Raw genomic sequence first — 57,671 nt, 5'->3', positions numbered from 1 at the left:
CGTTGGGTCCAGGAGGTCACACGTTAGACCTGCCACCTAAAACGGGCATTTGACATAATGTGGAGACGCGATTCGAAACCGGAACGTGGGATCGACCGTGGGTGATTACGCCGTCGGGATCGGCTCTTCGATCCACTCGTTGTAGAACGTCTCGATGTCGGGTTCGAACTCGTGGATGAGCGGATAGCCCGGCATGACGTTCGTCACCTCGAGCAAGGTGTTACAACCCGGACAGAAGAACTCTCGAAGCTCCATGTAGTCTGGGTGTGGGTGCATGTCCTCCGGGTAGATCTCGAGGTACTCTTCCTCCGAATCGCGGACGTTGATCAGTGCGTCCGCCTTCCAGTTCTCGTCGTGCTCGCAGAACTCGTGGCCGCAGTCACACTTGATCACCCATCGGTCGTCGGGCTTGGCGACGACGTACAGGTGTTCCGCGTACGGGATGATGATCGGGTCGTCCCAGTCGACCCGTTCTTGCAGGACGTCACGGACCTTCTGGAATCGGTCCGCGTCCTTGTAGTCGCTCATCATGTCGTGTAGCTGATTCCACTCCAGGTTGTCGTCGACGAGGTCTTCGATGTGTTCGCGTGGGTATGATTCTGGCATTGTCGGTCACCTCCGTGTCAGTCGTCGTCCGTTGCCGTTTCTCGTGGTGGCTCGCTGAACGTTGCATCGGGGGTCTCGAGGTCTCGAATCGAGCGATCGCTCGTCCAGGTGTAAGGAACCTGGGGTTCGTCGTCGCGGCCGACGCCGAGCCACGTCTCGTGGCTTTTCGTCGGGTTCTTCCACTTTTGCTTGAGACCGGTGTCGAAGCGGTTCGTGAGCGATTTCTCTGCTTTCTCGCTCAGCGTGAACGAGAACTCCTCCGGAAGCTCCCAGAACTCCCGGTAGAACGCGGCGAACTGCGCGCTCATTCGCATACTGCTCTCGTAGGTCTTTTTGACGTCGTCGATGAGGGCTTCTTCGTTGCGGATGCGGTCGCGTTCTTCTTCGTACCACTCGGAAACCGGCTGGGCCTTCTTCGCCCGCTCGGCGCGACGCTCACCGCGGAGTTCGGCCGTCGCTTCTTCGTCGACCTCGAACTCCCCGTGGACGGCGGAGTTGTGCTGTGCCTCGTCGTCGACTTTCTCGACGACGACTGCGTAGGCGGCTTCGGCGTGGCGTGGCAACACGTAACCGTCGTGGATGTCCTCGAGGACGTCCTCGGGATCGCGCTCGAGGGGATCGCCCAGTCCCGACCCACCGCGGAGGTAGTTCAGGTACATGTCGTAGTCGTCGAACTCCTTGGGCGTGCTGATCCCCTTCGGTTCGCGGGTGATCTCGCCGTCGATCTTGGATTCGAACTCGCCGCTCTCGGGATCGAGGTCGTGTTGTGGGTAGTCGTCCTGGTTCTCGAAGCGCTCTTTCAGGTCGGTGTCGTGAGCGTTGAGGATGTATCCCGAAGCAGCGGGATAACCGCCGAAGAGGCCGCCGTCGCTCGTCATGTATCCGTTGCCCATCTCGTAGAGCAACCACCTGCTGACGTCTTTGACCGTCCGCATCGACTCGAAGCCGGCACCGCCCGAACGCCGGCCCGCCCCTCCGGTGTTGGGTTTGACCGCGCGACCCAGGAACGGGAGCGGTTCGGTCATCTCCCACACTTCGGCGTCACCCATGTCGCCTTCTGGGTTCCAGATCGCTGCGGCGTGGGGTTCGCCGTCCTCGACGTAGCGGGCGCCGACGCCCTCACAGGCCGATTCGAATGAGTTGACGGCGTGGAGTTTGTCGAACTGATCGATGCCGCCGCCTTGCAGCCAGTTCGAGGTGTTTGCGTTGCCGGCGTTGATCTCTTCCCAGAAGCCCCGGGCGTAGTAGCCTCGAGAGAGGTGTTGCCAGAGCGGGGCCCACGCCGACACCAGGAAGTGCCACGCGTAGGCGTGGGCCGTCTCTGTGTTCTGGGTGTTGGCCCACGAGCCGACCGGGAGGTGGAAGTCACAGCTGTAGTAGGCGCCGTCGTTGACGTTCGAGTTGGGGATGACGGTCTGGGTGAGCATCACCCAGATCCCGCCCTGGATCGCCGCCGGCGTACAGTTGTAGGGGTGCCAGCCCCACTTGTTGGCGCCCTCGAACGAGACCTGGAACGACCCGTCCTCCCGGACGTGGAGTTCCGACGGCGCGTGCATGAGGTGGTTCTCGTCGGCGTACGCACGGGTCAGGTTATCTTGCCCTTCGTAGAGGGCGTCGACGAACGACGCGCCCCGATACGTACCCGGGAGCATCGTCTTCTCGATACGGTTTCTGAACCCGCGGCGGCCGTCCTCGATCGCCTCCCGCGAGAGCTGTTTGAACTGCTCGACGCCGTACTCGTCGATGATGTCTTTGACGGCGTCTCGAATCATCAGACAGCCGGTCATCCGCGTCCGTTCGTCGAGTTTCAGGAAGTCTGGCGTTCGAGTCTTGTCCGGGTAGTCGTTCTTCCAGGAGTTGTACAGCGTCAGGTCTTCGCCGATCTTGCGGGCCGTATACTGGGCGCCGTCACCGAAGCGGGAGGCCTGCGAGACGTTCATACTCCCGGGACCGATGGCGCCGGTGTCGATGACGTGGTTTACCCCACCGGCCCAGGCGACGAGCTCCCCATCGTGGAAGATGGGGATGAGTGTCATGATGTCACAGGCATGGACGTCGCCGACGTGGGTGTCGTTGTTGACGAAGACGTCCCCGGGTTCGATTCCGGGGCTTTCCTCGTAATCGTGGTTGATCATGTACTTGATGGCCTCGCTCATCGTGTGAATGTGGACGATGATCCCCGTCGAGACAGCGATGGAGTCTCCCTCGGGGGTAAAGAGGCCATAACAGAGCTCGCCTTCCTGCTCGACGATCGGCGTCGCGGCGACCTCTTTCGACGTTTCACGCGCCGTAACGAGGTCACCACGGAGCTGGGCGAACATCTGCTCGTACTCGATCGGCCGCTCTTCTTTTAGCTCGAGGCGATCGAACCCGGCGTAGTGGCCCGTCTCTTCCGTCCTCTTCTCGAGGGCTTCGAACTGTTCGCGAAGCGTTTGGCCATCCCAGCCGATCCCTTCACCCTCTTTTTGTTGCTCGCGAACCTGCTCCTTCTCGCGTCGCATTCGTGGGTAGCTTTCCTCCTGCTGATGTTGTGAACTCATAGTTTGGTCGGTATCCGTGGGTTCCGTCGTCATCTGTTTCGAGCCAGATGCGGGCTCGTACGGTGCATCCGCCCTCCGATCCCGATATCGTTCCTCGGGAACGGAATCGGTGAGAGCGGATGCATCTCCGTACGAGAGCGGTCGCCCGCTCTCGATCACTCGGTTCTCGTGAGGTGATGGACGCGATGCTCGTCGAGTCTCGTTTCACAGTCCGGTGGCAGCGTGTACGTCGTGGCAGCGCCCTCCATGACTGCCGGCCCGCTGAGTTCGTTTCCGGGCTGGAGAGCGTGGAGATCGTAGATCTCCGTCTCCATCCACTCGCCGTCCCAGTAGGCTTCCCGGCTTCCCTTGTATGCATCCTCGGGCGGCTCGGTGTCCTGTAGTTGTTCAGTCGGAATCTCCGGCTTGACGACGTCCCGGACGCCGCGGACCGACGCCTGTGTAATGGTGTGTCCGAGCTCTGGCGACCGGGCCTCCTCGGAGTACTGGCGCCGGTAGCCTGCTTCGAAGGTGTCGAGCACTCGCTCGAGTTTCTCCGGTGTGTCGGCGCGGCCGACCGGCGACTCGATGTCGATGCTGTTGAGCTGTCCCTGGTACTGACCGAGGATGTGGTACTGGAAATCGATCTCGTCCCGGCCGATGTTGCTGTTTTCGAACTCGTTGACGACCTTCTGCTCGAGGCGTTTCCAGACTTCGGTCAGCTCCGCGCCGGCGGTTTCGGCCGCCTCTCGCATCGAGAGGTCCGGGTCGATGTCGATACTGGTCGTCTGATCGTAGCGGTACTCGTAGTCGGCAGCCCCACAGCCAAACGCCGAGAACGCGGCTGCCCACTCGGGGATCAGCACCTCGTCGAAACCCAGGTCCTTGGTGTAACCGGCCGTATGCACCGGTCCGCCGCCGCCGTAGGAGAGACACTTGAAGTTCGATGGGGCGTACCCTTCGCCGGTCACGACGGCCTCGAGGTCGTTACGAAGTTTGCTCTCGAGGATGTCGATGACGCCTTGGGCGGCCTCGTAGACGCCCATGTCGAGTGGCTCGGCGACCTGTGCTTCGATCTCCTGCTCGGCGACGTCGCGGTCGATCGGCATATCGCCGCCCAGGAAGTTGTCCGGGTTGATCCACCCCATCGCGACGTGACAGTCCGTTACGGTGACCGTCTCGACGTCGGTTTCGACCGCGCTGACGCCGACCTGGTCACCTGCGCTCTCCGGACCGAGTTCGATCTTGTCGAACGTCGGGTTCACCCTGACGTAACTGCCCGTTCCGGCCCCGACGCTCTCCATGTTTACCATCGGCAGCGACAGGAGCAGGCGTGCCATCTCCGGGCTGTAATCGATCTGCCAGTCGTTGTCGATGATGATGCCCATGTCGAAACTGGTCCCACCGATGTCGGTACAGACCAGGTTCTCGTAGTCGAGTTTCTGTCCGAAGTAGTTGGCACCGATCATCCCGCCGATCGGACCGGAGATCAGCGTCCGCGCGAGTTCGTTCGCGTGGATGTCGATCGTTCCGCCGTGACTCGCCATTACGCGAACGCCGACGTCACCGCCCTGTTCGTCGACGGCCTCCTGGATGTTCGACAGCTGATCGCGTGATGGCTCCGCGGCGAACGCCTCCGCCGTGACCGTGTTCAACCGTTCGGACTCTTTCAGCGTCGGGTAGTACTCGCTTGAAAGCATCACCGTCGTGTCGGCGTCTCGCTCATCGATGATCTCCTCGGCGATCTCCTTGGTCCGGTGTTCGTGGTCTTCGTTTTTGTACGAGTGGAGAAACATCACGACGATGTGGTCGACCCCCTGGTCGAGCAGGTCGTTGACACCGTCGCGGACGCCGTCTTCGTACAGTGGAACCAGCGTGTTGCCCTTGACGTCGATCCGCTCTCGCACCCCGCGGATCCGATTGCGGGGGATCAGCGGTTCGGGGTGTTTGTGCGTGTTGACGTGGAGCCGATCCGAGTAGGAGTAGCCGGTGTAGGACTGTCGGCCCCGCCCCATTCGGAGCGTATCCTCCATCCCACCAGTGATGAGGATCCCGACGTCGACTTCGCTTTCCCGTTCGACCAGTCGGTTGAGCATCGCGGTCCCGGAGTAGACCGTCGACACGAGGTCCGGGAATCCTTCTTCCACGCTCAGATTCCAGTCCTCGAGTGCGTCCTGGGAGGACCTGATGAAGCCTCGAGACTCGTCGTCAGGCGTCGTCTTGGCCTTCCCCACCGTGAACTCGCCGTCCGAGTCCATGAGGAACGTGTCCGTCATCGTCCCACCGGCATCGATCGACAGGATCTCTGCGTTGTGGCGTTCTGCGGGGTCGTCTTCTGAACTTGCCATCACTTCCTTTGATACTGTGTTACAAGTTAGTGATTACCACGAATACTGACGAACGAGTACGACATATCATGACAGTATGTGACATATGTTGCGCTTTAAGGCACAACGTATTTACCCGACCGCCTGAGTTGGCGGTCAGAGGCAGATCGAAAACGACTGCAACGATCGTCGTGAGAAGGAGTGTGGGGTGACGTGCAACGGGTACCTTTCACCATTCTCCATTTGGCTGCATGCAATTTACACTCTCAGTGCAGCGGAACCTTAACACTTGAAACAGTGGGGTGTGATAATCAGTTCTGTTCACCCTCGTTTGAGGCCGACAGTTGAAACGGTGGTGTGAGGGTGTGACACTTGCAACAGTCGTAACACTCGAAGCCGTGGCTTTATGTCAGAATACGTCGGTATTACAACCGGTCTAGGAGAATGCCCGGGGCTTGACCCCGAGGCGATTTACAATCCTCTCTCGTTGGTTCGGGATTACGATGATCGACGCATCGATGACCGCATGGACGAGATTGATCGCTCTTCGATCACTCAACAACTGGGGCTAACGTGGCCAAGTTGTGACGAATGCGTGCCAAACAGCACGACGCTACATCTCACGTGCCGCGTCCCCGACCGAAGCGGCTTAGTCCGATCACCCGCTGGTACCGCCTATGAATCCGGAGAACTGGCGGACGTATCTGGTGACACAGGAATCGCTCTCCGAGGGCCGGCGTACCACCGAGATCGTCGAGGCTGCGATCGACGGCGGGATCGACGTCGTCCAGCTTCGGGAGAAAGACACCGACGCCCGCTGGCGCTACGAACTCGGCCGTGAACTGCGTGAACGCACCGCCGAGGCGGACGTCGCCTTGCTCGTCAACGATCGAGTCGATATCGCGCAGGCGATCGACGCCGACGGGGTGCATCTCGGTCAATCCGACCTTCCCGTCGCAGTCGCCCGCGAACTGCTCGGTCCCGATGCCGTGATCGGCTGTTCGACGTCAACGGTCGAGGAGGCGCTCGAGGCCGAGGACGCCGGCGCGGACTACCTCGGCGTGGGCGCGATCTACGGGACCGACTCGAAGAAAGACGTCCCCGAGGAGAAAGACGGCACGGGCCTCGAGTTGATCTCCGAGATCACCGAGGCCGTCTCGATTCCCGTCATCGGGATCGGGGGGATCACCGCCGCGAACGCGGCCCCCGTTCTCGAGGCGGGTGCGACCGGCGTCGCCGTGATCAGCGAGATTACCGCCGCCGAGGATCCGGCGGCTGCGACGAGCGACCTCGAGGCCGCCACCGAGGAGGTGGTGGACGATGAGTGAGGAGATCGACGGCACCGGCGAGGCGCTGTCGGAATCGATCGCGGCGGTCCGCGACTGCGAGCCGCTGGTCCAGCAGTTGACGAACGAGGTGACGAAAAACGACCTGGCGAACGTCACCCTCAGCTGGGGGGCGTTACCGGTAATGGCGGACGCTCCCGGCGAGGCCCCCGAGATGGCCGAACTCGCGGGTGCGATCTTGCTCAACACCGGTCGGATGACCGACTCGAACGTCGAGGCGTTACACGCCGCGGGTCGGACGGCCAACGAACTGGGCGTCCCGGTCGTCCTCGACCCCGTCGGCGCCGGGACGACACCGACTCGAGAGGAGGTCCACGCCAGTTTACTCGACGAGATCGACTTCGCCGCTATCAAGGGCAACTACGGTGAGATCACGCATCTGGCCGGTGCGGAGGCCGAAGTGAAAGGCGTCGAGTCCGTCGGCGAGTACGACGAGATCACGGAGTCGGCGCTGGCACTCGCGGCGACGACCGGCGCGGCGGTCGTCGCGTCGGGGGCCGAGGATGTCGTCGCCGGTCCCGACAGTGTCTACCGCGTAAGCGCCGGTCACGAGATGCTCTCGACTGTCGTCGGTACGGGCTGTATGCTCGGGGCGACGCTTGCGGCCTTTACCGGAAGCATCGAGGACGACCTCACCGCTGCCGTACACGGAACCCTCGCCTACGGGCTCGCAGGCGAGCGTGCAACCGACCTCGAGTACAACGGTCCGGCCAGCTACCGGGTGAACTTCATCGACAGTATCGCCGGGCTCACTCCGGAGGTCGCGGCGGACCTCGAGCCGGCGGATCGAATCGAGCGCGTTCGCTGACGGTCGGTACCGTTGGCACCGGCTGCCGTCCCTTATTCGCCCTCGAGATCGACCGTCTCGAGCCCGTACGTGATCTCGGTCGGGTGTGGCTCGTAGCCGTCGACCTCGGCTGCCGTCGCGATGACGTTCGTATACCCCGTCAGTACGGAGATCGGAGCGTCCTCCACGACGATCGACTGGACCTCGTGATAGCGCTCCCGTCGTTTTTCGCGGTCGTCGAGTTCGCGGGCCTCCTCGAGTAAGGCGTCGACCTCCTCGTTCTCGTAGCCGTGGTGGAGGTCGCCGTCGGAGTGGAACATGTCGGCGAGTCTGTCGGGGTCGGGATACCACAGCGTTCCCCAGGAGGTGAGGTAAGCGTCGAAGGAGTCCTGGGAGACCTGATCGAGCATCGTGCCGTACTCGACGACGGTGATCTCGAGGTCGATTCCGACGTCGGCGAGTTGTCCCTGGAGCACCTTGGCGATCATCGGGAGGCTCCGCGCGTCGAAGGCGACGACCTCGATCTCGAAATCCTCGCCGTCGCGGGTCCGGACCTCCTCAGAACCGGTCGTCCAGCCGGCCTCGTCGAGCAACTGGCGGGCCCGGTCGGGATCGTACAGCGATTCCTCGAGGTCGGGGTCGGCCCAGTCGGTCATCTCCGGAGAGATGGGACCGACGGCGGGGTCGTCGACGCCCTCGAGGACCGACTCGGTGAGCGTCTCCCGGTCGACGGCGTAGCTCACCGCCCGCCGAACCCGCTCGTCGTCGAATGGCTCGGACTGTGTGTCGAAGGTCAGGAATCTGATCCGGGGAATCTCCGGCGTGTAGACGTCGATCCCGTCCGTTTCCTCGAGGTCGCTTACGGTCTCCTGGGGCAGGATACGGGCCATCTCGAGTTCGCTGTTCTCGAGTTTCATCCGGCGGGTCTGGTCGTCCTCGACGACCTCGTAGCGGACGGACTCGATCGTGGGAACCTCGCCGTAGTAGTCGTCGTTGCGGATCGCACGGAGTTCCGTACCCGGCTGTACCGACTCGAAGACGAACGGGCCGGTACTGATCGGCTCGACGAGTTCGCCGTCCTCGAACGAGCCGGGGCTCAGGATAACCGCATCGTTACGGGAGAGGTGGGCCGGAAGCGGGGAAAACGGCGTGTCGGTCTCGACGGCGACCGTCGAGTCGTCGACGGCCTCGATGGCCGTGATCGGCACCCCGGCGAACGCTTCCGACTCGACGGTACGCTCGAGGGAGTCGACGACGACGTCTGCGGTGAGTTCCTCGCCGTCGTGGAAGACGACGTCGTCGCGCAACGAGAACTCCCAGCGAGTGTTCTCGACGCGCTCCCAGTCGGTCGCCAGCCCGGGGGCCGGTTCGGCGTCGTAGTCGACGCTCACGAGGGCCTCGGTAATGCCGAGTCGCCTGAGCGGGGAGCCATCCTCGAGGGGATCCCGGCCGACGTCCCACGGCGAGCCGATGCGGAAGTCGGTGTCGTCGTCGCCGGCGAGACAGCCCGCGAGCGCGAGCGTGCCAGCGCCGAGGGTGGTTTTCAGTGCGGTGCGTCGATCCATCGTGACGTGTTTTTCCGGCATGTTTGAGTATCGATTAGTTCTCGTCGTGTTCGTCAGCACGTTCGTCCGCGTAGTGACACCGAGAGCTGGCGTCCCCGACGGTCTCCCAGGTCGGTTCGACCGTCGCGCAGTCGTCGTCGGCCATCGGACACCGCGGATGGAACGCACAGCCCGACGGCGGATCGGTTGGGCTCGGTGGCTCGCCCGCCAGCCCGGCTCCGCCGGCCGTCGCCTCGCTGTCCGGAATCGCCTCGAGCAACGCCGCCGTGTAGGGATGGGCCGGCTCCGAGAGGACCTGGCTCGCCGGGCCGACCTCCAGCAGTCGCCCCAGGTACATCGTCGCGACGCGGTCCGCGACATGACGGACGACCTCGAGGTCGTGGGAGACGAACAGGTACGCCAGATCGAGTTGTCTCTGGAGTCGCTCGAGCAGGTTGAGAACGGTCGCCTGGACCGAGACGTCCAGGGCGGCCGTCGGCTCGTCGAGCACCAGGACGGCGGGTTCGACGGCCAGCGCACGGGCGATCGCCACCCGCTGGAGCTGTCCACCCGAGAGCTGGCGAGGGTACCGACCGGCGTACTCCGGTGAGAGTTCGACCAGCGAGAGTAGCTCTTCGACCCGCTCGTCTCGACGGCGCTCCCCCCAGCCGGCCTCGAGGAGCGGCTCGGCAAGTGACTCCCCGACCGTTCGCTTCGGATTGAGACTCGTCCCCGGGTTCTGGAAGACGACGCCGACGTCCGCGAGCTGGTCGTCCCGTCTCGAGTCGACGTCGTCGACGGGTTCGCCGTCGAGCCTGACCGTGCCCGCCGTCGGCGACTCAAGGCCGGCGATCACGCGGGCGAGCGTCGACTTTCCACAGCCCGATTCGCCGACCAGCCCCAGCGTCTCGCCGGCCCGGAGCTCGAGGCTGACGTCGTCGACCGCGGTCAGTCGCTCGGCCGTCCCGAGGAGTCGGTCGACCAGCGCGTCGGTGGTCCGGAAGGACTTCGTGACGCCCTCGAGTTCGAGGATGGGGTTGTCGACGGCGCTTCCTGACGGGTCGGCCGTGGAGTCCGTCGGCGAGTCGGTCTCGACGCCGCCGTCGACCGCCACGGCCGCCGTCCGTCCGCGATCTCCCGGATTCAGATCCGGACCCGGACCGTCGATCGGGTCGGCAGCCGTGGCCACACGCATGGTCTCGAGGTCGGCCTCCCGTGCGTCGGACACGTCACAGCGAACGGTTCGACCGTCCTCGAGGTTGAGGGTCGGCTGGCTGTCCTCCCGACAGTCCTTGCGGGCGAACGGACACCGGTCGACGAAGACGCAGCCGGCCGGCGGCGGGGAGCCGTCAGGTGGGCTCCCGCCGACCGTCGGCAGGGTCTCGCCCGGTTCGGATCGGCCGGGGAGACAGCCGAGCAACGCCTTCGTGTAGGGGTGGGCGGGACTCGAGAGCAGTTCTCGAGTCGGCCCGGACTCGACGACGACCCCGTCGTACATGACGACGATCCGGTCACACAGCTGGGAGACGACGCCCAGGTCGTGGCTGATAAGCAAGAGCCCCATCCCGTACTCGTCGTTGAGCGTTGCGAGTCGCTCCAAGATCGCCGCCTGCGTGGTCGTATCGAGTGCCGTCGTCGGCTCGTCGGCAATGAGCAGTGAGGGGCGGCGGGCGAGTGCGATCGCGAGCATCACCCGCTGGCGCATGCCGCCGCTGAACTGGTGGGGATAGTCGTCGATTCGGTCTTCGGGCCGGGGGATACCGACCTCGCCGAGCAACTCGAGAACTCGTTTTCGGGTCCGCTTCGAACCAACCCGCGAGCGCACGCCGGCGAACAGTTCTCGGAGGAACGGCTGATCGTCGGGATCGCGACGGACCCGCAGGGCCTCGGCGATCTGTTCGCCGACGGTGTAGGTCGGGTTGAGCGTCGTCTCGGGGTCCTGGAACACCATCGCGAGTTCGCGCCCGCGAAGCCGTCGGAGCGTCCGGTCGTCGGCACCCGTCAGGTCCGTCCCACCGAACTCGATACTGCCGCCTGTGATCTCGCCCGGGTCCTCGAGGCGGACGATCGAGCGGGCCGTGACGGACTTGCCACAGCCGCTTTCGCCGACCAGCCCGACGATCTCGCCCGAATCGACCGCAAAGGAGGCCCCGTTGACCGCGTGGACGGCTCCCGAACGGGTTCGAAACCGGACGTGGAGGTCGGAGACGTCCAGACGCATTCAGGATCGCCTCCGTTCTCGTTCCTCGAGGTGGTCGGGATCCAGGACGTCCCGCAGGCCGTCGCCGAGGACGTTGAAGCCGATCACGGTCGCCATGATGGCGATCCCCGGCGCGGTGACGAGCCACGGGGCCGAGCGCAAGTACTCGCGCCCGCCCGCGATCATCGTCCCCCACTCGGGCGTGGGTGGCTGTGCACCCAGTCCGAGAAAGGAGAGTCCGGCGGCGGTGAGCACGATCGTCCCGAGGTTCATCGTCGCCAGCACGACGACGGGGTTTATCACGTTCGGCAACAGGTGCCGCCGGGCGATCCGCCGTCGTGGCGTGCCATAGAGGCGGGCGGCCTCGACGAACGGCCGGTCTTTCACCTCGAGGACGTTCCCCCGCACGACACGTGCGTAAGAGGCCCAGCCGACGACCGAGAGCGCGATCATCACGTTCCGAAGGCTCGGCCCGAGCACGCCTGCGATCACGAGCGCGAGCACGAGACCCGGGAACGCCAGTTGAATGTCGACCAGCCGCATCAACGCGGCGTCGACGAGTCCGCCGAGATAGCCCGCGACCAGTCCGATCGTCGTCCCGATGACGACGCGGACGGCGGTCGCGGCGACCGCCAGCGCGAGCGAGACCCGCGCACCGTGGACGATCCGGGTCGCCACGTCACGCCCGAGCGCGTCGGTCCCGAGCGGGTGAGCGAGCGAGGGGGCCTCGAGGCGGGCCTCGAGGGCCTGTGCCGTCGGATCGTACGGGGAGAGGAGTGGCCCGAAGACGGCGACGACGGCGAGCAGGCAGACGAGCGTCCCGCCGAATCGAACCCCCGGGTTCGTCCGGAGCGACCACGCGAACTGTGAACGGGTTCGCTCGCGAAGCCATTCGAGGACGGCGTCCGGTGACCGCCACGTGTGTTCGTCAGCGTGGCGCTCGCTCACGCGCGCTCACCCCGTTCGATCCGTGGGTCGAGGGCGACGTAGGCCAGATCGACCAGCTGGTTCGTGATCACGAACGCGACGGCCGTCACGAGCACGACTCCCTGCACGACCGGGTAGTCACGGGCGAAGACGGCGTCCACCAGCAGGGTACCGAGTCCGGGCCGCTGGAAGACGACTTCCACAACCACCGCACCACTCAGGACGAAGCCAAACTGGAGACCGACGATCGTCACGACCGGAATCAAGGCGTTTCGCAGGGCGTGTTTGTACACCACGAGCCGCTCACGGACGCCTTTCGAGCGGGCGGTGTCTACGTACTCGGCCTCTAAGACCTCGAGCATCGAGGTCCGGACGAGCCGGGTAACGATCGCTGCCAGGCCGGTCCCCAGCGTGATCGCCGGCAACACGAGATGTGAGAGCGTTCCCGAGCCCGAGGTCGGGGTGAGTCCGAGCTGAAGCGACACGACGAGGATCAACAGATAGCCGAGCCAGAAGTTCGGCATCGAGACGCCGAGCAACGCGGCGATCTGGCTCGTCCGGTCGATCCAGGTGTCCCGGTGGACGGCACTCACCACACCCACTGGAACGGCAAGCGCCAGCGAAACGATCATCGCTGCGACCGCGAGCTCGAGCGTGTTCGGGAGATACTGGAGCAGTAGCGTGCTGACCGATTCCGAACGGAAGTACGACGTCCCGAGGTCGCCACGGAGGACGCCGGAGAGCCACGAGAGATACTGTGAGACGAACGGTTCGTCGAGGCCGTGTTCGGCACGGAACGCAGCGACTTCGGCATCCGACGGCGGACTTCCACGCCGCTCGTGGAGAATCGTGTACGCGGGATCGCCGGGTGTCACGAAAACGAGACCGTAGGTGAGAAGCGACACGCCAGCCATGACTATCGACATCGATCCCAATCGTCGCAACCCGGCGCGTACCGCTTTCATCGGTCGATTTCGACGCCCGACTCGTCCCGTCTCGAGTGACTGGCGTTCCCAGTCGTGGCCGAAGATCGCTGCACTGGTGCAAGCACCGGTTTGGAACTCCGTGCCCGGGATGGGGAGTCTCTTGTGTGTGCGATCATCGTTTCGTGAAACTCAGATTGAGTTAGTGAAAACAATATTGTAAACCCTCCGAATCCGCTCCGCTTTCTCACGAGTACCGTCTCGCGAACCCTCAGACATCTTGATTAACAATAGGGGGGTTGGAGTTAATAATTTCTATTATACGGTACGATCGTTCTATTCTCGTCACACCGCTGTGGTGGTTCGATGCGACCACCGGAGCGAGCCCCACGAACTGGCGGGCGGGGACCGACGTGCGCCGTGTGCCGTGCGATCGGTGTGAATACGGACTGCCGTCCCGCTGTCCCGCCGACACCGTCTGGCGATCGGCGGGCAGTGACGACAGGAGACCGGATAAGTCGTTTCATAGGGATTATCGTAGGAGTCCATAGTTTCTCTCCGACGAACGGTGACACGACATCGACAGACGGGCGTTAGATTCTGCGGTTGGCTACGATAATCCCTATCAGTTGTTACTATAGCCTGCTCGACTGATCCAGGAGCGTCGTCACTCCCTCGACGAACCGTTCGATCCCGTTTTCCGTCCGGTCGAGGCCGAGATACGGTTCGATGAGCTCGAGTTCCATCAGGACGAACTCGCCGTTGCGCTCGAGGTAATCGACACGGGCGTACGCCAACTCTTCGGATCCGACACCGACGAGTTCGCATGCGGTCTCGAGTGTGGCAGCCGCCGCTTCGCGGACGGAGTCGTCGGGTTCGTACGAGAGATCCGTCTCGTCGAACGCGCTGAACTCGTCTGCCTGCGGGACGTCGTTCCAGGCGTGGCTGTACTCACCGCGGACGAACACGATAGACCGTTCGCCGTCACGGATCGCCGGGAGAAACGGCTGGACGAGTACGTCGTCCGACCGTTCGGCCTCGAGTCGCTGCTCACCGCGTGAGATTGCCTCGAGTGACGTGCGCCACACTCCTGTTGAACTCGCCCCGATCGCCGGTTTGACGACGGCGTCTTCCCAGCCCCGATCACGGAGGACGCTCTCGAGGGTTCGGTCGTCGCCCGGTTCGAGAAGGACTGTCGGCACGGTCTGGACCCCCGCCGCCTCGAGTTCGAAGAGGTACGATTTGTGGACGTTCCACTCGATCACCGAAACGGGGTTGTAGACGACCGTGTCGGCGCCTTCGAGGGCCGCTAGCAGCGACTGGAAACGCTCGGGAGCCGTGTGATAGTCCCAGCACGATCGGAACACGATCGCATCGTATTCGTCCCAGTCGACGGCGTCGTCCGTCCAGACGATCGGTTCGACACTGAACCCTCGCCGCTCGAGTCGCGTCACTATCGCGCGTCCGTCGTCCGTCAGTTCGGGGGCCGAATCGTCCGTTAGAATCCCGATACGTGCTGTCATCTCGCTGGAATCGTCGGTAGATACCGATCGTTTGCCTCGATCAGTTCCCATCGTATCGCCGCTCGAAGCAGTGATAGTTATGCTGTTCGGTCGACCCGGACGCGATCGGTTACCGGACGTCGGACGACATCGCCACGGCCTCGAGGTGTCGTCCGTTTATCGCTTTCTGATTGGAGATCCGGACCGTTCGAACGCGTTAACACGTATTCTGAGAGTCTACAGCACCTTTTTACTGATACTTGGTGAGAGGCATATCCGAACACCCATGACAGTCGGTAGCAACATCCACGCACTCTCGACCGAAGACGACGTCCACCGACTCGATGGCGACGACGTCTGGGAAGACAACGTCGCCGCCGCGAGGGCGCTTTCGGACGCGATCAAGACGACGCTCGGCCCGAAGGGACTGGACAAACTGCTCGTGAGTTCGGATGGAACCGTCGTCGTCACCAACGACGGGGCGAGTATCGTCGATCGGATGGACATTAGCCATCCCGCCGCCAGCGCGATCGTCGACGTTGCGACACACCAGGACTCACGAGTCGGTGACGGAACGACGTCGGCGATCGTCCTGACGGGCGAACTGCTTGCCGAGGCCGAGACACTCCTCGAGACGGGAGTTCATCGGACGACGATCGCACGCGGGTACACCCTCGCTGCCGAACGAACACGGGAGCGCCTGTACGAACGGGCGATCCCGGTCGATCCGTACGATCGCGACCGCCTTCGAACGATCGCTCGCACAGCGATTACAGGTAAGTGGAACCAAACCGCAAGCGACTTTCTAGCGGAGCAGACGGTCGATGCGGTCCGGGCGATCGAACGTGACGGAACGGTCGACCTGAAACGAATCACGCGCAAGGCGATCCCGGGCAGTTCCTACTACGACTCGGAACTCGTCGAGGGACTGGTCATCGATATCGACTCCTCGTCGACGACACCAGTTCCGCTCGAGCCGGATCTCCCCGACGCGTACGAAGACGCGACTGTCGCGCTCGTCGACGACCAGCTCACGGTCGAAACGGCGACCGGACAGGGGGCGGTCAGCCTCGAATCGCCGACGGACGTCCACGACTTGCGGGAGTACGAACGGGCGGTCTACGAACGACACGTCGATCGCATCGTCGACGCCGGGGCGGACGTCGTCTTCTGCCAGCAGTCGATCGACGAGACGGTCCGCTCTCTCCTCGGGAAAGCCGGTGTGCTCGCGATCGAACGGACTCGTCGGGACGAACTCGAGAAACTCGGCCGGGCCACGGGGGCGACGCCGGTCGGTACGATCGACGATCTGTCGGCGGCGGACACCGGCGTCGCCCGCCGAGTCGAGCGACGCGACCTCGGGGCGACCAGCGTGGCGATCGTCGACGGCGGGACGGACGTCGAACAGGTGTCGTTGCTCCTCCGCGGGGGAACCCAACAGGTGGCCGACGAGACGAAACGCGTCGTCGACGGCTGTTTTCACGTCCTGTCGCGGGCGATCGAGGACGGCGTCGTCGTCCCCGGCGGCGGTGCAACGCCGATCGCAGTCGCGAGTGATCTCCGCGAGTACGCGACGACCGTCTCCGATCGGGAACAACTCGCCGTCGAGGCGTTCGCCGACGCCCTCGAGGTGATCCCGCGAACGCTCGCTACGTCGGCGGGGCTGGACCCGATCGACACCGTCGTCGAGTTACGCGCCAGACACCACGAGGGCGATCACGCGACGGGTATCCGTCTCGAAGGCGAGTCCGCTGAACTCGGCGACGTCGTCGACGCCGGGATTCTCGAGCCGCTTGCGGTCACTGACCGGGCGATCGCCAGTGCGACCGAAGCCGCAAACCTGCTCGTTCGCATCGACGAGGTCGTGGCCGTGACGCGTGACGACGACCACGGCCACGGTCACGACCACGACCACGGCCCGAACGGTGTCGTCGAAAGCACCGACGGATACCCGTGGGCGGTCGGTCACTCGATGGGGCATTGATACGGACCGCTATCCGTCACTGTCGCTACTCTGCCGGACAGCACGAGTGTGCACAGTTGCCGCACCTGCCCGGCGAACGCCTTCAGTGACTGTTATCCGGCAGTATACAGGAGCGTGTCTCGCTCACTCTGGCTGATATGGGTTAGTTGCGGTGTCGAGACGGTAGACATCCGCTGCGGCGTCGAAATCGTCGTCGAAGGCGTAGAGATACCCGAGTCCCTCCACCTGCATGTACGCGACGATACAGGCATCGACGAACGAGAAACACTCGTGCTGTCGGAAGAGCGCTTTTGCCGTGGCGAACTCGTCCGCTGTCAGGGAGTCGATGTGGAATCGCGTATTCTCTTCTACTCGAGTGAGAAAGTCGACAGCAGCCTCGTGACCTGCGTGTGTCGTCAGCCCGTTTAGCGTCTCTGCGAGGACGTAATCGAGAATCACCGCTTCCGGAAGCTCAGCGGTGTCGATTCCGCTGAGGATCGGGAGGGCAGCATCGTGTGCACTGTCACGGCGGTACGCTGCCGCAAAGAGAACAGTCGTATCGACGAGCGCGCGTGGCATCTATTCGACGTCGACGCCCCACGTGTCGTGTTCGCTCTCGACGTCCGTCGTCCGATCCCCGTCGTAGCCACCGAAGTCACCGAACGTACCGCTGCGCTGCTGGACGACCTGCACGCGGAGCGTGCCGTCGTCTTCGATATGCCAGCGGAGTTTGTCGCCGTCGTCGATATCGAGTACCCGCCGAATGCGGGCGGGAATGTTCGCCTGGTTCCCCGACACCTTGCTTTCGGAGTCGACACTCTCACTACTCATATCCGTGCCTACGAGATCCCCACTCATAAAGTATAGTGTGTGCTCACACTAGCTCGGTTGGGATAGTGATACTGCCGGACAGCAGTCAGTGACCCGTCGGTCGCGAACTTGCGGCCGTCACCCAATCGTGCTGACCGACAGTATGTCCGACGGCGATCACTCTTTGGCCTTGAGATTGTGCACGACCTCGAGCCAGTCGACGATCTCCGCGGTCGGTTCGATGGCGTCTGCGATCGCCTCGGTCGGCTTGTACGCCATCGGTGCTTCGTCGACGACGGCCTCGACGACCGACTCCGAGTAGACGTCTGTCATCGCCGCTTCGAACGCCTCGACGCTTAGTTTCTCGTGGGCCTCTCCTCGGCCCATGATGCGGCCGGCTCCGTGGGGTGCTGTCCGGTTCCACTCCTCGTTGCCCTTTTCGCGGGCCAGGATCGATCCCTCGGCCATATTGAACGGGATGATCAGTCGTTGGTCCTCGCGTGCCGGCGTCGCGCCCTTTCGAATCGTCAGATCCCGAAAATCGATGTAGTTGTGGATCGACTCGATCCGATCGACTGGGTCGACGTCCAGTTCGTCACAGATAGCCTCACTCATCAACTCGCGGTTCCACCGGGCGTACTGCTGAGCGAAGAGCATATCGACGTAGTAGCCGTGGGCTTCCCTGCCCTCGAGCCAGTCGAGATCCTCGTTGCGCTCTTCGACCGCGTCCTGTGGTCGCGAGAGGACGTCGAACGCGTCCTCGAGGTCCTCGTCCTCGAAATCCGCCCGGAGATGCTCCTTGTCGAGGTGGGACTCGCCTTTCCCGCCGGTGACCCATTCGTAGAGGTCGTGATCGCTTACCGTCTCGAGGTCGAACTCGAGGTACTCCTCGTACCGTTCGGGGATAGCGTCACGGATGGCGTCGGCGTGGCGATACTGACTTGCCCTGTGTTGCCAGTACTCGGCGATGGATTTCCCCAGATAGCGCGAGCCGCTGTGGACGACCAGCCAGTAGTGGTCCGTCTCGCGTGCCTTCGCGAACTCGATGAAGTGGTTGCCGCCGCCGAGGGTGCCAGCGCTCCGAATGACGTGTCCGATCCCTTGGCGCTGTCGAGCGAGGACGCGCCGACACAACTGTGTCAACTGCCCCGCGCACGGTGGCGCGGGGCTTGTCAGTGAACTCGGCCTCTGCCGACCGTGGTTAGTCGGACGGGATAAATCCCCGGTTTGGTGTCACCGTTCCTGACTTCAGGGCGAGTTGACTGTCGCCCATCCGCCGAGACGACTGTAGGCCCCGACGGACAAACCGCCACCCAACATTCTTTGCACCCACATAATCCGCATTCTGTGTTGCACCGCAGGACTCACACTCAAACTCCGCCTGTTGCACCCTATTCCCTTCGCTCGTATGCCCACACTCGGGACACCGACGACTCGTGTTCTTCGGACTTACAAACTCGACACTAATCCCGTGGGCTTCAGCCTTGTACTCCACAAGGTCAACGAGTTGCCGGTGTGCCCACTGGTGGAACTCCTTGACAGGTGGCGCACGCTCTCGGATGTGCTTCAGGTTCTCGAAGACGATGTATTCGCAGTCGTGTGTTCGTGCTTCTTCGAAAATCTGATTGGCGACTTGATGAAGTTGGTCACGGAGATACCGTGATTCTCTCCCGCTCATCTGCTGAATCGTTCGATGGGCAGATTGTGTCCCAGTCTGCTGAAGGTTTCCACGGATCCGCTCGAACTCCCGGTGGCGGTGCCTGAGTTCCCTTCCCGATGCGAAGTAGGCCGTACTGGTGGTGGCGATGTTGACGATGCCGAGGTCAACGCCGAGAACTGTCCTGTCCTCGTCGTCATCCTGTATTTCGACCTGTTTCTCGGGTTTGTCTTTACGAAACCCGATGTGGAGGTAGTATTCGCCATCACGCTTCGACAGCGTAGATTCTGTTACTTCCCACTCGTCATCGTTGAGGTATTCGTGTTGATACCCGTCTTCTTCGTCGGGGAGATTCAGGTCACACTGGATCCGGCCATCGACGGTGGAAAGCGAAACAGACCCGTCATCGAACAGCGTCATCGTCCGGGTATCGTATTTCACCGTGTTACTGGTAAATTCCGGTCGAGACGTTTTGTAGTGTTCATCAAGGTCTTCGATTGCTTCGACACCATCGAGCGCGGCTGCGGCCTGATGGGTGGCGAGGATTACGTGTTGACTCCCGAGCCGTGTCTCTCCCAGTACCGTGTCGTAGGCGAGGTCTTGGAGGTAGGTTTTCCGCGTTTCACCGTGTTCCCATCCGATGCGGCTACTGATGTTGCAGGCAGCTTTCCACTCGTTGATGGTGGCATCGAGCAAGTCCTGTTGCTCGTCAGTGAGGATGGGGCGGGTGATTGCGGTGCGTCTCAGGTAGCCGTCTGCCACGAATTTCAATATCTTGTATAGGTACTTAATGATTCGTGGTTAGCGGCAGCGGGTGTCGGCTTCAACCCCGGGCACGGTGGCCCGGGGAACCCGCCTTGGTTTTCTTTTGAAGTAGTCGCCGCCGTAGCCGTCGAAGTCGAACTCGAGCGGATCGATCGTCCGACCGAAACGTTCCTCGTAGGCGGCGGCGAACCGGTCGAAGACGTCGTTTGCTCGCTCGAAGGGGAACTCGTCGACGAGATGGGGGGCGTCGTCGTAGTCGTGGACGTCTCGGCCCATCGGCACGCGCTCGCGGATGCGTCGTTCGCGTTTCGGTCCCGATGTCGGTGGCGGCCATTCCACAGCCGACGTCGACACCGACGATGTTCGGCACGATTTTGTCGGGGAGTTCCATCGTGAACCCGACGGGCGCGCCTGCACCCCAGTGGGCGTCCGGCATCACCCTGACCGGCTCGGTAAACGCCGGATGGTCGATGAGTTCGCGAATCTGCTCGCGGCAGTTCGCCTCGACGAGCGACTCGTCGTCGACCATGATTCGGGCGGTTGTGTACTCGCCCTCGAGTGTGAGCGTCACACCCGAATGTCGTCTCGCTCCCTATTTAGCGTGTGGTACGTCGAGCTACGGGTACACGTTTACCGCGGAACACGACAGCATCTCGAGTGCGATCGGTGTGTGCATCGTGTTGTCCGGCAGTATCAGTGATCCGGACCCAACTGCGAACACGATCGGAGTTCCCCGTGGAGTGTGAGTGGAAAGTCGGGAGAGCGATATAAGGTGAAACGGTAGTTAGGTAGGACCATGACGCATATCCCTAGCGACGACTTGCTGAGCGAACTCGAAGCGATGAACGAGGACTCGGTTCGCGTACTCGACACTGAATCGCTGACTGTCGGACTCAAACGATACCGAGAGACGACGGCCGGGCAGAAAGGGTCTCGAAAACACACCCAAGACGAACTCTACTACGTCCTGACGGGAGCGGGAACGATTATGGTCGGAGAAAAGACCTACTCGGTCGCTGCAGGTGATCTCCTCTCCGTCGAGGAGGGAGTGTCTCACGATATCGTCGAGGTCGACGAGGAACTTATCGTCCTCAAGGTGTTTGCGGACTCCGATACGAGCACCGAGCGTCCAGGGTGATCGCTCGAGGGCTAACACGTAACGGGATCGGAGTCGAATGGCCCCTTTCGTCGGGAACCGTGACGGTCGCTTGCGACTGGACGAACCGTTAACAGAGATGGAACCGAACTACTGGTATGTCAAGCGCCGAAGCGCTACTCGATCGGTTGCGGTCGGCGTCTACGCTTACCATCGTCTGTCACGACGATCCGGATCCGGACTCGATCGCGTCGGCGATCGCCCTCGAGTTATTCGCGAAACGAAGCGGCGCCGAAACCGTCGACATCCGCCACGGTGGAACGGTCTCACCCGGACAAAACCGTGCGTTCGTGGACGTCTTCGACGTAGAACTGCGCCGCTACGTGGACGACGTCCACGAGCGAGACGGTCTCCTTGCGTTCGTCGATCACTCGGTTCCGGGAGAGCACAACCCCGTCCAGGAGGGAACCGACCTCGACATCGTCATCGATCATCATCCGCCCGATCGACGGGTTACAGCCGAGTTCACCGATATCCGTGAGGAGTACGGTGCGACGGCAACGATTCTCGCGGAGTACTTCCGCGAGAGTGACGTCGAACCCACCGCACGGATCACGACAGGGCTTTTGTTCGCTATTCATCGGGAGCGACTCGATTTCTACCGACAGCCGACGGACGCCGAGTACGACCTTGCAAATTACCTACACGCACGCGCTGACGCCACACTGCTTCGGAAACTGTACAGTGAGTCCTTTACGCCGGCGACCGTCGACGCGTTCGGCGTCGCGATCGTCAATCGCGTCCGTCGCGGGTCCCGCATCGTCTCCTGTATGGGTTGGCTGGAGAACCAAGTGGCGATCGCACAGGCGGCTGATTTCCTGCTTACCATCGACGGCGTCGATACAGTTCTCGTCTGTGGCATCGTTCGCGACGAGGTACACGCGAGTGCGCGGACGATCAGGACGGATCTCGATCTGGGGACGTGTCTCGAGCGAGGGTTTGGGGATGCCGGCAGTGCCGGCGGCCACCCGTCGATGGCTGGCGGACAGATTCCGCTCGAGGAGGTCGTAGACGCCGATATCGACGGCGACGAACTCGTCGATCAGCTCCGTCGTCGAATGGAAGATCGATTCTTCGACGCTATCCCGAACGATAGCGGTGGAACGGCCGGCTGAATGCCTACCTCCGCGGAACCGGCGTCCGATCGAGCCACGAAAGCCGTGGTGGCGGGTTCTTCTCTCGAGGTGTATGCGTCTACGACTCTCTGGCGCCTACAGAACCTCGAGGTCGGTAGCCAGTCTTGGAAACCGCTCACCGAATACACGGGGACTGGATCGAGGGTCCTACTCGGTCGTGGGTTCCTCATCGACGCCTCGAGTGAGTGTCATCTCGTGGTACCACGGAACCACGTTCGTCCGCCGGCGATCGACGCACGGAACGTCAGGGCGCCCGTATGATGACCGAAAACCGGGACGGCCGTTTCGAACGATTGGTATCTGATACCGTCGGATACGCGAAGAAGACCGGTAGGTTCCGGTGTGCCTCTGACTTGGTCGGTGGAATTGCTGGAACGACCAGCGCCCGAACGTTTCCAGTGTAATAGTATAGATCTTTTGAATACTATTTCAATTATTAAAAAACACCTGTATAATATTAGATGCCGGCTGATAATTCATCCAGTGCGAACGTCCGTAGTCGATCACCGACGTTTCCGTGCATAAATCAGGAGCGAATATCTTCGTATAGAAATAATAGTAATATGTTGACACAGGTCGACGTTCGTATTCTGGGACGCGAACGGACACCACGATCGCTCTCTATACAATACTACTGATAGTGTGGTAGTACTGTAAGTCATCTTTTAGTAGTACACTGCTACTATTAGAACTTGATTCATGTCGACTGATACGATTCTCGTCGTCGGTGGAACCGGTAATCAGGGGCGCGCCGTTATCGAGCGACTCGCGACACTCGAGACGGACTACGAAATACTCGCGCTGACGCGCGACGCCTCGACAGAGCACGCACAGGCGACCGCTGCCCTCGGTGTTGAACTCGTCGAGGGCGATCTGTCTCGGCCGGACACCCTTCGTCCACACGTGGAACGCGCTGACAAGGTCTGGGCGACGATCAACTTCTGGGCGGTCGGCTACGATACCCACATCGAACTCGGTGACAACCTCGCAGCGGCGATCGAAGCGGTAGGTGACCTCGAGCATCTCGTCTACAGCGGTGCCGGCGATCAACGGGAAGACACGGACGTCCCGCATCTGCGGTCGCATTATCTCGTCTCGGAACGACTCCGTGAGACGGGCGTTCCATACACCGCGATCAAACCCGTATACTTCATGGAGAACTGGGAGGCGATCGGCGTCGAAGACGGGGTCCTCGCCTTCCCACTCGACGAGGAGACCCACCACTTCCAGACGACCTACTACGACACTGCTCGCGCGTCCGCCGTTGCACTGGATAACACGGACGACTTCGCGGGGACCGAGTACAACATCGCAAGCGACCTCCTCACGCTACGCGAGACCGCCGAGGTCATCAGCGACGTGATCGGTGAGACCGTCGAACCGTATCACATGCCGCTCGACGAGGCCGAAGACGCCTTCGGCGAGGAGTTTGCGGTCATGTGCGACCACTTCATCAACGAGGGCGGTCACACGTCGTTCCCGGCGAACATCCGCCGGATCGAACGGGACTTCGGATTCACACCCCAGACGCTCGAGGAGTACCTCCGTGAGAACGGATGGGAGGGCGGTACCGACGAACCCGCACACGTTCCCGGCTGGGTCAAGGCGATGCAGTGAACTAGCCCGGGTCGAGTGACTCGGGGCGTCCGTGTTTATACTACCGGACAACAGTCAATACACACCCGATCGCGTCTCGAGTACGATCGGTGTGTGCATCGTGTTGTCCGGAAGTATTACGCTCGCAGCGCCGAGGCAATGGACTCTGATTTCCTCCGCGCTTGCGCCTCCCTAGACGCTCGCGTCGACTCCGTGTCGCTCAAACCCGAAGCCAACCTGGCTCCGTGAAGGTCGGTCGCTCCTGCCGTGTCGTCCCCGCGGTGGTTCGGCCGTTCCTGATACTGTCGGACAGCAGTCAGTGAGACGTCGGTCGCGAAATCGCGGCCGTCACCCTTGGGACGGCCGCAGTAGCGCGACCGATCGTCGAATAGTTCTGTCCAACAGTATGAATCGATATCCACGACTCGAGGGCCGTTCGGCGGAATCCATCGCCAGCGATGACTGTCTGTCCCGACTGTACGTAGTACCGAATATCTCAAATGAATCCGGACGAGGGGCAGATAGCAGCTATTACTCACCGGAATACGTCGTCCGGAATGCGGTCCGAAGGTGACTGATTACCCGATTTCGATTTCGTCTATCTCATCGCTTTCGTCGCCTTCCCGGTCGTCGAGATCCAACTCTTCTTCCTCGTCGTCTCCATCGTCATCGCCTTCAGCACCGTTCATCTCCTCGTCGTCGCCGTTCATCTCCTCGTCGTCATCGTCTTCGTCGCCGTTGACCCCATCGTCCTCGTCGTCGCCGTTCATCCCGTCGTCCGCATCGTTCCCATCGTCCTCTTCGTCACCGTTCATCTCGTCGTCCTCGTCGGCACAGCCAGCCAGGCCGATCGCTACACTCGCGCCCGTAAGACCCAGCAATTTCCGTCGGGAAAGTAGTCGATCTGTCATACTGCGAGTTTACGCTCACAGTGTGGAGGATATAGTGACTACAGACTGTACAGACTCTCCGCACGAATTGTTCTATATTTGGACGAGTTTAGCGCACCGAGATCGAAGAAAGAAAGTCCAACTATTGGAAACGACTGGCCAATCGAGACGGGTCGCGTTCGAAACGTTCGTTATCGATTCGGTACAGCGAAGCGATAGTTCTAATGATACGTCCGCTTTCTCTCGGTATCCCAATCTGCCGTCTAACGGACGGCTATCGTCTCGCAATATGTCCCAGAAGGGCCTGATTTCGGTTGCGCTGTACTGTTGCATCTCATCGGGATCCGTATACGTCGCCTAATCCACCGAACGTATTTTGGAGTTTACGATGGTTTGGCGACGTCGCCTTTGTCGCTCGAGTCGTACTCACCGGTGAGCGTGTCCGGATCGATATCGATGTCGAAGGCTTCGTTGGGGACCGACACCGTCACACAGGTGTTCGGTAGGTCGACGATACCGGCGATCCGGCTTTCGACCGGGATCGTACTGAGGAGGATGTACGCCTGTTCTTCGGTGTACCCGAAGTTCGTCAGATAGTCGATGGCGTCGAGACACGCGCGGCGCATCCCGACGTTGGCGTTCTTGTAATGTTGGGTCCCGTCTTCGTCGACGGAGTACCCCTCGAAGACGACGTAGTTCGAGAAGTCGGGATCCTGGTAGCCCGGTTTGAACATCGCGTGATCGGTCCCCATCTTCTCTACCCCGTCTTTGATGACGTCGACTTTCATATCGACCCATCCGGCGATCTCGATCGCTCCACAGAACGTGATCTCGCCGTCGCCCTGGGAGAAATGCAGGTCGCCGGTGATGAAGTTCGCACCCTCGACGAAAACCGGGAGATAGACCCGCGAACCACGACCCAGGTTCTTGATGTCGCAGTTTCCGGCGTTCTCTCGAGGCGGGATCGTTCGCGCTGCTTCCTCGGCGGCCTCCTCGACGTCGTCTTCGTCCATCTCCCCGAGTAACACCTCGTTCGGCTCCGGCGGGAGAGCGAGTGGTGGATCCTCGTCTCTCGTCTCGTGATTGACGGCGGCTTCGGCCTCGGGCCCTCGCTCGATCAGTGCCTGCTCTCGTTCGTTCCACTCCTCGAGCAGTTCGTGTGACGGTGCGGTGCCGATGATCCCCGGGTGGACACAGCCCGGGAACCTGACGTCGTCGATATGACGGGAGTGTGTCATCACGCCGTCGACGTCCCAGATGGCCTTTCGAGCCTCTGGAAAGTGGTCGGTCAGGAATCCGCCGCCGTTGTCCAACTCGAAAATACCGGTAAAGCCCCACTCATTGTCCGGGAACGGCCCGAGATCGAGGATGTCGATCACGAGCATATCGCCGGGTTCGGCGCCTTCGACCTCGAAGGGACCGCTCAGATGGTGGTTGGGATCCAGTCGCATGTCCCGAATGTCGTTTGCGCTGTCGTCGTTGTTCACCTGGTTTCCAGTCCAGTCGAGACACTCGATCCGGACTTTCTCACCGGGTTCGATCGTCGCCGCTGGCGGGACGTCCGGATGCCATCGGTTGACGATCGGATCCGGCTGTTCGTCGATGTCGGAATCCACGTCGACCTCGAATATCGTTTCAGGCATGATTCGTGGTAACTTGCAACGTGGCAATATTTATACCTGTTTTGAACTACGGAACAACGTAATTAGTTCGATAATGGATACGCGGAACTAATCCGGGGTCGACGTCACTCGTCGGTTCGTTCGGAACTGACCCACCAGATTTCCTCGTGGACGTTCCAGCCGCCTGTCTGGAGGTTTTGTGACAATGTGATACGATTGCCGTCCGGATCGGTGACTGTAACCGAGTACGTGTCCGTCTCGACGACTTCGTGTGGCCTGTCCCGGTTGTTGAACGTGATCTCGTCGCCGACCTCGAGGCTCTCGAATCGCTCGGTGATCGCCGTCGGTGGGAGCGATTCCCGATCAGCGGTCGTTTCCCGCTCGTTTTCTGCCATCGTAGGCGGGCCAACCACGTCCCGGCATATAACCGTTGGACGTGACACCAGTCTAGGCTATCCAGCCGTCGCAACCAAGCGGGACGCTGGCGATCAGGTGTTTCGCGACGACTCGCGATCGAGTGGATACTCGAGGCCGGTCGGATACGGACTCTCCTCGGTCGTGTCGAGCCGAAGCGCGATACAGAACCTGTCGAGTCCGACCTCGAGGCCGGCAAACAACAGGAGTTCGATGATCGCCTCGTCGGTGTACTCCTCGCTCAGTTCTTCGAAGAACGCGTCGGGGATGTCCTGTGGATCACGGGACATGTAGTCGGCGACACGGACGGCGAGTTCCTCGCGCCGAGTGAGCACACTCGAGTCGATCTCGTCGCCGAATATCGCCTCCTCTTTGGGTTCGACGTCGTCTTTTACTTCCCAGGTGCGAACGGTTCCACAGTACGCACAGCCGTGAACCGCGGCGACTCGCAGTCGCATCAACTCGAGTGTCTCTCCATCGATCGAGTCGCTGCGCGGGAAGAGCCGGAACGTTTCGACCAGCCGTTTCAGAATCCGGGGTTGATGTGCCACCGCCCCGAAGTACGCCGAATCCTTGTACCAGCCGTTTTCGCTCTCGCGGAGGATCCTGTCGACGTCTTCGTCGTCTGCGTCACCCGGTTCGATCGGATCGATTCGAGACATACTCTCTCATATGTCATAGGTACACATAACGGTCGGAGGGAAACGTTTGCCGTCTGACCTGGGTGTTCGAGTCACTGATCGAGGCCGTAGACGACACTTCGAGTTCGACGATCGGACACAGCTCCCGTCGTCGAACTCGAGTCTCGCCCGCTTACGTGAGAAACGACTCGAGTTCAGCGAGCGTCGTCTCGGGGGCTTCCTCCATCAGGAAGTGACCACACGACAGCCCCCGACCGTCGATAGACGTAGCCCACTGCGTCCAGATCTCGAGTGGATCGAAATCGACGGTCCCCGAAGCACTGCCCCAGAGAGCCAGTACCGGACACTCGATTTGATCGCCCGCCGCACGTGAGGCGCGGTCGTGATCGAGGTCGACGCTCAATCCGGCCCGATAATCCTCGCAACTCGCCCGAACGACCCGTTCGTTCTCGAAGCAGCGGTGGTATTCAGCAATCGCCTCCGGGGCGAGCCGGTTCGGGTCTGCCGCCCAGCTCTCGATCAGCTGATCGACGTAAAACGTCGGCTCGTTGTTCAGCAACGTCTCCGGTAGTGGGTGTGGCTGTGCCAGGAACAGCCAGTGGTACATCTCGTGGGCGTACTGGTAGTCCATCAGTTCGACCGTCTCGAGTGTTGGAACGATGTCGAGAACGGCCAGCTTTTCCACGCAGGTTGGATGGTCCAACGCGAGTCGATACCCGACTCGAGCCCCTCGGTCGTGACCCGCGACTCGGTACCGAGAGAAGCCAAGTGTCTCCATGACCGTCACCACATCCGCTGCCAGTCTCCGGTTGGAGTAATCCGTCGCTTCGGGATCCGGTGGGCCGACACTGTCGCCGTATCCCCGGAGATCGGGCGCAACGACGGTGTAGTCCTTCGCCAGGTCGGGTGCGATTTTGTGCCACGTTGCATGGGTCTGGGGGAAGCCGTGTAACAACAGAAGCGGCGGTCCGTCACCACCGTGCCGGAGATAAATCTCTGCCTCACCAACGTCGAGTCGCTTCTCCTCGAAGTCTTCGAACATACGCTTCCGGTCTACCTCTTCTCCCTTGAAATGGGACGGGGCCGACGACGGCCCGAATCGTGAACTGCCCGAGAGGCGGATACTCGTCTATCGAAAGTCGTCGAGGTCGTCGCTTAGCCGTTGGGATATATCAGGCCGATCTATTGGCAGATCCACGATGATTTCATATCTGTCTTCATACTGCCGGACAGAAGTCAGTAGTTCGTTTTTCTCGTGCGTGGGTGGCGAGTAGCGTGTGGTCGTCCCGCTACCGTGCTCGAGCGGTCACCGATCCGGAGTCGGCGGTATAGTCGTCGTAGGCGAAGCCTGCGAAGACCACGGCCAGAATCCCACCGTACAGCACGAACATGTACGAGCCGCTCCCGTGGGTTGCGAGTACGATCATCGTAAGGAGAGCGAGCGTGACTGCCGTACCGGCATAGAGTGCCGTCGATCTCATCGCTGACCACCTGCCATGTGACTCGAATAGGTTGCTGTTCGGACCGCTGACTCGAGTCCAGAACCACTTACATGGGTCATGCTGTCTATTAACACACCATACTGCGATATAACTGTTTTGCCGGGCCGACGACGGTGTTCCACTCGAACGACAGAAGAGTAAACTCTCTGTCCGTTGATAGACTGCAGTATCGGAGCTATCTGATCGAACTACCGGATTCGAATATATCTAGAAAATATGTAATATTAGTGTCGTATCTCGACGGCCGATCGTATCTATCTTGACTCGAGACCGACTCGGTACTCCGTGTTTTAGGTCAGTGGCGGCCGATTGCGGATACTCCTATCGATCGTACGACTTCTGTTCCAGAGCCAAGCGGCGTCGAAGTCGAAATACACTAATAAATATATTGTATGATAGGTTTCGGATGCCCTCGTACCTGAAACATTTTTATATAGTGTATAGAAACTACCGTCTAGTTTCTTTGATTGGTATGGTTCGAGCGACGGGCCGAGAAGCCAAGTGGCTCCGCTTGAAACACCAGCGCATGGCCCACGTTCGCGTATTGAGCACCGGTGGAACGATCGCGTCGACGGACGGTCCGGACGGAGCGACGCCGTCGAAAGACGGTGCCAACCTCGTCGCTGCCGTTCCCGAACTCGAGGAGGTAGCGACTGTCGACGTCGACTCTGTCTGTGACGAACTCAGTTTTCATCTCTCCGTTTGCCAGGTCACGTCGTTGGTACGAGCCGTCGAACGGGCGGCCAGCGACGGTGTCGATGGAATCGTCGTTACCCACGGCACTGACACGATGGAGGAGTCGGCGTACTACCTCGACCTCGTGGTCGACACACCGGTGCCGATCGTGTTCACCGGTGCGCAGCGACCGGCCGATCACCCGAGTGCAGACGGACCGGAGAATCTCTTGCAGGCGGTCCGTGTCGCGGCCGACGAGCGATTTACCGACGGCACGTACGTCGCCTTCGGGGATCTCGTCCACGCGGCCAGGTGGGTGACGAAGGCGCGGGCAGGCCGTCCGGACGGCTACGCGTCTCCCGACGCCGGTCCCGTCGCGGAAGTCACGGCCGACGGAGTGGCGCTTCGACGCGAGCCACGCAGCGAGTCCGTGTCGCTGCCTGTTACCGAGACGACGGCTCGAGTCGAACTAATTCCCAGTGGACTGGCCGTCGACGGTCGGCAACTCGAGCGAGCTGTCGCCGACGGTGTCGACGGGCTCGTCTTGGCGGCGAGTGGTATCGGGAACACGACACCCGAAATCGGCGACGCCGTCGCCGACGCGGTCGACGCGGGCGTTCCGGTCGTCGTCGCGACGCGCTGTTTCGACGGCGCCGTTGCAGCCCGGTACGGCGGTCCCGGCGGTAGCCGGACACTCCGTGAGCACGGGACGATTCCGGCGGGCGACCTTCCACCCTGGAAGGCACGGATCAAACTCGGATTGGCACTGTCGGCGTTCGACGACCGCGAGCGCGTGCGATCGGCGTTCGAACGACAGCGCGGTGTCGTGACGATCGATTGATGAGAACTGGTTCGTTTTCGTTACTGGTAGTCGGTCGCGCTGTGGTCGACTCGCGATGGCTTGACTTTTCCGTGCTCTTCGAGCTCGTGTGCGTTGAGTCGTCGCTGTAGATCGGCACTCGAGCGAACGACGAAATACGTTTCACAGACAGCACATTTGTCGACGAGGAGATCATTCGAAGTCATGGTTGCTTCTGGCTCGGCTTGGCGTTGCAGCTGCTAGCGACGGGGTTGTAATCATACTGTCGGTCTATGGCCGTGCACCATTGACAATGTCAACCACTATGCGTGCATAATAATTGTTTGTCAATGTATGGGTGGTATGCCCAGGGTATATTTAGTACATATATAATTAAAACTAATATATTGATAGAATATATTTGGGGCTCTGACTATCTTTATCCCGTCCAGATATCATGCTACAGGGGAGTAATTCCAAAAGCGGTGATTCGTACCGAAACCGGTCGAATACCGTCTATCGAGCGGTCCGTTAGCTGCCGGCGTGGCGGCGATTCTTCATCCGGCACCGTCATCCGTTGCCGACGGTGACGGGAACTGGGGCTCGGTGTACGAGGGATTCGGCCACGCTGCCGAGCAGTATCCGTGGCCACCCCGAACGGCCCGACCGGCCGACGACGAGGTGATCGAACTCGCGTTCGGTGACGTACTCGGCGATCGTTTGCGACGGATCGCCGTGTTCTACGTCCGTCCGAATCGTCGCTCCGTACTCGTCTGCGCGCTCTCGAGCCTCGTCTAGAATCGCGTCGGCATCGCGTTCCGACGTCTCGTCCTCGGAGCTCTCCTCGCCGTCGCCCGTTCGCCACGACGTCTCGCTGACGTATATCGCGGTGACCTCCCCGGCCGGGAACTTGCTCAGGACGAGCGCCAACGCATCGTAGGACCGGTCGGACCCATCGATGGCGACGAGTATGCGTTCGGGTGGAGTGTCTTCGTCACCGTCGACGTTTCGAACTACCGTGACCGGCGTCGGAGCCCGCCGAGTAACGGTCTCTGCGACGCTTCCGACCACGACGGTGTCGATGCTCGAGCGGCCTCTGCTTCCGAGAACGACGTGATCGATGTCGTTTCGATCGGCGTACGCGACGATCTCTCGGGCTGGCGGCCCCCGTTCGGTCACCGTCTCCGCGATCGTCACTCCGTGGTCCTCAGCCATCTCGCGGGCCGTTTCGTGTAGTGCTTCGGCCTCTCGCTTGGCTTTCGTCAACCACCCTTCGGTCCGACCCGGCCCTTCGTAGCGTTTCTTGGTCGGATTAATCACGTGAATCGGCACGTGGGCCGCGTCGGGGAACGTTCCGAAACTGTACGCCAAGGCGTCGAACGCTTCGTCCGATCCGTCGATCGGGTCTAAAACCTGATACATCCATCTCACTCCCTACGACGTGGTACCGCAACGAGCGTTATAGTGCTATCCGGCCCAGTGACGTTCGTCTATAGTAGTCACTGACCGGCAGTGCGCACCTGATCGCCCGACGGGAGCGCGGGTCGATGCGACTACCGGAGCGAGCCCCGCAGTTCACTCGTGAGTGTTGCACTCGAGGGGGTGTCCCACCCGGCCATCCAGCCGTCGCTACGACTGCCGATCGACTCCTGGCTCATCCTACGGATGACGATCAGTACACACTCGATTGCGTCTCGACACCTGCCGTGTCCCGTGCGACGTCTCGAGTGTGGTTGGTGTCTGCAGTGTGTTGTCCGGCAGTATCAGTACTTGGGATCCGCACCGGTCGTCTCGTAGACCGCCTCTAGCAACTCGTCGCGCTTTCGTTGCCAGGCCGACAGTCCAGCGGGACTCGAGGGGTAGTTCTCGTAGTGGGCGAGGAGGTCGTCGGCGTGTTGTTTCGTCCGATAGACGGTCCAGAGCGTCTTCCAGTGGCCGCGGGTCTTGAGTAAGGTCTCGAGTTTGAACTTCCAGTCCAGATCGGTACTGCCCGAATACAGCCCTTCGGCGAGTTTGTCGCCGGGCATCGCTGCGATCAGGCTCGTGAGGTCCTCGAGGTCGACGGCGCCGACCAGAATGTTGTAGACGTCTAAGGCGGCGAACCGGCCGCCGTAGTGGTCCATGACGCGTTCGTTGTACCGCCAGAGGAGCTCCTCGCTGACGTCGTTTTGCTCGATCGCCTCGATGATCTGTTCGCCGGCGTACGCGCCGGCGTAGGCCGCACCCGCGATCCCGCCGCCGGTCGTCGGGTTGACGTGACCTGCGGCGTCGCCGACGGCGACGAAGCCGGGGTGGACTGCCGAGTCGTGGGGCCGTTTGGTCGGCAGCGCTGCACCGAGTTTGTCCTCGACGTGTGCGCCGTCGAACTCGGGTCGATTTCGCAGGTCGCGTTTGAGGTCTTCGACGAGTTCCATCGGCTCCTCCGTCATCTGAAAGCCCAGTCCGACGTTGATCTCCGTCTCAGTCCGCGGGAAGTACCAGAGATAGCCTGCAGACCGTTCGGTCGGCTTGAAGACCAGCGCGTCGTCCCACTCGACCGGCTCGTCGACGCGGACGATTTCGCGGTAGGCCGAGGAGAACTGCGAGTAGTCGACGTTCGTATCGAACGTCGACGTGGAGAAATCGACCATGTCCTGGAGAATCGACAGCGATCCCGCGCCGTCGACGACGACGGTCGCGTCGTAGGTTCGTGGCTCCCCGTTTCGGATCGCCTCGACGCCCGTCACCCGCCCCTCGTCGTCCTGGAGTACGTCCGTGACGACGGTCTCGTAATGGATCTCCGTGCCCGCCTCGAGGGTCCCGTCGATGATTCGCTTGCCGTACTCCAGTCGATCGATGACGGCGAGCTCTCCCGGAATCGGGATCTCGAGGACGGTCTCCTCCTGGGGAATCTCGAACCGCCCGTGATCGACGTCGGTGTTCGTAAACGCCGGTTCGATCTTCGATTTGGGGATCGCGTCGGGAAACCCGTCGGCCCCTTTCAGGGCGTCTCCACACGCGATGTGACCGGCTTCTTCCTCGGCTTTTCGCTCGAGAACGACGACGTCGTACCCCGCGTTCGCGAGCGTCGCGGAGGCGTAACAACCGGCGGTCCCCGCACCAACGACGACGACGTCCCACGTGTCGCCCGTCGTGGCGTCGGTGGACTGCTCCGTTGTACTCATACTCCTTCTCGGATTCGTCCGGAGAAAAATCTTCGTTAACCTGTTCATACTGTTAGACAGAACGATTCGACGCTCGATCGGGGTATTGTGGCTGTTTCTGGGGCTGACGGCCCCGATTCCGCGACCGACTCCCCACTGACTGCTGTCCGACAGTATACGCTTCTCTGACCGGCAGAATGGGTGTCGAGATTCGACTCTTCGATACTGCCGACGACAGCGACGTCAGCGTTTTCCGGTCAGTCCGTCGTAGACACACGCGCACGCGCGTTTCACTTAAGATACGAGTCGGTTGGCTCGTGTGAGTCGGACACCGGCATATAAAATCCCTCCAACGTGTCCCCCCGTGGGATTACTGTCGTGTGGGGTGGGCGAACTGATATGGACAGAATTCTCGTTCCATCGACCGGCCAGAGCAGTTGGACGCGTGACGTCGCTCGTTCGGCGATCGAAACCGAATCCGGTACGGAAACGATGGCGATCGTTCTACACGTCTTCGAGCCCGAAGAGATCGAGACGACGCGAGCGAACCTCGACCTCGAGACGAACGAGGAGTACTCCCTCGACGAACTCGCCGCTCGGAAACGGGACGTCTCCGTAACGGCCGATACCCTCGAGGCAGCAGGAATCCCGACCCAGGTCTGTGGACGGCGATCCGACGGTGACCCCGCCGAGACGATCGTTTCGACGGCCGAAGACGAGGACGTCGACCGTATCTATCTGTACAGTCGCAAGCGAAGTCCAGCAGGAAAGGCGGTTTTCGGGAGCGTCCTTCAGCGCGTCCTGCTCAACGCTTCCTGTCCCGTCGTCGTGTCGCCCCCTAACGACACTGATTCACGGGCGGTAGAGTCAGGGGAGACGACGGGGTTCGGTGAGAAATAGTCCCACTGTTCGTGTCGAACGATTCGATGTCTGTGGTGTGTGCGCTCCCGCCGTCCGGAATCATGAACAACTGGTATAAACCCCGCGAACAGTTGGTGTGAATCGTTATTGTGGCATGCTCCAACGTGGTCCGTGTAATGAAGAGCCATACATCACGGAGACAGCTTTTGCGGACGGGTGGTGCGATTGCCAGTACGGCCGGCCTCGCCGGAATCGCTGGATGTACCGGCGTTCTCGGTGAGGACGGCGTCGCCATCAGTTCGAAACGGTTCACCGAACAGCGCGTTCTCGGACAGATCGCTATCGAAGCGCTCGAGGCGAACACCGATCTCGACATCGTCGACGAGACCGGTCTGGGTGGGACTGTGCCGAACTTCGAAGCGCTCCGAGAGCGAGAGGTGGATCTCTACTGGGAATACACCGGAACAGCCTGGATCACGCTCCCGCCGGAGCGAGACGAAGTGATCGCGGACTCCGACGAACTCCACGACCAGGTGGCCCAGGAGTTCGAGTCGGAACACGACATCAGCATTCTCGACTACGCTCCGCTCGACAACGCCTACGTGATCACTGCGAGCCCGGACTGGCACGCGGATACCGGGGTCGACACGCTCGGCGAACTCGCCGAGTACGCCAACGACGGTAACGCCGAAGACATCGACCCCGTGTTGGGTCCCGAGTTCCAGGAACGCGAGGACGACGGGTGGCCCGGTCTGCTCGACCACTACGAGTTCGACGACGACGCCGCGGCAACGCTCGACGACAACGTCCGAACCGTCGACGAAGACATCGTCTATCAGGCTCTCGACGAGGACGAGGGAGACATCGGCATGGGGTTCAACACGGACCCGCGTATTCTCATGTTCGACCTCCACGTTTTCGAGGACGACGAGGGCTTTTTCCCGGCGTACAACGCTTCCCCGATGGTCCACAACGAGACGCTCGACAAACACCCGGAGATCGCCGACGTCCTAAACGAGATTACACCACAGCTGACCGACGAGACGATCCGTGAAATGAACGACGAAGTGGCAAACGAGGAACGCGACGCGGCCAACGTCGCGTCAGAATTCCTTGAGGACGAAGGACTCGTCTGACGATGCTTTCGTCAGTCCACAACTGGCTCGCGTACGTGGATTTCGCGGTCGAACACTCCGACCGACTCCTCGTCGCGACGCTTGAGCACATCGAGATCATCGCGTTCGCGATCGCGATCGCGGTACCCATCGGCGTGGGACTTGGTTTTTTGATCACGTTCGACGATCGACTCGCGACGGCCGTCATCTGGCTCGCCGGCGTGATGATGACGGTGCCGAGCATCGCACTGTTCGGGCTGTTGATACCGTATTTCGGTATCGGCGCGCCGTCGGTCATCGTCGCACTCGTGTTGTACACTCAACTTCCCGTTATTCGGAACACGTACGTTGGGCTGAACGACGTCGATCCGGCGGCACTCGAGGCTGGCGAGGCGATGGGGATGACGCGACTGCAACTGCTCAGGCGGGTACAGCTCCCAATCGCGCTGCCGGTTATTATGGCCGGCGTCCGCAACGCGGTCGTTATTCTCATCGGTATCGCGACGATCGGTGCGTTCATCGGTGCCGGCGGACTCGGCGATCTGCTGTTCGACGGCATCTCGTACGTACGCACCGAGATGATCGTCGTCACCACGGTGATCCTGTCGCTGCTCGCACTCGCGGTCGACTACGCGTTCAGCATCAGTGAACAGCTCTTCCGTCTCAACAACGGTGAACAGGTCGAATCTTCGGCAACTATGCGTCTCCTCCAGCGGGTGATATCATGATTACGTTCGAACACGTCACGAAACAGTACGCAGATGGCACCGTCGCTATCGAAGACGTCTCCTTTACCGTCGAGGAGGGAACGACGACCGTTCTTGTCGGGCCCTCCGGGTGTGGGAAAACGACGACGATGAAGCTCGTCAACCGACTCGAGGATCCCACCGAGGGGACGGTCTACCGGGATGGGACGCCACTGTCGGAGTTCGATCGGATCGACCTCCGCCGAAACACGGGTTACGTCATCCAGGAGATCGGTCTGTTCGATCACATGACCGTCGGCGAGAACATCGCGACGGTCCCGAGGCTCAACGGCTGGGACGAGGACGAGATCGACGCCCGTATCGACGAACTGCTCGAGTTGATGGATCTCCCGCCGGAGAGCTACCGCGAGCAACACCCACCCGAGCTCTCGGGCGGCCAGCGTCAGCGCGTCGGCGTCGCCCGCGCGCTCGCCTCGGATCCGGACGTCCTGTTGATGGACGAGCCCTTCGGCGCGCTCGATCCGATCACTCGCGAGAGTCTTCAAGACGAGTTCCTGAAGATTCAGGCGGAACTGGATACGACCATCCTCTTTGTCACCCACAGTATCGACGAAGCGTTGAAGATGGGTGACCGGATCGCCATCTTCGACGTCGGCGAAGTCGTCCAGTACGACACGCCACAGGCGATCCTCGACGAACCGAAAAACGAGTTCGTCGAGGACTTCATCGGTTCGGACCGACCGTTGAAGAAGCTCAAGGTGACGCAGGTCGAGGACGTGATGAGCCCGCCGACGGAAGAGGTTGCGACCGCCGGCGGTGTCGCGGACGCTACCGCACCGGTTCAGAGCGACGGAGGGAGCACCGTCTCACCGCTCGAGCCGACGGACACGGCGCTCTCTGCGTTGTCTCGTCTCGTCGCGAGCGAGGACGGACGGCTTCCGGTCGTCGAGGACGGTGACGTCGTCGGGACGGTCTCCGACGAGGATATCCGTCGGAGTAACGCGGGTGATAAGCCGTGAGCGACTTCGTCGAGGGACTCATCTACCTCGTCGAAAACAGCGATGAAGTCCTCTATCACTTCCGTGGCCACCTCGAGCTCGTCGTCGTCGCGGAGCTCGCAGCGCTCGCGTTCGCGATTCCTGCGTCGATTCTGGCGGTTCGACACGACCGGATCAAAAAGGTCGTCCTCGGACTCGGGAACGTCGGACAGACGATCCCGACGCTTGCGATCCTCGCGCTCGCTCTTCCGTTGCTCGGGCTCGGCTTCTGGCCCTCGATACTCGGCCTGTGGGCGTACGCGATTTTGCCGATTATCGTCAACACGGTCAAAGGGATCGAGAACGTCGACGAGGAGATGGTCGAGGCCGCACGCGGGATGGGGATGACCGACTGGGAGATCCTGCGCTCGATCCAGCTCCCGCTTGCGCTGCCGGTGATCTTCGCAGGGGTGCGTACGAGTATCGTCCTCGTCATCGGGACCGCCTATCTCGCGATGTTCATCGGCGGTCCGGGCCTCGGCGTCATGGTCGTCGGCGGGATTCAGGCCTACGACTGGGCGCAGGTGATCGCCGGTGCGATTCCCGGTGCACTGCTCGCGATCGGTGCCGACCTCTCGCTGTCCCGGATCGAGCGATATCTCGGTGGCGACGGTGGAATCGACGACACGACGGTCGCGGCCTAATACGGTCTCCTGTCGTCACTAACCGGCGATCGGTTCACTGCCACTCTCCGCGGGCGATCCGCGTCCGTCGAACAGGGTTTCGTTTGCGTGCCCGCTCGAGAGCGGCTTCCGTGACCGGCGCGCTCGCGGCGTCGGGCTCAGTTCCCACGCTCGTTTCGATCTCTCCTTGCGGTGTCGCGACGAGGCTATGTCCCGCGTGTTCGCGACCGTCCTGGTCGCCGGTGTGGTTCGACGCGACGACGTAGTACGGCCCGTCGCGGGCGCGTGCTCGACAGAGCAGGTTCCAATCGTCGAGAAACGACTCCCGCCATGCCGCGTTCACCGCGAGGGCGTCACACGACCGGCGAGCGTACTCGAGTCCGACTTCGGGAAAGTTGAGCTCGTAACAACAACAGAGACCGACGCGACCGAGCGGTGTCTCGACGGTCGTCGGACCGTCCCCCGGTTCGAATACGTTCGTCTCGTCGCCCCACAGGTACCGTTTTCTGTACGTCGCTTCGACTCCGTGCTCGGAGACGACGACCGTCGTGTTGAAGTATCGGTTACCATCCCGTTCCGGAAGGCCGACCGCGAGCTGACAGTCGAGTTCGGCCGCGATATCGACGAGCGAGTCGGTCGTGGGTCCGGGTATCGGCTCCCCGAGATACGGGACGACCGGTAGATCGTACCCGGTCACGCAGAGTTCGGGGAAGACGGCGAACGTGACGGCTGCCGGAAGGTCCTCGCCGACGGCCCGTATCGTCTCGAGGTTCGCGTCCACGTCGCCGATCGTCGGTTCGAACTGACACGCCGCGAACTGCTCGGTCATGGTATCACCGCTCGTTCGGACCGGGGCGCCACGGGGGGCCGTGGCCCGTCCACCGAACGCGTCTCTCCAGTCATACCCCGTTCTCGACGACGACCGACTATGAGGGTTCGGTCGAACATATCTCGACGCTCTTGATATCCCTCCTCGTGTGATCCTCGCGGGACCCTGCCGCCGACTGGCCAAAAAAGGTGCCGTCTGTACGACTCGAGGGTTAACCGGCCGGCGTGTGAACCGAACGCGTAATGGCAGTCCAATCGAACCAGGAAGAGCCACCGGATCGGCTCGAGGCCACGCTCGAGGGCGAGGTCGACTTCGGTGAACCGACACGGACGCTGTATGCGACCGACGCGAGTATCTACGAAGTCCCTCCCGCGGGCGTCGTTTTTCCGGCCGATCGGGAGGACGTTCGCCGAGTCGTCGACTACGCTCGCGAACACGGTGTGAGCATCACACCCCGGGGGGCGGGCAGCAGCCTCACGGGAAACGCCATCGGCGAAGGAATCGTCCTCGACTGTGAGCGCCACATGGACGGGATCGTCGACGTCGATCCCGAGGCGAAGACGGCGACCGTCGAACCAGGTGTCGTTCTCGATCGATTGAACGATCGACTCGCGGCCGACGGACTGTACTTCCCGCCGGATCCCAGCACGTCGAGTACCTGTACTATCGGCGGGATGGTCGCGAACGACGCCGCTGGCGCTCACTCCGTCCGTCACGGGACGACCCGTGACAACGTAGTCGCGATCGAGTGCGTGCTCGCGGACGGGACCGTCGTCACTCTCGATCGGCGGGAAGGCGATCGGCTCGAGTCGCTCTGTTCGCGCGAGGATCGAGCCGGCACGCTCGCACGGACTCTCCGGTCGATCGGACAAGAGCACGCCGACGCGATCGAACGGCAGTATCCGGACGTCGAGCGGAACTCGAGTGGGTACGACCTCGTCGAAAGCGTCGCCGCAGACGGCTCCTGGGTCGATCTATCGAAGCTGTTCGTCGGGAGCGAAGGGACACTCGGCGTCATCACCGAGGTCACGCTTGCCGTGACCGAACGACCGGAGCAACGTGCCGGAGCGCTCGTCTTCTACGAGGACGTGATCGCCGCGGCCGCCGCCGTCGAACCGACGCTGACAGCCGATCCCAGCGCAGTCGAACTCGTCGATGCCGACGTGCTGGGATACGCTCGCGACGCGTGGGGGTTCGATCTCGTCCCCGACGATGCTGGCGCGGCGCTGCTCGTCGAGGTCGAGGGTGACGCGGCGACGATCGACGAGCGCCTCGACGCGGCGATCGCGGCGGCTGAAACGGATGGCTCGATCGGTCTCGAGCGAGCCGGGGTCGGCTCCGACGTTGCGACCGACGTCGATCTCGAGACGCTCTGGACGATACGGAAGGCGTCGAACCCGTTGCTCAACCGGCGACAGGGCGACGAGCAGGCGCTCTCGTTCGTCGAAGACGCCGCTATCCCGCCCGAACGGCTCCCCGACTACCTCGAGCGGGTTCGCGACGTCTTGCTCGAGTACGATCTTGACGCGAGCGTGTTCGGCCACGCAGGCCAGGGCGTGTTACACGTCAAACCGTTTCTGAACCTCAAAACGGAACGGGATCGGGAGCTTCTGCGGACGGTCAGCGAGGAGATCCACGAGATCGTCCTCGAACTCGGCGGCTGTGTCAGTGGCGAGCACGGTGACGGTCGCCTCCGATCGGCCTATCTCGAGGAGATGTACGGCGAGGACCTCTACGAGACGTTTCAGGAACTCAAACGTGGGGCGGATCCGTGGGACGTCTTCAACCCGGCGAAGGTCGTTCCCGACTCCGACGGTCGACTGGCGTCGGTCGACGACCAGCTCCGGTTCGAGGGGTACGACCCAGCCACGATCGACAACGCGTTGGACTTCGCCGACGAAGGCGGCGTCGAGTCCGTGATCGAGCAGTGTAACGGCTGCTCGAAGTGTCGGACGATGGACGGCGGGGTGATGTGTCCCTCCTATCGCGGCGAGGAAAGCGAGGTGACGAGCACGCGCGGTCGGGCGAACGCGCTCAGAGCGGCGATCGATGGCCGCCTCGACGAGGATGCGATGACGAGCGAGTGGTTCCAGGAGGAGGTTCTCGATCGCTGTCTGGCCTGCAAGGCCTGTGAGACGGAGTGTCCGACCGGCGTCGACATGGCCAAGCTCAAGACCGAGTTCAAACACCAGCGACACCAGCGGGAGGGAGTCCCCCTCCGCGCACGCCTCTTTGCGAACGTCAGAACACTCAATCGCCTCGGTAGCGTACTCGCACCGGTGGCGAACCGGCTTGCCTCGTTCGGGCCCGGCCGCACACTCCTCGAGCGGGTCGTCGGGATCGACCGGCGACGCGAGTTACCGTCGTTCGCCTCCGAGTCGTTCGAGGCGTGGTTCGAGGACCACGACCCACACCCAAGCGCCGGCAAGCAGGGCCGGGTCGCGCTCGTCCCCGACTGCTATATGGCGTACAACCATCCGGCGGTCGGTCGTGCTGCCGTCTCCCTCCTCGAGCGCTGTGGGTACGCGGTCGAGGTCCCAGACACCGCCTGCTGTGGTCGACCGGCGCTCTCCCAGGGGATGGTCGACCACGCTCGAGCGGACGCCGAGACGAACGTCGACGTCCTCGCCGACTACGTCGAAGCCGACGTGCCGATCCTCGCGGGAGAACCGTCCTGTGTCAGCGCGTTCCAGGAGTACGACGATCTACTCGCCGATACCGCCGGCGTTTCTGATGCCGTCGCGAGCGTCTCGGCGTTCCTCCGAAACGCCGTCGACGACCTCGACGAAACCGTTGGTCCGGAGACGTCGACACACGTCGCCGTTCACACGCACTGTCACTCGACGGCGAGGGGGTTCGATCAGGAACCGGTCGCCTTGCTCGAGCGTGCCGGATACGATGTCGACGTCGTCGACGCGACCTGCTGTGGCATGGCCGGCGCGTTCGGCTACGAAACCGAACACTACGACCTCTCGAGATCGCTCGGCGACGACCTGGCCGCGAAGATCGACGCCGTCGATCCCGACGTCGTGGCCGCGACGGGGTCGTCCTGTAGACAGCAGTTGACGGATCTCGACCGGGAGCCGGTTCATCCGCTCGTGTTGCTCGCGGAGGGGGTCGAATGACTCGCGACTGGCTCGAGGGGGCGATCGACTGCCACGTTCACACGGCGCCGGCGATGGTCGACCGCGAACAGGCCGACGCCGCCCTCGCGCGCGACGCCTTAGAGGCCGGGATGGCGGGCGTGGTGGTCAAGAGTCACGTCGTCCCGACTGTCGGCCGGGTCGACGCCGTCAACGACGCGGTGGGCGAACGTGTGCTCTACGGTGGCATCACGCTCAATGGGAGCGTCGGCGGGCTCAACCTCGAGGCCGTCGAGACGGCCCTCGAACTGGGCGCTGCGATCGTCTGGCTCCCGACGACGTGGGCGCGAAACCACGCGTCACGGGCGAGGGCAGCCGGTGAATCGACGTTCGTCGGCCAGCGGGTCCCGACGGCCGAAGAGGACCTGATCGTGGCCGAAGACGGCGAAGTGACTCCTCCCACGCGACGAATCATCGAACTCGTCGCGGAGCACGACGCGGTGATCGCGACGGGCCACGTCTCGCCGGCCGAGATCGAGGCGGTCGTCGACGCGTCGGCCAGCGCGGGTGCCACGTGTCTCATCAACCACCCCTTTTTCCGCGTGACCGATCTCTCGATCGACACGCAAGCGGCACTCGCCGAGCGCGGTGCGATCATGGAGTACTGTGCGTACGCGATCGAGAGCACCCCTGGACATACGGCCGCCGACGTCGCCGACGCCCTCGAGCGACTGGGGCCGGACCACTGTGTGCTTGCGACCGATTACGGACAGGCCGGCAACCCTGCGGTCCCCGGACTCGGCGACTACGCGCAGGCAGTCGTCGACGCGGGTGCGTCCGTCGAGTCCGTCACACAGTCACTCACCGCGACACCGGCTTCGCTGCTCGAGTCCTGACTCGCTCGAGCTGTCGGCCCCGACAACCGCCCGTACTTAAACCGTATCACGAGTCTCAGTGAACGCTGATAGCCTTCTTCTCTCAAGCATGTACTGTAATGAGCGACACACCAGTCGTCAACGCGCACCACCACATCGGAAACGAGAACGAAGAGAAAGACCGTACGTTCGAGTGGAACGAAACCGTCGAAAACGTCATCGACGCGATGGACGAACACGGCGTCGACGCGACGATCCTCCAGCCCCTCGGTGGCGACAACGACAAGTCGGTGACCGAGACCCACGACCAGATCTACGAGGCCTCCCAGGAGTACGAGGGACGTATCTTCGGTACCGCAGCGGTCAACCCTCACCTGGGGACGGAGTTCGTCCACGACGAGATCACCCGCTGTGTGCAGGAACTCGACTTCAAGTACGTCAAACTCCACACGCTCGCGTGGGGTGTCGACCCGACGACGGACATCGCTTACGACGTCTTCGACGCCTGTGTCGAGAACGACGTTCCCGTGATGGTCCACACTGGCCCACACGGCATGCCGTTCTCGGTTCCCGGAATGTACATGCCCGTCGCCGAGGACTACCCCGACCTCGACATCGTCTTCGCTCACATGGGCGGCGCGTACACGCTCGCTCAGGAGGCGATCTTCATGGCCGAGCGGTACGACAATATCTACCTCGACACCACGCTCGTCCTGAACATGTACCTCAAACGCGCGATGGAGTCCGTCGGTGCCGATCGCATCATGATGGCCGCCGAACACTCCTCGAACATCCCCGTTGCGCTCACCAAGGTCGACTGTATCGGCGCCAGCGAGGAACAGAAAGCGAAGATTCTCGGCGGAACTGCCGTCGACTTCTACGATCTCGACGTCGAGAAGCAGTCCTTCGAAGAGCCCGTGACCGCCGACGACTGATACCGTCGGATAACACGATTCGCACACTGGTTGCCGGACGAAAACCGGACTCGAGCGGGAGCCGTCGCCGGTAACACAGATCGTCGTCTGATACGGACTGCTGTAACTAGTTCCCACCGATCGCCAGGACGGGGTCGGCGATCGGTGGTAATTGACTACAGTAGACCGTCTGACTCGTCTGTCCCTTCTCCGAGAATCGGACTGCCGATACGTTCCGTAAGACACGGGACTCGTGTATCCGTCACTCTCCGCGATCCGACGCCCTGGCCAGGCCCACGACCGGACTCCCGTACGCTCGAGTGGACGTCTTCGGGAGTAGCGAACCGACTCATACTGCCGGACAGAACTATTCACCGATCGGTCGCGCTACTGCGGCCGTCCCAACGGGTGACGGCCGCGAGTTCGCGACCGACGTTTTACTGACTGCTGTCCGGCAGTATCACTGTCGTTCGAAGGCCGCTGGCATCGAACTACTCGAGAGCTCCGCTCGCGATTCCAGTCGGTCCGCGAGGCCGTCGGCGCTTTCGCATCGCTCGAGGAAATCCCACGTTCAGCACGAAGCGGAGTCGCCGAGTTACGGACGCGGAAGGTGATCAGTCTTCTGCGCTCGATGCCGCCCCACTCCTCGTCTCCGTCGAGTCCGACGTCGTCTCGACTACGGGTGTGTCCGTCTCGCCCGGCGTGGAAAGAAGCGAGTACCGTCGTTCCAAAGCCAGTGCCAGCCCGGCCATCGTTGCGACGGTCATGATCGCGATCGGGAAGCCGACGATGACGACGAACGACTCGAGTGCGTCGAGTCCGTTCAGGACGATCAGCAGGCTGGTGAGCCCACCGACGAGGACTCCCCAGATGATCCGGTTGAGAGTACCCGGATGCTGGTCGTGGTCGCCTTCGACCGTCTGAATCGCGACACTCACGATCGACGAGTCGACGGTCGTGACGAGGAAGGTCAACACGAGCAGGAGGAAAAGCAAAGAGAAGAGTTCACTGAACGGAACGAGTTGTTCGAACAGGGCGAAGCCGACCGCTTCCACGCCGTGTTCGTTGTAGATCGCAGTCAACTCCGCCTGCCCGGTCGACTCGATCCACAGTGCGGAGCCACCGAGCGTCGCGAACCACGGGAAGGCCGCCGAGATCGGGCCAACAGTGCCGACGAGGATGACCTCTCGGATCGTTCGGCCCTTCGAGATGCGGGCGATGAAGATCCCGATCATGGGGGCGAAGGCGAGCCACCAGGCCCAGAAGAACATGGTCCAGCCACCGACCCAGGCGCTATCGTCGGCGAAGTTGGTGTGGAAACTCATCGCGAAGAAATCAGAGATGTAGCCGGCGAACGCCTCCGATCCCAGGCCGAAGACGAACGAAAGCGGTGCGACGACGAGTGCAGCCGCAAGCAGCAGGCAGAAGAGAACGACGTTGAAGTCGGACACCCGCTGGATCCCTGCGCTGATGGGAAGCGCTGCGATCAGCGTAATGACGACCGTCAACCCGAGCGTAAACAGTACCGTCTCGAGGTTCCCCGTACCGACCCCGAAGGCGTAATCCGCCCCCGCGAGGAACTGGACCACACCGAATCCAAGCGACACCGTAATTCCACCGACGGAGATGACGACGACCGCGACGTCGACGAGCTTTGCCCAGAGACTATCTAGGGCGTCGGTTCCGAAAAGCGGCGCCAGCATCGTCGCGGGTCGGGTCGGATACCCGAGCCGGTGGGAGAAGTACCCAATCGCGATGCCAAAGACCAGATACGTCGCCCAGGGTGAGATTCCCTGGTGGAAGAACGTATACTGGACTGCCTGGGGCATGATTTCGCTCGTTCCCGACTCCGTACTAAACAGCGACGGCCCCGTATCGTAGTGAACGAGGGCCTCCGTTGGCCCCCAGAACACCAATCCGACGGCCATCCCTGCGGAGAACATCATCGCAAACAACTGGACGAACGAAAATTCCGGCTCCGTCTCCTCGGTCCCCAGCTTGATTCGACCCCAGGGGCTAAACAGCAAGAAGAGAACGAACACGACTGCGGAGAAAACGACGACCATGTAGACCCAGCCGAGGTTCTGAATCACGTACTCGTTTGCGTAATTCAGTCCGGCGGTCGCTCCGTCGGGAAACAGCCAGAAAACCCCGATCAACAGCGACGTTACTGCTACCGAAAGCCCGAAAATGAGCGTATCGGTTTCGTCCCGAAACTGCCGAAGTTGCGTCCGTAGTCGATCGTTCATACGTTGAACCCACCCAGATCCACTCGAACACGCTGCCGTACTCGAGAGCGAACGTCCGTGCCGACGTCTCCATCCCAGTGTTCGTGCCGTGGATACGCAAACATCACATGATAAATCGTGGGTGAACTAGTATAGTGATACTGTAGAACATAGTGCAGACACTAAATACCCTCGGAAAAAGTAACGATACAGTAACTATTTTTGAACAATACAACTCATCACGGCGATCCAAAAGAAAACCAAGGCGGATTTCCCGCCCTTCCGAAAACCCGCGGTTTTCGGCTTTCGCAAATCTTCGATTTGCGTCAACACCGTAGGCGGGGAGGAAGCCGACACTCGCTGCACCACACCAGTCTTTCAGTGGATGGCATCCCACTAATCTGGTAGTGGTCGGCGGCCCACAGTTGTCGTCGGCCACGGGCCGCAGTCAACCGGCCCCGAAGTCAGGGATGCCGACCCGTGAACGCCCGAAAGTCCTTCGGGTACGACGCGGCAAGTCCACTGACAAGCCACGGGCCACCGCGCCCGTGGCAGTTGATCCCGTTTCGTTCGACCGATCTTCGAGTTACTCGAACACGTCTCGACAGAGATCCGTGATCTCGGACTCGGTGTATTGGATCGGGTTCGTTTGCATATTGATGTTGTCGACAGCGAACGAGGAAATGTCGTCCCACGCCCACTCAGCAGGTGTTTCGGCCGGTAGTTCGTCTAGCCCTACGTCACGTCGTAGCCGTCTCAACTGATCGGCCAGCAACTCGTGAGCGGGGCCTGTCGACTCGACGATCGACGCGAACTGCTCACGGACCCGCGCCGATCGGTTTCCGTTTTCCCGGACGACGGTGGGGAGAAGGACGGCGTTTACGTGACCGTGTGGGAGATCGTATTCGCCCCCGATCGCGTGGCTGATCGCGTGAACGGCGCCGAGGCCCGCGTTGTTCATCGCGACGCCGGCCAGATAGCTGGCCTCGAGCATCCGCGTCCGGGCGGCCAGATCGTCCCCCTCGAGTACGGCCGTCCGAAGTGACGCCGTCGCGAGTGCGTACGCGCGACGACTGTACGGAATCGTTATCGTCGACGCCCCGTTGGCGACGAGTGATTCGACTGCGTGTGTGACGACGTCGAACCCGGTCGCAGCCGTCACTTTCGGTGGCAGTGATTCCGTACATTCTGGATCGAGCACCGCCACGTCCGCCAGCATCGATGGATGGCCGATACTGCGCTTCTCGCCGCGATCGTGATCGGAGATGACCGCCCAGTAGCCGGTCTCCGTTCCGGTACCTGCGGTAGTGGGAACGAGAACGAACGGCGTCGCACGGTCCGACTTCGTAACGCGTGTCTCCGGTGATACCTCGAGGGTACGTGCGACGTCGTCGGGGAACGCGGGGAGCGTACACGCGGCTTTAGTGGCGTCCATCGCACTTCCGCCGCCGACCCCGACGACGTAATCGGCGTCCGAAACCCGTGTTGCCAGCTCCAGTACGGTCTCTCGGGTCGGATTGGCGGACACATCGGTGTGGACCGTCGGCTCGACGGGGAGATGATCGAGGACGTCGTCGAGCACTCCCGCTTCGACGATCCCGTCGTCAGTTATAACGTGGACGTTTTCTCCCTCGATACTGTCCGCCAGCGCCGTTATCGATCCCGGTCCCGTGTACGTTCGTGGCGGGGGAACGAACTCCCGCATCGTTATCGGCCCCCGTCGTGTCTTGCTGCAGACAGTGTGAATACGTCGACTGACACTCCGTCGCCGGAACACGAGATACCCTGTTCCATCGTCTACGGTAGGTGACTGGTGAGCCCGTAAAATCTGACACCAACTGTTGGCGTGGTATATACGCTCGAGCCGCGAACGGAGGTCTGCATCGGGGTCGACGTATCCGGACGGACAGTCCGGATCGGTCGCCGAGGCGGTGCCGGCACGCGAATCCGATTAGGTATCGGTTGCGGCGAGATTGAGGTAGGTCACGAGGAACTCGATGACGCGACGCTCGGCCTTTCGCAAGTGGTTCGACGCCGTCGTTTTCGTAATCCCGATCTCGTCTGCGATCTCTTCGAGAGTCGTCTCTCTGGGAATCTCGTAGTAGCCACGTTCGTACGCGACCTTGAGTATCTGGCGCTGGCGCGGCGGAAACGACGAGAGTAGCTCTTGCCATCCCGCAGCGCTCGGGAGCACCTGTCGACTGAAATCCTGTGAGATCCGCTCGACCTGAACGGTACCGAAATCCCTGAGCATTTCGACGGCTTTCGAGAGTTCCTCGCGATCAGAGAGGAGCAGATCGAAACACTCCCGGCCGTCCTCGAGCGTCGTCGGGCCGATCGGGAGATACCCCTCGTACATCAGCGTCTGGAGCGGCGTGAACTCGGTTAGCTGGCCTCGGATGAACAGCGTCGCAGCCATTCGATCGCCCGGTTCCGGCGAGTAGCGTTCGACCACGTCGACCGTCTCGGTCATCTGGTGATCGCGGATCACCTCGATCGAGGCGTCGAGATCGGACGTCTCGAGGGCGATAATTCCGATATACTCTCGGTTTCGAAACGTCGACGCCAGGAACTCTCCGAAGGCGTCGTACTTCGCGAGCTCGGCCGTCCAGTCCCCCTCGTATTTGACCCGTAACTCCGCTGTTAGCATACTACGCGAGTTCTCGCTTCGAGATACAAATAGCATTGGTCACGATTGTTGATACCTTTGTTGTAATTATATACCACACTTCGTCTGGTCCTCGTACAACTCGACGACGTCGTCTCGGTACGCATGGATGGCCGGTCCGTCGCCGGCCCCCACGAGAAACTCTCGGACCTGATACGGACCGCTATCCGTCAGCTCCGGTGTGACCTGTCTTGTAGTATTCACCCGTTTCCTCCCTCGCGGTCGATACGCACGAACCGACCTCTCCCGGTTCGTCTGTGGCCGTCCGAAAGCGCCGACGACAACAGTCTCCGTTCGGCCTTTCGGGTGTTCCTGATACGGACTGCTGTAACTATGTACCGCCGGTCGCCGACCCTGTCCTGGCGATCGGTGGTAATTGACTACAGGAGACCGTATGAAGCGTCGCACGACTGATCCCCAACTCCTCGGCGAGTCTCTCGTTCGTGATCTCCCGTGGCCAGTCGTAGTAGCCACGTGCAAGCGCGTCGCTGACGACTTCGCGCTGTCGCTCGGTCAGTTGTGAGTCGGTTTCGGCGCCGAACTTCTCGGGCTCCCGAGTGTCACCGTTCCGAACTCCGCTAAGTCGTCGATGATGTCCTTGAGATCCTCACGGCGGAAGACGAGGACGTTGTACTCCCGCTGTCGGCCCGAGACCGTATTCGATCGCCGGAGCATCCCGTGATTCTGGTAGATCGCCGAGTAGGCATCACACGACGGTTTGGTCACAAGCAGGTTCTCGTCGTCGAGCCGGTCGACGTGTTCGACGTGTGTTGCCTCCTCGAGTGTCGACTGGAAGGAATCAGCGTGGGGACCGGCACGGAGCACGAAGGTCACGAACCCGTTCTGGATCTCCTCGATCTCGATCGGGACCGGCGCGTCGAGATCCGCCGTGAGCCGCCGGAGGATACACTCCCGGTGCTGTGTACAGTGAAGCGTCGCGGTGAACATCGACTCTTTGCGGTGCCAACACAACCCCCACTCATAACGCTCTAGCAGCACTCGAGTTGGACTCCCATCGCGGTTCCGGCGCAACCGAGAGACGACTCGCTGCCGAGTCAGAACGTCCGTTCTCCACCCGTCCGTCGTCGATCCTTCGAACTCAATTTTATATAATCTCCCAACACGTGTTGGGGGAATCCTTACTCCCCAACGCAGTCTCTATCATACTGCACGATACCGTATGACACATAATCTCGGCGTCGACGTCGGTGGGACGTTCACGGACGTCATCGTCTTCGACGAAGCGACACACGAACTTACGATCGACAAGGTCCTCTCGACGCCCGCAAACCCTTCGGAAGGGGTGATACGCGGCGTCGAGGAGGCGACGGAGAAGGCAGGGACGTCGGTCTCCGACCTCGACCTCCTGTTTCACGGGACGACGGTCGTGACGAACATGCTCTTAGAGGAGACGGGCGCGCGCGTCGGACTCATCACGACGGCAGGCCACGAGGACGTCCTCCACCTCGCACGGGCGTGGACACCCGGCCCGCTCTATGGGTGGATGGATATGGAGAAACCGGAGCCCCTCGCCGACCTCGTGGATACACGAGGCGTCGCCGGCACGATCAGTGCACCCGACGGTGTAGAGACGGAACCACTCGACGAAGCGGCCGTCAGAGACGCGGTTCGGGACCTCGAGGCGGCCGGCGTCGAGTCGTTGACTGTCGCGCTGTTGAACTCGTATCTCAACCCCTGCCACGAGGAGCGCGTCCGCGAAATCGTCGCCGAGGAAGCCCCGGAGCTGCCCGTCTCCATCTCCTCGGAGATCGTTCCGGAGTACGGCGAGTACGAACGGACGCTGACGACCGTCATCAACGACTACGCGCGGCCGACGGTCATCGAGTATCTCGAGGAGTTAGACGAGTCGCTCGCCGCGGCCGGCTCGACGGCCACGATGAACGTCGTTCGGTCCGACGGCGGACTGATGAGTTCCGAGGCTGCCAAGCGCCGACCGGTCGAACTCGCCCTATCCGGACCGAGCGGCGGCGTCGTCGGGGCGGCGACTATCGCCTCGAAGAAGGGCGTTCCCGACGTGTTGACCCTCGATATGGGCGGCACCTCGACCGACGTGTCGCTCGTCGAGGGCGGCACGCCCGAGACGACCCGCCAGACGAAAGTCGGCTACCGGGAGTTCAAATCGCGGGCGGTCGACGTGAACACGGTCGGCGCCGGCGGCGGCTCGATTGCCCGCGTCCAACTGAACGGCTCCCTGCAGGTCGGGCCCGAAAGCGCCGGGGCGGATCCGGGACCCGCGTGTTACGGCCAGGGCGGGGAGGAACCCACTGTCACCGACGCGAACGTCGTCCTCGGTCGGATCCCGCCGACGGTTCGCCTCGGCGGACGAATGGAACTCGACCGGGAGGCCGCCCGCGACGCCGTGGCGACGATCGCCGACGAGCGCGGGAGCACAGTCGAGGAGGCCGCACAGGCTATCCTCGATATTGTCAACGAGAACATGCACGGCGCGCTTCGCGTCGTTTCCGTCGAACGGGGCTACGACCCTCGCGAGTTCGGACTCGTCGCCTTCGGCGGCGCCGGCCCGATGCACGCCACCGCCCTCGCGGATGTGATGGATGCCTATCCACTGATCGTCCCGCCCGGACCGGGCGTTATGTCCGCGTTCGGCTTTCTCACCTCGGACGTCCAAAACGAGTTCTCGGAGACCTACCTCGAGACCGAGGCAGACGTCGACGGGGAAGACGTCTACGAGAAGCTACAGGAACTCGAAACGGAGGCCAGTGAGTGGCTCGCCGCCGAAGGCGTCGACGACACCGATCAGTCGTTCGACTACGTCGCCGAGTGTCGGTACTTCCGACAGGACATCCAGATGTCGATCCCGGTCGCGATCGAGAACCTTCGGGAGGCCGGTCTCGCGGAGATCAAAGACGACTTCGAGGCCCGTCACGACCGCCAGTTCGGGTTTTCGCTCGATGCGCCGCTCGAGATCGCGAACCTCCGGGTCATCGGCAAAGGATCGGTCCAGGGCGTGACCATCGAAGAGGAGGAACTGACCGACCCCGACCCAAGCAACGCCGAGATCGACACCAACGACATCTACTTCGACGGTGACCACCACGAGACGCCGATCTACGACCGAACCGAACTGCGGCCGGGCAACGAACTCGACGGTCCGGCTATCGTCACCGACGACGACTCGACTGTCGTCGTCCAGCCGGATCACACCGCGACTATCGACCGCTATGGAAACATCGAGATCAACAGAGGGAAGCGCCAATGAGCACCGAGACACCTGATTTCGTCGGCGAACACGACGTCGACCAGACCACGCTGGACATCATCGAGAGCACGCTTTCGAACACCCGCCACGAGATGGACCGGGTCGTCGAAACGACGGCGATCAGCCCCGTCATCCGCGAACAGTCCGATCAGTTCCCACTCATCGCGGACGCCGAGGGGCGGATGGTCATGGGACAGTTCGGTTCGGCCATCGACACCATCCTCGAGAACTCACCGTTCGACCGCGAGGATCTCGCCGAGGGCGACGTGATCGCGACGAACGACCCCTACATGTGCGCCGGCGCCGTCTCACACACCCCTGACATGCTCCTGTTGCGGCCGATCTTCTACGAGGACGACCTCGTGGGCTTTTCGAGCCAGTGGGGGAACCTGATGGACGTCGGCGGCAAGACGCCGGGCAGCATGCCCGTTCAGGCGACGACGATCTTCGAGGAGGGGATGCGACTACCGCCAGTCAAACTCTACAAGGAGGGCACCTTCGACAGCGAACTGCTCGAGACGTTCGCGCACAACACCCGACTTCCCGAACACGCCGAAGCCGACATCAAGGCGCTGGCGGCGGGGACGAAAGCCGCGGAGACCCGCGTCCACGAACTCTGCGATCGCTTCGGCAAGGAGACGTACGTCGACGCCTGCGACGCCATCCTCGATCGCACCCGCGACGGGATGATCGACCTCATCCACGAGTTCATCCCCGAAGGGGAGCGGTACACCTTCGAGGACTACGTCGACGACGACGGGATGGGCAACGGGCCGATCAAACTCCACCTCGAGATCTACCGGGAGGGCGACACCGTCTACCTCGACTGGACCGGGACGGACGAGCAGGTGCCAGGAACGGTGAACTTCCTGCTGAACGAGCAGATGTTCAAAATGTTCACTGGGGTCTTCCTCATCATGGCCTTCGACCCCCTGCTGACGTTCAACGACGGCTACTACGACCTCTTCGAGGTGACCCTTCCCGAGGGGACCGTCGTTCAGCCGGAGTTCCCGGCGGCGCTTGGCAACCGCCTGCCGATGATGGCCCGTCAGTTCGACGTCCTGCAGGCCACGTTCTCGAAGCTCATCGACGACTTCTCGGTCGCGGGCAGCTACGGGACGTCGCCGAACCTCGTCTACGCGGGGACCGACTCGGAAGGTAACGACTTCCAGATGCTCGAGATCCTCTACGGTGGCATTCCGGCCCGTCCGGGCGGTGACGGACTCGATGGCCACTCGTGGTGGCCGCTGTTCCGGACCGTTCCCGCGGAGTACCAGGAAGCCTACTATCCGCTTTCGATCGACGAGTACAGCACTCGAACCGACACCGGCGGCGCCGGCGAGTTCCGCGGCGGCCACGGCATCACGAAGGTCTACACGTTCGAGGAACCAGGCGCGATCACGTTCCAGGACGACCGCGCACACACCTACCCGTGGGGCGTCGACGGCGGGAAACACGCCCAGACCAGCGAGAAGAAACTCGTCCGAACCGACGGCACCGAGGAGGAACTGCCCTCGAAGGTCGAGAACGTTCCCGTCGAGGCCGGCGACAAACTCGTCTTCCGTACTGCCGGCGGTGGCGGACTCGGCGACCCACTCGAGCGTGACCCGGCAGTCGTCGCTACGGAAGTAGAACGCGGCCTCGTCTCCGAATCGGCCGCTCGAGAGGAGTACGGCGTCGTCCTCGCCGACGACGGCACCGCCGACGCCGCGGCGACCGACGAGCGACGCGATGCCATCCGCTCGAGTCGTGGGGGCCTCGAGTCGTTCGACTACGGGCCGCTACCCGACGACGAGGAACTCGAAGCACGGATCGCTGAAGAACGCCGAGCGTTCGAAGAGCGCCACGACTGACCCGGTTACACGTTATGAACTGGCCACACGACTTCGACGGCTACGACGAGTCCGACTTCGGCTCGAGCGTCGGCCTCGGCGACCGTCCCGCGTTGCTCGTGATCGACCTGATAAACGCCTTTACCGACCCCGACACCGACCTCGGCGCGGACGTGACAGACGTCCTTGCGGAAACCGAACGGCTGCTCGAGACCTTCCGCGAGCACGATCTGCCCCGGTATTTCACGACCGTCGCCTACGAAGAGTCCTACGGCGATGCCGGTCGGTTCGTCGAGAAAGTGCCCGCGTTGCGCGAACTTCAACTCGGCACCGACGCAGTCGCGGTCGACGACCGCATCGCTCCCGTCGACGACGAACGGGTGATCCTCAAGAAGTACGCGAGCGCGTTCTTCGGAACCGACTTGCAGACCGAACTGACGACGAACCGGGTCGACACGCTCGTTCTCGCTGGCGTGACGACCAGCGGCTGCGTTCGCGCGACGGCCGTCGACAGTCTCCAGTACGGCTACCGAACGATCGTTCCTGCCGACGCGGTCGGCGATCGCGCCGAGGGGCCACACCGGGCCAACCTCTTCGACATCGACGCAAAGTACGGCGACGTGGTCACGACCGACGCCGTCCTCGAACATCTCTCCGACAATGAAACCTCCGTCAATGACGACTGAAACCGACGATCGAACCGTATCGACATCGACTTCCCCACACCTGCCGTGTGATCGACCATGACCGACACCGGTGCAGCGCTTCGGGACCTCCTCGAGCGCGACGAACTGCTGGTCTGTCCCGGCGTCCACGATCCGCTGACGGCCGCCGTCGCCGACACCGTCGGCTTCGATGCGATCTACATGACCGGGTACGGGACGTCGCTGTCGAAGACCGGCTACCCCGATGCCGGCTTCATCACGATGCCGGAGATGATCGAAAACGCCGCGAACATCCAGGAACGGATCGACGTCCCGCTCATCGCCGACGCCGACAACGGCTACGGAAACGCCACGAACGTCGTCCGGACGGTCCGCGAGTATATCAAAGCCGGCGTCGGCGCCATCCACATCGAAGACCAGACGTTCCCCAAACGCTGCGGGCACACGAAAGGCCGTCAGGTCATCCCACGGGCGCAAGCGGTTGGCAAGATCGAAGCCGCGGCCGACGTCCGGGACGAGCGCGCCGAGGAGTTCGTTCTCATCGCTCGGACCGACGCTCGCGGCACCGGCGACGGCTCGCTCGAGGAGGCGATCGACCGCGTCAACGCCTTCCTCGAGGTCGGTGCCGACGTCGCGTTCGTCGAGGGCCCCACCGACGGGGACGAACTCGAGCGCATCGGCCGCGAGGTCGATGGCCCGATCGTCTACAACTTCGTCGGCGATCTCGGCTCGTCGCCGTACGTCGACCTGTCGTCGCTCGAGGAGTGGGGGTTCGACCTCGTCTTGTTCCCCATCGCATCGACGCTGTCGACGATCGCGAACGTCCACGCCGATCTCAGCGCCTTCGCCGACGACCCCGTCGGGGCGATGCGAGATATCGACGACGACTTCGACGCCCAACCGGTCGGTAGCCTCCACGAATTCTCCGGGTTCCCCGAGGTCGTCGAGTGGGAACAGCGATATCTCCCTGACGAGGAACAGGAGAAATACGAGGGCTCGCTCGGGGACGACCTCGAATCGGAGTAGTCCGGTCGAAACGCTCCCGATCGGCGCTTCGGTTATCAGTAGGCTCGTCACCACCGGCTGCAACCGCGACTAGCAGCGCGTTGCCCGTCACATAGCCGTGATACCGGATTATGCGTACACAGGGTATTCGTAGCCGTAACTCGTAGCACGTCGCCATGGATCGGTTCGAGTACGACGGGACCGGGACCCTCGACCACCAATCTCTGCCGCGAGATATCGCGACTCTCGTCGAGGACGTCGACGTGCCCGAACACGGGTTTTTCGGCCCCGATTCGACCATGTGGTCCGTTAGACGGGAGCGATCGCTCTTTGCGAGCGGCCTCAGCGCAATCTTGCTTCAGCTCGCTCATCCACTCGTTGCTGCCGGCGTCGCCGATCACAGCGATTTCGATGCGGATCCTGTCGGTCGATTCAGACGCACGTTCGACTACGTGCACGCGATCATCTTCGGCGACGTCGACACCGCAGTCGAGGCCGCACTCGCAGTCCGCGAACTACACACGGCGGTCACCGGGACGATAGACGAGGATCCCGGTCGGTTCGAATCCGGTGACTCCTACACGGCGACTGACCCCGAACTCCTCCTGTGGGTTCACGCCACCCTGATCGAACAGTCGCTGACAGCGTACGAGACGTACGTCGAACCACTCTCGAATCGGGACCGTACTGCCTACTACCAGGAGTCCAAACTGTTCGGGCAGTTGTTTGGAATCCCGGTGTCGGCGTATCCCGAGACACTGGCCGAGTTCTTCGAGTACTACGAGCGGATGCTCGACGCGGAACTCGCGGTCGGACCATGCGGTCGGGAACTTCAGCGAGCGTTGTTTCGCCAGGGCCACGTCTTCGGCCCACTGTACGCGACCGTCGGAATCGGGACGCTCCCGGACACGGTTCGGGACGCGTACGGACTCCCGTGGTCGTCCTGGCGACAACGGCTCTTTGACGCCTGGACCGCACTCGTACGCGCTACCGTCCCGTCGCTCCCTTCGCGACTCCGATACGTCGACGCGTATCGTCGCGCACTCGAGCGTGTCGAACCCGACGAGTGATCCTATCGGCTTCGAACGGGGCAGCTGCTACTGTCCGATAGGGGATCTGTACGCCGTTTCAGGTTCTACGAGCGGAACTGCGGTTGCTCCGGGACGCGGTTATCGTTGCCCGTTCGACTGGCTGACCGTCGGGAACGCATGACTATCTCGACCGCTCTCGAGTGCATGATACCGGGGTCGTTACGTGAACGGATCCTGCCAGCCGTGACGCCGAGACGTCGGTCGCCCCCTACGCCCGTTTCTGATACTACTACCGGACAACACGATCCATGCACCGACCGCACGCGATCAGCCGTCGCCACCCGTGACAGATCATACAACGAGATCGGACGCCTGCTGATTCGTTCGGTTCCTCTTATACGGACTGCTGTAACTAGTTACCGCCGATCGCCAGGACGGGGTCGGCGATCGGCGGTAATTGACTACAGGAGACCGTATTAATCCATGACCCGAACTGTTTTCTCGACCAGTAATTTCGGAACGTGACTACTATTATGTAGATCGACTGTAATAGTACACATACGAGGACTGACGCCATCGCACATGCCAGCAGAACAACCGGACGCCGAGGATTTCATCGAGTACCCTGACCAGGAACAGCACGAAGATGGGGGTGCTCGAGGTGGCTGTGAGATCTGCGGTTCGGCGGACTCCCTCGCGGAGTACTCGCTTGCCTCCTCAGAGGAGGGTGAGGGAGAGACGATCGTTCTCTGTGCGACCCACTACCAGGTTGCGGCGATTTTGAGCGGTAACCGGTATCGCGACCCGGAGCAGTCGTCGGAGTACGACCTCCAAGAGACGCGAAAGATAACGGTTCGCGTCCCACGCGCACTGATCGAGAGCGCCGACTCCGCTGCCGAACAGCAGGGCCAGACCCGAAGCGAGTTCGTTCGCGACGGAATTCAGATGGCTATCGAACTCCAGGAGATCGACGATGCGTTCGAGGACATTCTCTTACAGGCAGCCGATGTTCCGGACGAGACAGCATTTTCGTCGGAAGACACAGCCCCATCGGCCTCGGCTACGGACACGGGCTCGGAGACTGACGTCGAGTTTCTCAAAGAACGGATTCGCACACTCGAATCGCTTCTCGAGGAGAGCATCGGGAAAATCTAACTATACTGTCGGACAGCACGAGTCACCGTCGGTCGCACGACTGCGGCCGTTGCCGACGGTGGCGGCCGCGAGTTCGCGACCGACGGCTCACTGACTGCTGTCCGACAGTATCTAGAGCCCGTCTGCGATCCGTATACTGACCTCTGATTTCTTTTGGCTGTGGCGCTCGAGCGGCCAGGGAGTGTCGAGTGATCAGCTGTTCTCGAATCTACGACCCGCTTCGTAGTTGGTCCATGCCTCGAGTGTATCGAGTCAACTCTACCAGTTGGATAGTTCTTCGAAAACATCACAAAAGTGCGGGTGGTAGTCACTCTCTTTGAACTATTGGTTCGAAGGCCTTATGTAGTGACCG

At 61.9% G+C, this 57,671-nt stretch carries 47 protein-coding genes and 2 pseudogenes; 21 read left to right on the top strand and 28 right to left on the bottom strand.

All coding sequences use genetic code 11. The features are described 5' to 3' along the window. Positions 1-105: 105 nt before the first annotated feature. The 3 genes from RBH26_RS17455 to RBH26_RS17445 form a co-directional block, all read right to left on the bottom strand. Positions 106-606, bottom strand: coding sequence for an acetone carboxylase subunit gamma (locus RBH26_RS17455; RefSeq protein WP_306759660.1), 501 nt, complete (start codon positions 604-606; stop codon positions 106-108). A gap of 17 nt (positions 607-623) precedes the next feature. Beyond that, positions 624-3,146, bottom strand: a complete 2,523-nt coding sequence (locus RBH26_RS17450; protein ID WP_306759659.1) for a hydantoinase B/oxoprolinase family protein — start codon at positions 3,144-3,146, stop codon at positions 624-626. Between the two features lie 155 nt (positions 3,147-3,301). Beyond that, entirely contained in the window at positions 3,302-5,473 is a 2,172-nt protein-coding gene (locus RBH26_RS17445) for a hydantoinase/oxoprolinase family protein (RefSeq protein WP_306759658.1), read from the bottom strand. Between the two features lie 656 nt (positions 5,474-6,129). On the opposite strand from RBH26_RS17445, the gene thiE reads away from it, so the two are divergent. Beyond that, on the top strand, positions 6,130-6,780 hold the full coding sequence (gene thiE, locus RBH26_RS17440) for a thiamine phosphate synthase (protein WP_306759657.1): 651 nt from the start codon (positions 6,130-6,132) through the stop codon (positions 6,778-6,780). Beyond that, a complete protein-coding gene (gene thiM / locus RBH26_RS17435) occupies positions 6,773-7,606 on the top strand; it encodes a hydroxyethylthiazole kinase (RefSeq protein WP_306759656.1) in 834 nt (277 codons plus the stop codon). Before thiE ends, thiM begins: the two co-directional genes overlap by 8 nt. Positions 7,607-7,638: 32 nt before the next feature. Here the strand turns inward: thiM and RBH26_RS17430 are convergent, their stop codons facing one another. The 5 genes from RBH26_RS17430 to RBH26_RS17410 all read right to left on the bottom strand — a co-directional run bounded on the left by RBH26_RS17430 (position 7,639) and on the right by RBH26_RS17410 (position 14,702). Further along, entirely contained in the window at positions 7,639-9,171 is a 1,533-nt protein-coding gene (locus tag RBH26_RS17430) for an ABC transporter substrate-binding protein (protein WP_306759655.1), read from the bottom strand. A 13-nt stretch (positions 9,172-9,184) separates the two neighbouring features. Next, entirely contained in the window at positions 9,185-11,350 is a 2,166-nt protein-coding gene (locus RBH26_RS17425; protein WP_306759654.1) for an ABC transporter ATP-binding protein, read from the bottom strand. Then, on the bottom strand, positions 11,351-12,277 hold the full coding sequence (gene nikC / locus RBH26_RS17420) for a nickel transporter permease (protein WP_306759653.1): 927 nt from the start codon (positions 12,275-12,277) through the stop codon (positions 11,351-11,353). Beyond that, positions 12,274-13,221 (bottom strand): nickel ABC transporter permease, encoded by a 948-nt coding sequence (nikB, locus tag RBH26_RS17415; protein WP_306759652.1) that lies wholly within the window; start codon positions 13,219-13,221, stop codon positions 12,274-12,276. The genes nikC and nikB overlap by 4 nt, the downstream gene beginning before the upstream one ends. 593 nt (positions 13,222-13,814) lie before the next feature. After that, complete coding sequence (locus tag RBH26_RS17410) at positions 13,815-14,702, bottom strand: hypothetical protein (RefSeq protein ID WP_306759651.1); 888 nt, start codon at positions 14,700-14,702, stop codon at positions 13,815-13,817. A gap of 265 nt (positions 14,703-14,967) precedes the next feature. On the opposite strand from RBH26_RS17410, the gene thsA reads away from it, so the two are divergent. Further along, complete coding sequence (thsA, locus tag RBH26_RS17405) at positions 14,968-16,665, top strand: thermosome subunit alpha (RefSeq protein WP_306759650.1); 1,698 nt, start codon at positions 14,968-14,970, stop codon at positions 16,663-16,665. 123 nt (positions 16,666-16,788) lie between these two features. Here thsA and RBH26_RS17400 read toward each other — a convergent pair whose 3' ends face one another. The 5 genes and pseudogenes from RBH26_RS17400 to RBH26_RS21375 form a co-directional block, all read right to left on the bottom strand. Beyond that, a complete protein-coding gene (locus RBH26_RS17400) occupies positions 16,789-17,223 on the bottom strand; it encodes a PIN domain-containing protein (protein WP_306759649.1) in 435 nt (144 codons plus the stop codon). Beyond that, positions 17,224-17,475, bottom strand: a complete 252-nt coding sequence (locus RBH26_RS17395) for an AbrB/MazE/SpoVT family DNA-binding domain-containing protein (RefSeq protein ID WP_306759648.1) — start codon at positions 17,473-17,475, stop codon at positions 17,224-17,226. Positions 17,476-17,631: 156 nt separating this feature from the next. Then, positions 17,632-18,588, bottom strand: a pseudogene (locus tag RBH26_RS17390) (RtcB family protein); the annotation flags it as partial. A gap of 67 nt (positions 18,589-18,655) precedes the next feature. Further along, on the bottom strand, positions 18,656-19,873 hold the full coding sequence (locus RBH26_RS17385; protein WP_306759646.1) for a transposase: 1,218 nt from the start codon (positions 19,871-19,873) through the stop codon (positions 18,656-18,658). A 105-nt stretch (positions 19,874-19,978) separates the two neighbouring features. Beyond that, positions 19,979-20,447, bottom strand: a pseudogene (locus RBH26_RS21375) (RtcB family protein); the annotation flags it as partial. A gap of 225 nt (positions 20,448-20,672) precedes the next feature. Here RBH26_RS21375 and RBH26_RS17370 point away from each other — a divergent pair. From RBH26_RS17370 to RBH26_RS17360, 3 genes are all read left to right on the top strand, one after another. Continuing rightward, on the top strand, positions 20,673-21,014 hold the full coding sequence (locus tag RBH26_RS17370) for a cupin domain-containing protein (protein ID WP_306759645.1): 342 nt from the start codon (positions 20,673-20,675) through the stop codon (positions 21,012-21,014). A 116-nt stretch (positions 21,015-21,130) separates the two neighbouring features. Next, entirely contained in the window at positions 21,131-22,147 is a 1,017-nt protein-coding gene (locus RBH26_RS17365) for a bifunctional oligoribonuclease/PAP phosphatase NrnA (RefSeq protein WP_306759644.1), read from the top strand. Positions 22,148-22,867: 720 nt separating this feature from the next. After that, complete coding sequence (locus tag RBH26_RS17360; protein ID WP_306759643.1) at positions 22,868-23,785, top strand: NmrA family NAD(P)-binding protein; 918 nt, start codon at positions 22,868-22,870, stop codon at positions 23,783-23,785. Between the two features lie 557 nt (positions 23,786-24,342). Here the strand turns inward: RBH26_RS17360 and RBH26_RS17355 are convergent. From RBH26_RS17355 to RBH26_RS17330, 6 genes are all read right to left on the bottom strand, one after another. After that, complete coding sequence (locus RBH26_RS17355) at positions 24,343-24,675, bottom strand: hypothetical protein (RefSeq protein WP_306759642.1); 333 nt, start codon at positions 24,673-24,675, stop codon at positions 24,343-24,345. Positions 24,676-25,037: 362 nt separating this feature from the next. Beyond that, positions 25,038-26,297 carry a formamidase gene (gene fmdA / locus RBH26_RS17350; protein WP_306759641.1) on the bottom strand — a complete coding sequence of 420 codons (1,260 nt, stop codon included), beginning with the start codon at positions 26,295-26,297 and terminating at the stop codon, positions 25,038-25,040. Positions 26,298-26,401: 104 nt separating this feature from the next. Next, a complete protein-coding gene (locus tag RBH26_RS17345) occupies positions 26,402-26,671 on the bottom strand; it encodes a transcriptional regulator (RefSeq protein WP_306759640.1) in 270 nt (89 codons plus the stop codon). Positions 26,672-26,764: 93 nt separating this feature from the next. Next, the gene (locus tag RBH26_RS17340) at positions 26,765-27,352 is read right to left on the bottom strand and encodes a carboxymuconolactone decarboxylase family protein (protein ID WP_306759639.1); all 588 of its coding nucleotides are present in this window, start codon (positions 27,350-27,352) and stop codon (positions 26,765-26,767) included. A 151-nt stretch (positions 27,353-27,503) separates the two neighbouring features. Beyond that, positions 27,504-28,373, bottom strand: a complete 870-nt coding sequence (locus RBH26_RS17335) for an alpha/beta hydrolase (RefSeq protein WP_306759638.1) — start codon at positions 28,371-28,373, stop codon at positions 27,504-27,506. A 247-nt stretch (positions 28,374-28,620) separates the two neighbouring features. Then, on the bottom strand, positions 28,621-28,812 hold the full coding sequence (locus RBH26_RS17330; RefSeq protein ID WP_306759637.1) for a hypothetical protein: 192 nt from the start codon (positions 28,810-28,812) through the stop codon (positions 28,621-28,623). Positions 28,813-29,359: 547 nt separating this feature from the next. On the opposite strand from RBH26_RS17330, the gene RBH26_RS17325 reads away from it, so the two are divergent. Then, entirely contained in the window at positions 29,360-30,349 is a 990-nt protein-coding gene (locus RBH26_RS17325) for an asparaginase (protein WP_306759665.1), read from the top strand. A 20-nt stretch (positions 30,350-30,369) separates the two neighbouring features. On the opposite strand, the gene RBH26_RS17320 is transcribed toward RBH26_RS17325, so the two are convergent. The 3 genes from RBH26_RS17320 to RBH26_RS17310 all read right to left on the bottom strand — a co-directional run bounded on the left by RBH26_RS17320 (position 30,370) and on the right by RBH26_RS17310 (position 33,471). Continuing rightward, positions 30,370-30,534, bottom strand: coding sequence for a hypothetical protein (locus RBH26_RS17320; RefSeq protein WP_306759636.1), 165 nt, complete (start codon positions 30,532-30,534; stop codon positions 30,370-30,372). Positions 30,535-30,877: 343 nt separating this feature from the next. Beyond that, on the bottom strand, positions 30,878-31,729 hold the full coding sequence (locus RBH26_RS17315; RefSeq protein WP_306759635.1) for a universal stress protein: 852 nt from the start codon (positions 31,727-31,729) through the stop codon (positions 30,878-30,880). 341 nt (positions 31,730-32,070) lie between these two features. After that, positions 32,071-33,471, bottom strand: coding sequence for a geranylgeranyl reductase family protein (locus tag RBH26_RS17310; RefSeq protein WP_306759634.1), 1,401 nt, complete (start codon positions 33,469-33,471; stop codon positions 32,071-32,073). Positions 33,472-33,849: 378 nt separating this feature from the next. Here RBH26_RS17310 and RBH26_RS17305 point away from each other — a divergent pair, with 378 nt between their 5' ends. The 5 genes from RBH26_RS17305 (at position 33,850) to RBH26_RS17285 (ending at position 37,814) form a co-directional block, all read left to right on the top strand. Beyond that, positions 33,850-34,350 (top strand): universal stress protein, encoded by a 501-nt coding sequence (locus tag RBH26_RS17305; RefSeq protein ID WP_306759633.1) that lies wholly within the window; start codon positions 33,850-33,852, stop codon positions 34,348-34,350. Between the two features lie 137 nt (positions 34,351-34,487). Next, positions 34,488-35,447 (top strand): glycine betaine ABC transporter substrate-binding protein, encoded by a 960-nt coding sequence (locus RBH26_RS17300; RefSeq protein ID WP_306759632.1) that lies wholly within the window; start codon positions 34,488-34,490, stop codon positions 35,445-35,447. A 2-nt stretch (positions 35,448-35,449) separates the two neighbouring features. Continuing rightward, positions 35,450-36,154 carry an ABC transporter permease gene (locus RBH26_RS17295; RefSeq protein ID WP_306759631.1) on the top strand — a complete coding sequence of 235 codons (705 nt, stop codon included), beginning with the start codon at positions 35,450-35,452 and terminating at the stop codon, positions 36,152-36,154. Further along, the gene (locus RBH26_RS17290) at positions 36,151-37,152 is read left to right on the top strand and encodes an ABC transporter ATP-binding protein (RefSeq protein ID WP_306759630.1); all 1,002 of its coding nucleotides are present in this window, start codon (positions 36,151-36,153) and stop codon (positions 37,150-37,152) included. Before RBH26_RS17295 ends, RBH26_RS17290 begins: the two co-directional genes overlap by 4 nt. A gap of 20 nt (positions 37,153-37,172) precedes the next feature. Beyond that, positions 37,173-37,814, top strand: a complete 642-nt coding sequence (locus tag RBH26_RS17285; protein ID WP_345784086.1) for an ABC transporter permease — start codon at positions 37,173-37,175, stop codon at positions 37,812-37,814. Between the two features lie 34 nt (positions 37,815-37,848). Here RBH26_RS17285 and RBH26_RS17280 read toward each other — a convergent pair whose 3' ends face one another. After that, positions 37,849-38,622: a carbon-nitrogen hydrolase family protein gene (locus tag RBH26_RS17280; protein WP_306759628.1), complete on the bottom strand. Its 774-nt coding sequence runs from the start codon at positions 38,620-38,622 to the stop codon at positions 37,849-37,851. A 242-nt stretch (positions 38,623-38,864) separates the two neighbouring features. On the opposite strand from RBH26_RS17280, the gene RBH26_RS17275 reads away from it, so the two are divergent. The 3 genes from RBH26_RS17275 (at position 38,865) to RBH26_RS17265 (ending at position 43,515) form a co-directional block, all read left to right on the top strand. Further along, positions 38,865-41,747, top strand: a complete 2,883-nt coding sequence (locus tag RBH26_RS17275; protein ID WP_306759627.1) for an FAD-binding and (Fe-S)-binding domain-containing protein — start codon at positions 38,865-38,867, stop codon at positions 41,745-41,747. Beyond that, positions 41,744-42,601: a DUF6282 family protein gene (locus RBH26_RS17270; RefSeq protein WP_306759626.1), complete on the top strand. Its 858-nt coding sequence runs from the start codon at positions 41,744-41,746 to the stop codon at positions 42,599-42,601. Before RBH26_RS17275 ends, RBH26_RS17270 begins: the two co-directional genes overlap by 4 nt. 98 nt (positions 42,602-42,699) lie before the next feature. After that, on the top strand, positions 42,700-43,515 hold the full coding sequence (locus tag RBH26_RS17265; RefSeq protein ID WP_306759625.1) for an amidohydrolase family protein: 816 nt from the start codon (positions 42,700-42,702) through the stop codon (positions 43,513-43,515). A 593-nt stretch (positions 43,516-44,108) separates the two neighbouring features. Here the strand turns inward: RBH26_RS17265 and RBH26_RS17260 are convergent. The 5 genes from RBH26_RS17260 to RBH26_RS17240 form a co-directional block, all read right to left on the bottom strand. Beyond that, positions 44,109-45,743, bottom strand: coding sequence for a BCCT family transporter (locus RBH26_RS17260; RefSeq protein WP_306759624.1), 1,635 nt, complete (start codon positions 45,741-45,743; stop codon positions 44,109-44,111). A gap of 565 nt (positions 45,744-46,308) precedes the next feature. Then, a complete protein-coding gene (locus tag RBH26_RS17255) occupies positions 46,309-47,427 on the bottom strand; it encodes an iron-containing alcohol dehydrogenase (RefSeq protein ID WP_306759623.1) in 1,119 nt (372 codons plus the stop codon). A gap of 246 nt (positions 47,428-47,673) precedes the next feature. Beyond that, on the bottom strand, positions 47,674-48,372 hold the full coding sequence (locus tag RBH26_RS17250; protein ID WP_306759622.1) for a helix-turn-helix domain-containing protein: 699 nt from the start codon (positions 48,370-48,372) through the stop codon (positions 47,674-47,676). A 349-nt stretch (positions 48,373-48,721) separates the two neighbouring features. Beyond that, positions 48,722-48,907 carry a helix-turn-helix domain-containing protein gene (locus RBH26_RS17245; RefSeq protein ID WP_306759664.1) on the bottom strand — a complete coding sequence of 62 codons (186 nt, stop codon included), beginning with the start codon at positions 48,905-48,907 and terminating at the stop codon, positions 48,722-48,724. Further along, the gene (locus tag RBH26_RS17240; RefSeq protein ID WP_306759621.1) at positions 48,904-49,338 is read right to left on the bottom strand and encodes a hypothetical protein; all 435 of its coding nucleotides are present in this window, start codon (positions 49,336-49,338) and stop codon (positions 48,904-48,906) included. Before RBH26_RS17240 ends, RBH26_RS17245 begins: the two co-directional genes overlap by 4 nt. 232 nt (positions 49,339-49,570) lie before the next feature. On the opposite strand from RBH26_RS17240, the gene RBH26_RS17235 reads away from it, so the two are divergent. The 6 genes from RBH26_RS17235 to RBH26_RS17210 all read left to right on the top strand — a co-directional run bounded on the left by RBH26_RS17235 (position 49,571) and on the right by RBH26_RS17210 (position 57,319). Next, positions 49,571-51,631 (top strand): hydantoinase/oxoprolinase family protein, encoded by a 2,061-nt coding sequence (locus RBH26_RS17235; protein WP_306759620.1) that lies wholly within the window; start codon positions 49,571-49,573, stop codon positions 51,629-51,631. Beyond that, positions 51,628-53,484: a hydantoinase B/oxoprolinase family protein gene (locus RBH26_RS17230; RefSeq protein ID WP_306759619.1), complete on the top strand. Its 1,857-nt coding sequence runs from the start codon at positions 51,628-51,630 to the stop codon at positions 53,482-53,484. The genes RBH26_RS17235 and RBH26_RS17230 overlap by 4 nt, the downstream gene beginning before the upstream one ends. A gap of 14 nt (positions 53,485-53,498) precedes the next feature. Beyond that, positions 53,499-54,149: an isochorismatase family protein gene (locus RBH26_RS17225; protein WP_306759618.1), complete on the top strand. Its 651-nt coding sequence runs from the start codon at positions 53,499-53,501 to the stop codon at positions 54,147-54,149. A gap of 57 nt (positions 54,150-54,206) precedes the next feature. Continuing rightward, positions 54,207-55,154 (top strand): isocitrate lyase/PEP mutase family protein, encoded by a 948-nt coding sequence (locus RBH26_RS17220; RefSeq protein ID WP_306759617.1) that lies wholly within the window; start codon positions 54,207-54,209, stop codon positions 55,152-55,154. Positions 55,155-55,309: 155 nt separating this feature from the next. After that, the gene (locus RBH26_RS17215; RefSeq protein ID WP_306759616.1) at positions 55,310-56,203 is read left to right on the top strand and encodes an oxygenase MpaB family protein; all 894 of its coding nucleotides are present in this window, start codon (positions 55,310-55,312) and stop codon (positions 56,201-56,203) included. A gap of 543 nt (positions 56,204-56,746) precedes the next feature. Next, positions 56,747-57,319: a ribbon-helix-helix domain-containing protein gene (locus tag RBH26_RS17210; protein WP_306759615.1), complete on the top strand. Its 573-nt coding sequence runs from the start codon at positions 56,747-56,749 to the stop codon at positions 57,317-57,319. The last annotated feature ends 352 nt before the right edge of the window (positions 57,320-57,671 follow it).

The organism is Natronolimnohabitans sp. A-GB9 (genome assembly GCF_030848565.1).
Classification (GTDB): domain Archaea; phylum Halobacteriota; class Halobacteria; order Halobacteriales; family Natrialbaceae; genus Natronolimnohabitans.
This window is presented reverse-complemented; position numbering and strand designations above follow the sequence as displayed.

What these genes read in the sequence shown, in the direction of transcription:
- RBH26_RS17335 (WP_306759638.1), bottom strand. Translation starts at nt 28,373, where the DNA reads ATGTTCGAAGACTTCGAGGAGAAGCGACTCGACGTTGGTGAGGCAGAG.
- RBH26_RS17225 (WP_306759618.1), top strand. Translation starts at nt 53,499, where the DNA reads ATGAACTGGCCACACGACTTCGACGGCTACGACGAGTCCGACTTCGGC.
- RBH26_RS17410 (WP_306759651.1), bottom strand. Translation starts at nt 14,702, where the DNA reads ATGACAGCACGTATCGGGATTCTAACGGACGATTCGGCCCCCGAACTG.
- RBH26_RS17395 (WP_306759648.1), bottom strand. Translation starts at nt 17,475, where the DNA reads ATGAGTAGTGAGAGTGTCGACTCCGAAAGCAAGGTGTCGGGGAACCAG.
- RBH26_RS17430 (WP_306759655.1), bottom strand. Translation starts at nt 9,171, where the DNA reads ATGCCGGAAAAACACGTCACGATGGATCGACGCACCGCACTGAAAACC.
- RBH26_RS17370 (WP_306759645.1), top strand. Translation starts at nt 20,673, where the DNA reads ATGACGCATATCCCTAGCGACGACTTGCTGAGCGAACTCGAAGCGATG.
- RBH26_RS17255 (WP_306759623.1), bottom strand. Translation starts at nt 47,427, where the DNA reads ATGCGGGAGTTCGTTCCCCCGCCACGAACGTACACGGGACCGGGATCG.
- RBH26_RS17450 (WP_306759659.1), bottom strand. Translation starts at nt 3,146, where the DNA reads ATGAGTTCACAACATCAGCAGGAGGAAAGCTACCCACGAATGCGACGC.
- RBH26_RS17250 (WP_306759622.1), bottom strand. Translation starts at nt 48,372, where the DNA reads ATGCTAACAGCGGAGTTACGGGTCAAATACGAGGGGGACTGGACGGCC.
- RBH26_RS17355 (WP_306759642.1), bottom strand. Translation starts at nt 24,675, where the DNA reads ATGACAGATCGACTACTTTCCCGACGGAAATTGCTGGGTCTTACGGGC.
- thsA (WP_306759650.1), top strand. Translation starts at nt 14,968, where the DNA reads ATGACAGTCGGTAGCAACATCCACGCACTCTCGACCGAAGACGACGTC.
- RBH26_RS17310 (WP_306759634.1), bottom strand. Translation starts at nt 33,471, where the DNA reads ATGAGTACAACGGAGCAGTCCACCGACGCCACGACGGGCGACACGTGG.
- RBH26_RS17270 (WP_306759626.1), top strand. Translation starts at nt 41,744, where the DNA reads ATGACTCGCGACTGGCTCGAGGGGGCGATCGACTGCCACGTTCACACG.
- RBH26_RS17365 (WP_306759644.1), top strand. Translation starts at nt 21,131, where the DNA reads ATGTCAAGCGCCGAAGCGCTACTCGATCGGTTGCGGTCGGCGTCTACG.
- RBH26_RS17400 (WP_306759649.1), bottom strand. Translation starts at nt 17,223, where the DNA reads ATGCCACGCGCGCTCGTCGATACGACTGTTCTCTTTGCGGCAGCGTAC.
- thiE (WP_306759657.1), top strand. Translation starts at nt 6,130, where the DNA reads ATGAATCCGGAGAACTGGCGGACGTATCTGGTGACACAGGAATCGCTC.
- RBH26_RS17445 (WP_306759658.1), bottom strand. Translation starts at nt 5,473, where the DNA reads ATGGCAAGTTCAGAAGACGACCCCGCAGAACGCCACAACGCAGAGATC.
- RBH26_RS17425 (WP_306759654.1), bottom strand. Translation starts at nt 11,350, where the DNA reads ATGCGTCTGGACGTCTCCGACCTCCACGTCCGGTTTCGAACCCGTTCG.
- RBH26_RS17280 (WP_306759628.1), bottom strand. Translation starts at nt 38,622, where the DNA reads ATGACCGAGCAGTTCGCGGCGTGTCAGTTCGAACCGACGATCGGCGAC.
- RBH26_RS17330 (WP_306759637.1), bottom strand. Translation starts at nt 28,812, where the DNA reads ATGAGATCGACGGCACTCTATGCCGGTACGGCAGTCACGCTCGCTCTC.
- RBH26_RS17345 (WP_306759640.1), bottom strand. Translation starts at nt 26,671, where the DNA reads ATGGCAGAAAACGAGCGGGAAACGACCGCTGATCGGGAATCGCTCCCA.
- fmdA (WP_306759641.1), bottom strand. Translation starts at nt 26,297, where the DNA reads ATGCCTGAAACGATATTCGAGGTCGACGTGGATTCCGACATCGACGAA.
- RBH26_RS17290 (WP_306759630.1), top strand. Translation starts at nt 36,151, where the DNA reads ATGATTACGTTCGAACACGTCACGAAACAGTACGCAGATGGCACCGTC.
- RBH26_RS17325 (WP_306759665.1), top strand. Translation starts at nt 29,360, where the DNA reads ATGGCCCACGTTCGCGTATTGAGCACCGGTGGAACGATCGCGTCGACG.
- RBH26_RS17455 (WP_306759660.1), bottom strand. Translation starts at nt 606, where the DNA reads ATGCCAGAATCATACCCACGCGAACACATCGAAGACCTCGTCGACGAC.
- RBH26_RS17340 (WP_306759639.1), bottom strand. Translation starts at nt 27,352, where the DNA reads ATGTCTCGAATCGATCCGATCGAACCGGGTGACGCAGACGACGAAGAC.
- RBH26_RS17295 (WP_306759631.1), top strand. Translation starts at nt 35,450, where the DNA reads ATGCTTTCGTCAGTCCACAACTGGCTCGCGTACGTGGATTTCGCGGTC.
- RBH26_RS17265 (WP_306759625.1), top strand. Translation starts at nt 42,700, where the DNA reads ATGAGCGACACACCAGTCGTCAACGCGCACCACCACATCGGAAACGAG.
- RBH26_RS17360 (WP_306759643.1), top strand. Translation starts at nt 22,868, where the DNA reads ATGTCGACTGATACGATTCTCGTCGTCGGTGGAACCGGTAATCAGGGG.
- RBH26_RS17305 (WP_306759633.1), top strand. Translation starts at nt 33,850, where the DNA reads ATGGACAGAATTCTCGTTCCATCGACCGGCCAGAGCAGTTGGACGCGT.
- RBH26_RS17315 (WP_306759635.1), bottom strand. Translation starts at nt 31,729, where the DNA reads ATGTATCAGGTTTTAGACCCGATCGACGGATCGGACGAAGCGTTCGAC.
- RBH26_RS17210 (WP_306759615.1), top strand. Translation starts at nt 56,747, where the DNA reads ATGCCAGCAGAACAACCGGACGCCGAGGATTTCATCGAGTACCCTGAC.
- thiM (WP_306759656.1), top strand. Translation starts at nt 6,773, where the DNA reads ATGAGTGAGGAGATCGACGGCACCGGCGAGGCGCTGTCGGAATCGATC.
- RBH26_RS17320 (WP_306759636.1), bottom strand. Translation starts at nt 30,534, where the DNA reads ATGACTTCGAATGATCTCCTCGTCGACAAATGTGCTGTCTGTGAAACG.
- RBH26_RS17300 (WP_306759632.1), top strand. Translation starts at nt 34,488, where the DNA reads ATGAAGAGCCATACATCACGGAGACAGCTTTTGCGGACGGGTGGTGCG.
- RBH26_RS17275 (WP_306759627.1), top strand. Translation starts at nt 38,865, where the DNA reads ATGGCAGTCCAATCGAACCAGGAAGAGCCACCGGATCGGCTCGAGGCC.
- nikB (WP_306759652.1), bottom strand. Translation starts at nt 13,221, where the DNA reads ATGAAAGCGGTACGCGCCGGGTTGCGACGATTGGGATCGATGTCGATA.
- RBH26_RS17260 (WP_306759624.1), bottom strand. Translation starts at nt 45,743, where the DNA reads ATGAACGATCGACTACGGACGCAACTTCGGCAGTTTCGGGACGAAACC.
- RBH26_RS17240 (WP_306759621.1), bottom strand. Translation starts at nt 49,338, where the DNA reads ATGTTCACCGCGACGCTTCACTGTACACAGCACCGGGAGTGTATCCTC.
- RBH26_RS17215 (WP_306759616.1), top strand. Translation starts at nt 55,310, where the DNA reads ATGGATCGGTTCGAGTACGACGGGACCGGGACCCTCGACCACCAATCT.
- RBH26_RS17230 (WP_306759619.1), top strand. Translation starts at nt 51,628, where the DNA reads ATGAGCACCGAGACACCTGATTTCGTCGGCGAACACGACGTCGACCAG.
- RBH26_RS17235 (WP_306759620.1), top strand. Translation starts at nt 49,571, where the DNA reads ATGACACATAATCTCGGCGTCGACGTCGGTGGGACGTTCACGGACGTC.
- RBH26_RS17220 (WP_306759617.1), top strand. Translation starts at nt 54,207, where the DNA reads ATGACCGACACCGGTGCAGCGCTTCGGGACCTCCTCGAGCGCGACGAA.